Genomic DNA, 57,119 nt, shown 5'->3' with positions numbered 1-57,119 from the left:
GCCGGTTCGGACTCTTTGAGCCGAAACGCAATCCACGGGCACCGCGATGGCGCCGCATCGGTACCGCGATCGTGCGTTGGCCCGGCCCCATCCTGGTGGTGTCGTGCCTGATCGCGCTCGTCGGCCTTCTCGCCCTGCCGGGGTACAAGACCAGCTACGACGGCCGCCCCTACCTACCGGAATCGGCACCGGCGAACGTCGGTTACGCAGCCGCGACACGTCACTTCTCCGAGGCCCGGCTGAACCCCGAGCTACTGATGGTCGAAGCCGACCACGACATGCGGAACCCCGCGGACATGCTGGTACTCGAACGCATCGCCAAAGCCGTTCTGCACACCCGCGGCATCGCGCTGGTCCAGTCGATCACCCGGCCTCTGGGCACGCCGATCAAGCACAGCTCCATCCCGTTTCAGATCAGTGCGCAAAGCGCCAGCCAGATCATGAATCTGGGTTACCAGCAGGACCGTGCCGCCGATCTGCTCAAGCAGGCCAACGAACTGTCGAACACGATCAACATCCTCAAGCAGCAGGTCACGTTGCAACAGGCCAGTGCCGCTGCCACCCACGAGCAGACCCAGGCGTTCCACGACACCGTCGCGATCGTGAACGACCTGCGCGACAAGATCGCCAATTTCGACGATCAGTTCCGCCCGCTGCGCAACTACTTCTACTGGGAACCGCACTGTTTCGACATTCCCATGTGCGCGGCGCTGAGATCGGTGTTCGACGCACTCGACGGCATCGACAAACTCAGCGATCAGTTCGGGCAGATCACCGCGAGCCTGGACAAGCTCGACGCCCTCCAGCCGAAACTCGTGGCGCTGCTCCCGCCGCAGATCGCCATCCAGGAGCGCAACCGTGACCTGACGCTGTCCAACTACGCCACCACGTCCGGGACCAACTCGCAGTCCCAGGAAGCCCTCGAGAACTCGACCGCGATGGGACAGGCCTTCGACTCGGCCAAGAATGACGACTCGTTCTATCTGCCTCCGGAAGCCTTCGACAATCCCGACTTCAAGCGCGGCCTGAAACTGTTCCTCTCGCCCGACGGCAAGGCCGCCCGCATGATCATCACGCACGAGGGCACTCCCGCCACGCCCGAGGGCATCTCACACATCGACGCGATCAAGGACTCCGCGTTCGACGCGATCAAGGCCACTCCCCTGTCGGACGCCAAGATCTACGTGGCCGGAACCGCTTCGGCGTACAAGGACATTCAGGACGGCGCCAAATACGACCTGCTCATCGCCGCATTGGCCGCGATCAGCCTCATCCTGCTCATCATGATGTTCATCACCCGCAGCCTCGTCGCCGCAATGGTCATCGTCGGGACGGTCGTGCTGTCGTTGGGAGCGTCGTTCGGCCTGTCGGTCCTGGTGTGGCAGTACATCTTCGGCATCCAGCTGTACTGGATCGTGCTGGCACTGGCCATCATCCTGCTGCTGGCGGTCGGCGCGGACTACAACCTGCTGCTGATATCGAGGTTCCAGGAAGAGATCGGGGCAGGACTCAAGACCGGCGTCATCCGCGCCATGGCCGGGACCGGCCGGGTGGTGACCGCCGCCGGTCTGGTGTTCGCGGCCACCATGTCCTCGTTCATCTTCAGCGATCTCATCGTCCTCGGCCAGATCGGCACCACGATCGGCCTCGGCCTGCTCTTCGACACCTTGATCGTGCGGTCGTTCATGACACCGTCCATCGCGGCCCTGCTCGGCCGGTGGTTCTGGTGGCCACGGATCGTGCGGCCGCGGCCGGCCAGCCGCATGTTGCGCCCCTACGGCACTCGCACCTCGGTTCGCGAACTGCTCGACCCGGAGCCCGAGCCAACCACGTCGAACTAGCCTCCGATGTGTGCCGGTGTCACACCAGGTTCGCTCTGGCCCATTCCTCGGCAGTCGTCGTCCTGATGCCGCGAACAGCGTTGTACGACTGATCCTTCGGCCAGGCAACACCATTGGTGCGGGCGAACACCGCCCGGTACTTGCTCATCGTGTCCTCGGGATCCTGCTGTAGCCGGTCGGTCAGGACGTCGGTGGTCCACAGCGTGCGGGTAACCGATGTCGCACGGACGCGGTCGACGATATCGGCGAGTTCCCGGTAACTGACGGTGTCCCCCGCGAGATAAACGACGGTGTCGCGAATACGCGGTTCGGCGAAGACGATGTCGGCGGTGAGCACGCCGATGTCTTCGGGGGTGGTGAGGGTGACTTGGTTGTCCCAGCTTCCCAACGCATGCACGGTCTCGGCCGACAGATCCACGACGGCGAACTCGGGTTCGAACAGGAAACTGGTGAACATGCCGGTGGAGATGATCACCCACTCCGTGGCGTGCTGGCCGCGCAGCAGGTCACGCACGTCGAGTTGCTCGTCGAACAGCGTCTGCGCGCTACCGCGCCCTATCTCGTCGTAGTCGACGCCGAACTGCCATGGAAAGAACCGCGATACCCCGGCAGTGAGGGCCGATTGAGCGAGTTTGTGCTGTGTCCCCGGCCCGGCCGCGAAACCGACACAGCTTATGACTGTGCCGTAGCGCCGCATTATGGCCGCGAGCTCGGCCACCGACGCCGTCGCGACATCGGCATGCTCGATGGTGATACCCGACTGGGTCAGTTCCTCGCTGCGCGCATCGCGTTTCACATCGGCACGTGATGCCGGCGGCCTCAGCAGCACCGCGATGCTTGCGGCGCCGGGATGGATTGCCAGGTGACGGGTGAGAGCGGACAACACACTGGCGCCGAGTTCGCCTGTCCCGATGACGAGAATGCTCAGGCTGTCTGCCGTTGGCGGTGTTGCGGGCACTGTGGCCTCCGTTTCTGCGGTGATGCATGGGTTGCAACCGACAGATCGGCGACAATCATCCCGGACCTAGGAGTTCAGGTAAGTGACGACGGCAAGCACGCGCCGGTGATGCGCCGTCGACGGCGGTAGGTCGAGTTTCGTGAAGATGCTGCCGATGTGCTTCTCCACGGCACGTTCGGAAACCGAAAGATGTTCGGCCAGGGCGCTGTTCGAATGCCCTTCGGCCATCAGGGCGAGGACTTCACGTTCGCGGGGAGTCAGCCGCGCCAGCGCATCACCACTACGCCGCGTCCCCATCAGCTGCCGCACGACCTCCGGATCGAGCGCGGTACCTCCGTCAGCGACGCGCCGCAGCGCGGCGTCGAACTCACCGATATCGGCCACGCGGTCCTTGAGCAGGTAGCCCACCCCTTCCGGATTTCCGGCCAACAGCTCAGCGGCATAACGGGTCTCGACCCACTGAGAGAACACCAGAACCCCGACATCCGGATGCGAGCGCCGCAACGATACCGCCGCGACCAGGCCCTCGTCGGTGAAGGTCGGCGGCATGCGGATGTCGATCACGAACACTTCCGGCCGCAGCGTCTGAGCGATCTCCCGGACCTGGTCGGCCGTCCCCACCTTGGCCACAACATCATGCCCGCGTTCGACGAGCAATTGGGTCAGGCCGTCGCGCAGAATCGCATTGTCCTCGGCGATCGCCAGCCGGGTCACCGTTGTGTTCCCGCCGGTACGACGGCTGTCACCGTGGTGGGCCCGCCAGAAGGGCTGTCGATGTCGAGCCGGCCGTCAACCATCCTCAGCCGATCGGCCAATCCCGTCAGCCCCGAGCCGTTGGCCGGCTCCACCCCACCGGAACCGTTGTCCGCCACGACGATCCGCAGCTCATCGGCATCGCTGTGCAGCCACACGGTGGCCTGGGTCGCGCCGGAATGCCGGGAGACGTTGGCGAGCAACTCGGCTACGCAGAAGTACGCCAGCGTCTCCACACCCAACGACGGGTGCACCGTGACGTCATCGACCAGCTCTACGGGGATCGGGTTACGCGCAACCAATGTCTGCACGGCCGGCACCAGGCCGAGATCCAGTGCAGGCGGCCGGATTCCGCGGACCAGATCGCGCAGTTCGGTCAGGGTGTCCTTGGTGTTCGCCAGTGCGTCGGAGACCAGTTGCCGGGCCCGGTCAGCCTTGTCCGGATCGGCCAACTGTTCCTCGGCGCGCGCCAGCGTCATCGCCACGGCGATCAGCCTGGCCTGCGTGCCGTCGTGCAGATTGCGCTCGACGCGGCGCAGCGTCGCCGCCGAATCATCGACCACATCGGCACGGGCGCGCTCCAGTTCGCCTACCCGGCGTTCGCGGTCGGTCGGGGCGAGCAGTGCTTCGGCCAGCCAGACATGGGCACGCCCGACACCGATCATGACCCACGCCAACGTGTACAGAGCGAGCAGTCCACCCGCCGACAGCAGTAGGTAGATGCCGAGCGAGTCCACCGGTTCGCCGAAACTGATGATCGCTATTCCGCACGCCCAGACCACCGGGGAGACCACCAGCACCGCCGAGATCACGATCCCCAGCACGACCCCGTATCCGAGGGGTGTCATCACGACGCTCTGCAGGAGAAGGAATCCCAGGCTGCGCCAGCCGACCGCATCGGTAAGGGCCGAGGCCAGTGTCTGCGGCCAGCCGGCCCGCCGGGCGAACGGCGCCGGCGGAGCGATCGTGACACCGACCAGCCGGGCCAGCGATCGGTACAGCGCGTTCCACCGTCGACCCGACAACACCAGGAGCGCCAGCAGCGGTACGCCGACCAGGGTGACAAGCAACAGCCCCGAGGTCAGACCGGTGACGAACAGGTAGACCACGCCGACCACGGCAAGGACGCTCACCAGGAGGAAATACAGATAGCTACGACAGGCTGCCGCGGTGAACGGGGTTCGCAGTGTTCGGCGCCGGTCTTCGGGTGCGGAGGCGGAGGTGATTGCGGTGGTAGTCACGGTCATCATCGTTGCCCGATACGTTGGCACCGGGCGATGGTGCTGTCCAGCCAATATGGGGTGTGGCTAGCCACACCGTCAGCTGTCGAGCGAGCGCAGGAGTGCCCGGGTACGGGCCCGCGTTTCGGGCGACGCATCGAACACCACCCCGACATACTCGTCCACGCCAACTGTTCCAAGTGCCCGAATACGTTCTGCCACAGTGCTTTCGTCACCGATGATCGCAGCGTCCTCGGGACCGGCGTAGCCCTCGCGGTCGAGCATGGCCCGGTAGGACGGCAGATGCCCATACATCGCGAACTGCTTGGCGGCCTGGGCGCGGGCGCCGTCGACATCGTCGGTGACGCTGACCGGAAGCGCCGCGACGACACGGACCGGACGGTCCCCGGCTGCCTCCCGCAGCGTCGGGACGACGTGGTCGGCCAGCGTGGTCGGACCCGTCATCCAGGTGACGGTGCCCGCGGTGCGACGGCCCGCGAGCTTGAGCAGTTGCGGCCCCAGCGCGGCGATGTAGACATCAGGCGCCGGTGCCCCCGGGATCTGCAGGGCACCGCGCGTGGTGACCGTCTCGCCGGGCGCGTCGGCGGGCTCGCCGGCCAGCAGCGGTTGCAGCCCGTCCAGGTATTCACGGAGCCGGCGGACCGGCTTGTCCCACGGAATGCCCCACATGCCCTCGGTCACCGCCGCGTGCGTCATGCCGAGGCCGAGCAGGAACCGGCCCCCGCTGATCAGGCTGAGCGTGAGCGCGCGCTGAGCCAGCAGCATCGGGTGCTGATTCTGGATGGGGATGACACCGGTGCCCACCTCGATCCCGTCGACCTCGCGAAACGCGACCGCGAGAACGGTCAGCAGGTCGGGTTCATACGGCATCTGGGTCATCCAGACCCGCCGGAATCCCTCTTCGTGCAGTTGCGCGAGATTCTCCACGGTGGCGTCGACCGGGGAGCGGCCGCCGGTTTCACTGAGTGAGGCGATGAGGCTGATCTGCATGGCACCACGCTATGCGGAGGGCGGGCCGAATGGGACCAGAAGAGAAGGGTAATCAGACAAAAAAGGGCGGGTTCGGGAGGACACCTGGGGGCGTTTCAATTCGTCTCACGCAGCCGGTCTTTCACCCCTGTACCGACTCTTTGGATCAGTCACTCCCGAACCCGTCGTAGGCTCGATCGTACGCCTCGGGTACCCCTCAAACCAGAGAAAAATACGGCCGAATATTGCCGAGAATTCGAAGTTAGGTCGCCCCGTGTTGCCGTCGGGTCGGGGGGTCAGACGGCAACACGGAGCTACCCATGTATCGACCTCTATGCCGCGGCCGTTACACATCGGAGAAAGAAACTTTTCGGATGTTTTCGCGGCCTGCGTTTGTGGAGGTCAGGCCTCGCTACGCCACAGTGCCTGATGGTCGGCTCCGCAAGCTACGCCTCCAAAATCGCGGCGACGCCCTGCCCGCCGGCCGCACAGATCGAGATCAGCCCGCGCACCGGCTGACCCGTCTCCTTCTTCTTCTCCGCCAGCTGCTTGGCCAGCTGAGCCACGATCCGGCCACCGGTGGCCGCGAACGGATGGCCCGCGGCCAGCGAGGAGCCGTTGACGTTGAGCTTGGTGCGGTCGATGCTGCCCAGTGCCTTGTCCAAGCCCAAGCGTTCCTTGCAGTACTCGTCAGAGTCCCAGGCCGCCAGCGTGGCCAGCACCACCGAGGCGAATGCCTCGTGGATCTCGTAGAAATCGAAATCCTGCAGTGTCAGCCCGTTGCGGGCGAGGAGCCGGGGCACCGCATAGGTCGGTGCCATCAGCAGGCCGTCGGGCCCGTTGACGTAGTCGACGGCGGCCGTCTCCGAATCGACGAAATAGGCCAGCGGCTCGTGGCCATGCGCCTGGGCCCACTCCTCACTGGCCAGCAGCGCCACCGAGGCGCCGTCGGTCAGCGGGGTCGAGTTGCCCGCAGTCATGGTCGCGTCGCCCGCCTTGACGCCGAACACCGGCTTGAGCTTGGCCAGCTTCTCCGGCGTGGAGTCCGCGCGCAGATTGTTGTCGCGGTACAGGCCGAGGAACGGGGTGACCAGGTCGTCGAAGAACCCGCTGTCGTAGGCGGCAGCCATGTTGCGGTGGCTGGCGGCGGCCAGCTCATCCTGGTCGACGCGCTTGACGCCCATCTTCTTGGCGGTGACGGCGGCATGCTCGCCCATCGACATTCCGGTGCGGGGCTCACTGTTGACCGGGATCTCCACACCGAGGGAGGCCGGCAGCTTGCCGACCAGCTTGAGCCGGTCGAGGTTGGACTTCGCCCGACGCAGGCCCAGCAGCACCTGACGCAGGTCATTGCCGAAGGCGATCGGGGCATCCGAGGCGGTGTCCACACCACCTGCCGCCGCGGAGTCGTACTGTCCCAGCGCGATGGCGTTTGCCGCCGCAGTGGCAGCCTGCAGACCGGTGCCGCAGGCCTGCTGAATGTCATAAGCGGGCGTGTAGGGCGACAACGCGCTGCCCAGCACGCATTCGCGCATCAGATTGAAGTCGCGGCTGTGCTTGAGCACCGCGCCGCCGATCACCGCACCCAGGCGTTCACCGGCCAGATCGAAACGATCGATCAGCCCGTCCAGGGCGGCGGTGAACATGTCCTGGTTGGAGGCGTTGGCATAGGCGCCGTCGGACCGTGCGAACGGAATCCTGTTGCCACCCAAAACGGCAACGCGTCGCCGGGTCGTGTTGTTGGCCATCTGTTTGCCCTCCACTTTCGGGTTGTCCGGGGCCATATTACCCACTGTTCTTACTCTGGAGTAAGTTCGGTGTGGACAACGCAGTACTGCGAAGCGAAAGGCAGCTGAAGTGGCTTCCGACCTGTTCTCCCAAGTGGTCAACTCCGGGCCGGGATCGTTCCTGGCCAAGCAGCTGGGCGTGCCGCAGCCCGAAACGTTGCGCCGCTATCGCCCCGGACAGCCCCCGCTGTCGGGCTCCCTGCTGATCGGCGGCGAAGGCCGCGTCACCGAGCCCCTCCGCGCAGCGCTCGCCGGCGACTACGACGTCGTGTCCAACAACATCGGCGGCCGCTGGGCCGATTCGTTCGGCGGCGTGGTCCTCGACGCCACCGGCATCGCCGATGCCGCCGGGCTCAAGGAGCTCTACCAGTTCTTCACCCCGGTTCTGCGCAACCTCGCGTCGTGCGCACGGGTAGTCGTCATCGGCACCACCCCGGATCAGGCCGGCAGCGTCCACGCCCAGATCGCGCAGCGTGCCCTCGAGGGCTTCACCCGCTCACTGGGCAAGGAACTGCAGCACGGTGCCACCGCGTCGCTGGTGTACCTGGCCGCCGACGCCAAGCCCGCCGTCACCGGCCTGGAGTCCACCCTGCGTTTCATCCTCTCGGCCAAGTCGGCCTACGTCGACGGACAGGTGTACCGAGTGGGCGCCGCCGACTCGACCCCGCCGGCCGACTGGGACAAGCCGCTGGCCGGCAAGGTCGCCGTGGTGACCGGCGCGGCCCGCGGCATCGGTGCGACGATCGCCGAGGTGTTCGCGCGTGACGGCGCGACCGTGGTCGCGGTGGACGTTCCCCAGGCCGCCGAAGATCTGGGCAAAGTCGCCGAGAAGGTCGGCGGCAGCGCCCTCACCCTGGACGTCACCGCCGACGATGCCGTCGAGCAGATCGTCGCCCATGTCACCGCACAGCATGGCGGCAAGGTCGATGTGCTGGTCAACAACGCCGGCATCACCCGCGACAAGCTGCTCGCCAACATGGACGAGAGTCGCTGGGATTCCGTGATCGCGGTGAATCTTCTTGCCCCGCAGCGACTCACCGAAGGTCTGGTGGCCAGTGGCACGCTCGGCGAGGGCGGCCGGGTGATCGGTCTGTCCTCGATGGCCGGCATCGCCGGTAACCGCGGGCAGACCAACTACGCCGCCACCAAGGCCGGAATGATCGGGCTGACCGAGGCGCTGGCCCCGGTGCTGGCCGAGAAGGGCATCACGATCAACGCGGTGGCCCCCGGCTTCATCGAGACCAAGATGACCGATGCCATCCCGCTGGCCACCCGTGAGGTCGGCCGCCGGTTGAACTCGCTGTTCCAGGGCGGGAAGCCGGTGGATGTGGCCGAACTCATCGCCTACTTCGCGAGCCCGGCGTCGAATGCGGTCACCGGCAACACCATCCGGGTCTGCGGCCAGGCCATGCTGGGGGCGTGAGCACGTGAACAACATGCTGCGCGCCGTCGTCGGCGCCCTGCCGTTCATCTCGCGCGACGACACCCTGCCGGCCCGCACCGTCACGGTCGACAACCTGCCCATTGACCCGGCCAACGTTGCCGCCTATGCGCAGGTGACCGGGCTGCGGTTCAGCGACACCCTGCCGCTGACCTACCCGTTCGCGCTGACCTTCCCGACGGTGATGTCACTGGTCACCGGATTCGATTTCCCGTTCGCCGCAATGGGTTCGGTGCACATCGAGAACCACATCACCCAGTACCAGCCGATCAAGGTGACCGACGCCGTCAGCGCGGCCGTGCACGCGGAGAACCTGCGTGAGCACCGCAAGGGTCTGCTCGTCGACATCGTCACCGAACTCAAGGTCGGCAACGACACCGCGTGGCACCAGGTGACGACGTTCCTGCACCAGCAGCGGACCAGCCTGTCCGGTGAGCCCAAGCCGGAGCCGCAGAAGCAGCCGAAGCTGCCGCCGCCCAATGCGGTTCTGAACATCACCGCCGGCCAGATCCGGAACTACGCGTCGATCGGCGGGGACCACAACCCGATCCACACCAACGCGATCGCTGCCAAGCTGTTCGGCTTCCCCACTGTGATCGCCCACGGGATGTTCAGTGCAGCAGCGGTTCTGGCGAACATCGAGGGGCAGCTCCCCGATGCGGTCAAGTACTCGGTGCGGTTCGCCAAGCCGGTGGTGCTGCCGGCCAAGGCCGGACTCTACGTCGAGCGTGACGCCGAGGGCTGGGAGTTGACCCTGCGCAACCTCTCGAAGGGCTACCCGCACCTGACCGCGACGGTCACCGGGCTCTGACGCATCTCTCTGACGCGTCGAGTGTGCGTACAGATCGCATTTTGTCGAGAAATCGCGATCTGTACGCACACTCGGCAGCGGATCTACGCTGAGCCTGGAACACGTACGCCCCTCGTCAGCAACCACCCGATGAACGAAAGTTCCGCGACTGCCGCAACTGTCAGGGCGACCGGCGAGACGGCGGCGCCGAAGTCCGGGGCGAGGAAGCGGGCGAATACGTCCACGAGGTGACCGAGACATCCGGTCATCAGCAGGACACCCAGAACCTTGGGGAAGTAGCCCGACCTGACGACGAGGCAACCCAGCGGCAGCAGCCACAGGCCGAAGTACGTCTGGGCGATGAGGTACCCATCGCGTTGCAGGTCGGAAAACAGCATGACCAGCTGGTCGGAATCAGTTGGACCGAAGGCGTAGTGGCCGGTGGCGATCATCAGCGCCGCATTTTGATTGAGCAGGCTCAGGCTCTGGATCGCGACGCTGACCGCGACGAAGGTGACCATCACGGCGGCGGCCAGCTGGTTGACGTGCTTGAGAAGCACGTACAGGGCTATGCCGGTCGATAGAAAGGCCGTAGCCCCCAGGAGTTCGCTGACGAAGCCGACGCGGAACAGGGTGGCCGAGGTACTGATGTTGACGGTCGTGGCCGCTGCGTTCCCTGGCTCCACGAGTCGTGAGTTCACCAGCCCAGCGAAGATCGTGAGCACGGCGACGGTCAGGTAGAGGCACCCGGCGATCCTCGCCAGTGTGCTGGGTGTGACATGCGAGGCCGACGCGAACCGGACGTTCATGCCGGATCACTGGCATGGGTGAGGGCAGACGCAGTCAGCCGACCGACGATGGCCGGTGCCTCATGGACGAGGGCGTCGTTCTCCACGGCCTCGACCATGAAAAGCGCATAGTCCACGCGACGGGTCAGGTTGCTCGCCAGGACAGGATCGCCCACGTGCCGGCTCCAGACCGGCAGACCCTGACTGTCGCCCTCCTCAAGGTCACTGCCACGCACGACTGTCCAGCGGGTGTCACTGGCGAAGATCCTCCGACATGCCTCCACCTGGTCGTACACGTCCACGACCCGGGCAAGCTTGGCCAGCCGCCCGAGCACGGCCACATACAACTTGAACTTCCGGGTATAGCGGTCCTGGCCGTCGCGGGTGATGTGCCACCCGCACGAGAACACCAGGCGGGCATCCGGGCCGGTGTGGTCGAGCACCGCTTGGGCCGTGCCGGAGGCGTAATGGTTCATCCCCCACGGCACAAGGACAGTCAGGACGGCATCGCATCCGCGCACCGCCCGTGCGATAACCGCCTGGTCGTCGGTCGCTCCGGGGATCACCGTGATCTGTCCCTCGAAGTCGGTGAGCTTGGCCACGCTCTGCTCGCGGCAGACACCCACGACTTCATATCCACGGTCCAATGCATGCTGCACCAGGTAGCGCCCGAGCTTCCCGGAAGCGCCGACGATGCACACCTTTTTCCCCGTGCCCGTCTTGCTCACTCCATCTGACCCGATCGGTTTCACGATCCACTCCTCTGCTCGCGCCGCCCGATAGCCTTACGCCGTAAGGTACAGCCTTGCAGCGTAAGGTTGTCAAGCGTCTTCTGGACCGCGACAGGAGGACCTTCGTTGACCACCGACACAGCCGGCACGCCCGCCGCCCGCCGTAACCCGCTCAACAAGGAGCTGGTGCTTCGCACAGCGGTCGCACTGGCAGACGAGGCCGACAGCGGTGTGCCGAGTATGCGCAGGCTCGGCGAGCGGCTCGGCGTCGAATCGATGTCGCTGTACCACCACTTCCGCAACAAGGAACTGATCCTCGACGGCATGGTCGACATCGTCTTCGACGAGATCGAACTCCCACCGGACGACGCCGACTGGCGGACGGCGATGCGACAGCGGGCAGTTTCGATGCGCGGCGCACTGATCCGTCACCCGTGGGCGATCCGCCTGATGGACTCACGGACAAACCCCGGTCCCGCGACCCTGCGCCAGCACAACGCGGCCATCGGCTGTCTCCGGTCGGGTGGCTTCTCCATTACCGGTGCGGCACACGCGTTCTCGGTTCTGGACAGCTACATCTACGGTTCCACGCTGCAGGAACTCAGCCTGCCCTTCCAATCATCCGCCGAGCTCGCGGACGTGGGAGGCTCGATTCTCGAGCAGATGCCCGGTGACGAGTTCCCGCATCTCACCGAGATGATCGTCGACCGTGCCCTGAAGCCTGGCTACGCGTATGCCGAGGAGTTCGACATCGGGCTCGACCTTATCCTCGATGGACTGGAGCGACACCGCGAAAGCTGGCCCTGACCCATTCGCCGCAAGATCAGGCGCTCGGCACCGCGTCCCCCGAAGTCTTTCGCAGATCGGCGAATTCGGAGATCGACGCCGAGGTGACCGAGGCGACCGGCCGGGCATTGGGCGCCGAGGCATCGGACTTCGACACCATCACCACGTTGTCGATGTAGGGCTGAATGGTCGTGCTGTTCTGCACGGTCGACACGATCACCAGTTGGAAACCGAACTTGCGGAACGCCGACAGCGCCTGCTGGGCGAACTGCGGATCCGACTTGGAGAACGCCTCGTCCAGCATCAGCTGGGCGAACAACGGCCGGGTGTCATTGCTGTCCGGGCTGGCCAGGTTGAAGCTCAGCGCCCCGGCCAGACAGAACGCCATGAGCTTCTCCTGCTCACCACCGGAGTTGTCACCGGAGTTGCTGTAGGTCCGGATCACCTCGCCGGTCTCGGCGTCACGCTCCTCGCAGTACAGCACGAACCGGTTGCGCACATCCAGGGCGTCACGGGTCCACTGCCGGTCCTCGGGGGTGGTGCCGGCCAACAACTTTCGCAGCTGCAGGATGTCGGTGTACTGATCGAACATCGCAGTCTCGTCGCCGAAGCTCACCAGCGACACCCGGGAGGAGATGCGCTGGGCCTTCTCGTTCAGCTCATCGACCGCCGCCAGATGCCGGGTACCGGCGTGCAGGGTCAGCCGGGTACCCCGGTTGAACTCCACCGCGCCCAGGCCGGTGTTCACCCGGGCGATCTGCTCGGTGATCCGCCGCGCCTCGTTGTCGGCGATCATGTGCAGGTTCAGGATCGCGCCCGGCGCCTGTTCGGTGATCAGCCGCTGCATGCGCTCGTACGCGTCGGGCAGCTCACGCTCGTCGATCCGCCGACACAGGCCCACGTAGTCATGCACCCGCTCGTCGAACACGTCGCTGTCGTTCGGGATCGCATCGGGGAACGAGCTGTCGTAAGCGGCCATGATGCCGGCCAACTCGTCGTGTGATCGGTTGCGGTCCGCCCGCAGCCGGTCCCGCTCGCGGCTGATGACGCGGGTCAATTCGCTTCGGTACGGCTCAGATTCGAGCAACTCAAGGGTAAGGGCGATGTCGGCGGCGTAGCCGTCGATCGTGTCGCGGGCGTGCGACGGGAACTCGTTGGGCCCGAGCCGTTCGGTCAGGAGCTCGCTCAGCTCCAGCAGCGCGGTGCGCCTGCGGTCCAGCGTGGTCTCGCGTTCGTTGAGCGAGCCGATCTGCTGGATGACCTTCTCGACGCGCTCCCAGCATTCGTCGGCGCGCTGCTGCAGCCGTTCGGCGTCGGGGTTGTCGGAGACCAGCAGTTCGTGTTCGTCCTGCAGCCGCTCGAGCATCGCGTCGACCGAATCCGTGTCGATGTCGCTCCACTGCATGAACTGGTCACACAATGCCCGGCAGGCCCGCTCGCGGGATTGCAACTGCCCGCGGTGCTCGTCGAGCCGCTCACGCGCGGTGCGCGCCACCTGGTACACATCCTGCGCGGCAGCCAGATCATCCTGCAGCGCTTCGACTTTGGCCGCCGTCCCGCCGAGGAAGATGTAGTCCGATGGCCGCAGCCGCGACCGGTCGTCCTTGATCGAGAGCCGGCCGCTGTCCTTGCGCAGGCCCTGATCGGTGACCGCGCGGGACTGCTCGGTGAACTCCCCCGGTCCGTCGACGCACACGTAGTCACCGACTGCGGCGATTACGTTGAGCGCCTCCACGGCACTGTCGTGCGTCGGGTCGGCGAGTTGGAGTTTGGTGGCCAGCGTGCCCGCAGGCGGGGTGCGCAATTGCGCACCATGCTGGACGTGCTGCAGCTGGATCCGGCCGCGCATGTCGTTCTCGTTGACGAAACGCAGTGTGCGTTCCATGTAGGCATCGGGCACCAGAAGGCGTAATCCAGCTCCGCGCAACACTTTTTCGACGGCCAGCCGCCACCGCGACTCGTCGGGCTTGAGCTCCATCAGTTCGGCCACGTAGACCAGATCGCGCTCGGAGATGTCCAGGGCCCGGGCGATGCGCGCCCGCATCTCATACTCGGTCCGCGGCAGCGGGGAACCCAGCCGCTGCACCCGCTCCAGCTCGGTTTCGACGCTCTCCCGGGCCTCACGGGCCCGGACTTCCTTCGCCGACGCCTCGACGTAAGGCTGGTTGCCGGTGAACAACTCCCGGTGCAGCCGGTCGGCTTCGTCCATCAGCGTCTCACGCAGCGACCAGAATTCCTCGCCGTCGTCCGGCGGGGTCAGACCGAGTGAGGTGACCTTGTCTTCATAGCCGGTGCGCCGACGCGACACCTCTTCGCTGAGCCGCTCGGCCTCGGTCAGACGTTGCTGCAGCGGCACCAAATCCACCGTGACGGTGTTGATCTGCGCCATGAGCGAGTTGTGCTCGTTCTTGAGCTGGCGCTGCTGCGAACCGAACTCGTCACGCTGGGCGCCGAGCTGGGTGATCTGATCGTCGAGGTTGTCGATCTCCGGGCCGGCCTGGGCCAGCCGTAGGTGGTCGACGTAGTCGCGGATCATCGCGTTGTCGATCGTGTCGATCACGCCGAACTTGGCGGCCTCGTCGGCGTAACGTGCCTGTACCGCAGCGATGTTGCCGAGGGTGTTGCGCTTGCGCCGGGCCACATCCAGCAGGCCGCGGGCCTCGACCAGCGGGTTGATCTGTTCCAGCGCCTCTTCCACACCGCTGAGGCTGACCGGCTCGTCGAGCATGAACTCGCGCACGAACTGCTCAAGACCACCAACGCTTTTCAGCGACTTGGCCTTGCCGAGCAGCTGCTGGGCGGCTTCGGAGGCACGGATCCCGATGCTGGAGTACAGCTGGGCCAGGTACTGGCTCTCACTGCGACCGCCGGTCCAGCCGTCGTCGCGGAACACCGCGGCGTCATACCCGTTGGCCGCCCACCGGTTGCACAGGCCGAAGATGTCGCGGTCGTCGTTGATCAGGTAGTAGCGGCTGCCCGGATCCGAGGTCTTCTCAGCGGCCAGCCATTTGAGTACCAACCCGGTGACCGAACGCCCCGTACGGTCGCTGTACGTGACGGCGACGGCCGACCAGGCCGGGCCGGTCCCGCGCAGGTACATGATCTGGCGGCTGGTGCCTTCGCGTCGCTCACCCCAGGCACCACGGACGTACTTGTCGACGGTGCGCTTGCCGGTGCCCGAACCCGCGGCGGTGGTATCGCCGGAGGCGTTGAAGTTACGACGGTGCGACGGCAGGAAAGCCAGTGAAATCGCGTCCAGCAATGAGGATTTGCCGCTGCCCGAGGATCCGGTGATCAGCGTGCCGTGCTGACTGAACGGGATCGAATGGTACCCGTCGAACACGCCCCAGTTGATCACCTGTAGGCGCGAGAGGGAGAACTGATTGGTCGGTTCAGCCATGGGCGTCCACCTCGTCCTCGACTCGTACAAGTGCATCAGCACCGCCGGCATCATCGATCGTGCCGTTCGCAGCCCGCTTGAGCTGCTCGAACTGCTGCTGCAGTTCGGTGATCATCGACGCGGTCATGATCGCGTTGACCACCGGGCTGATGGTGAAACTGTCCTCGTCCTCCCGGTTGCGGCCGAGCATCTCGATATCGGTCAGCCGCTCGATCGCGTTGTCGATCCGCTTGTCGAACGAGGCGGTGTCGCGGTCGGTGTCGTTGTTGACCCCGGCGAACAACTCATGGATCTCGTCGCGGCTGATGAGAACGTTCTCGTCGCGCGCCGCCGCGCGCATGAGCTTGGCCAGATGCAGGGCCAGGATCGAGTCGTAGGTGTTGAGGGTCTCGCGTCGCAGCAACCGGCGCCGCCACTGCGATTCGTAGTCGGCCTGCTCGACGTAGGCGATGTCGTGATCGTCCGAGATGCACAGCCGCATATCGAGTTCCGACAGCCGCACGGTGAGCTCGGCGCGGTACCTTGTCACCCACGACCACAGCTCGGAGTGGTTGTCCTTGCTGACATAACGACGCGAGAGCAGGTGCTGCAGTGCCCAGCAGGCCCGGTCGGGCAGTTCGCTGACGTCTCCGTCGAAGCGGGGCGCGCGGCGCTGGTCGGTGGTCCGCTCGACGGCGTCGATGCTCGGTAGCGCATCGAAATCGATCGACGTGTCAGTTACCGGCGACGTGTCCGGGGTGTCGGTCATAGCATGCTCTCGGTGGCAGTAGGGATCGGCTCGGTGAAAACCAGTCGGGGAATTTCGATTTCGCGGTCGGCGCCCTCAAGGGACCGGAAGCGCACCCGAACGGATTCGGCACCGTCGGCAGTCTGTTGTTTGAGCGCCCAGGACCACAGCACGATCACGTGCCCGAGATAGGCCGAGTCCAGCATTCCGATCGCATCGGGCAGCGACAACGGCCCGGCTGCCACCGCGCCGTTGATCAGATCGGCCAGCTCCGCGGCGTCCACCTGGGAGGCCAGCGCCGAGAACGCCGACAGGTTCACCTCCCCCTCCGAGGACTCGGCCTGCGACGGCGGGATGGCGTCACGGATCTTGAACGCTACGGCGCCAATCGAATTGAAGTCCGTTCGGACCAACGGCACCTCGATGCCGATCCGGCTGTCGGCGAGCGAGACGCTGAGCAGTTCATGCGCGCCGGCCAGTGCATCGTTGAGCTGACGGGTGACGCCGCGACTGTGTTCCAGCGTGCCGGAGGCGACGAAGCGCTTGATCCGGCGCGCACAACGCTGCCGGGTCCGGCCCACCTCGGCCGTCTGCGCCGACACCAGGCCGAAGAACCCCGTCATCACCTCACGCAGGCCCGGATCCAGGTGCGGCAGCTCACGGGTCACCGCCTCGATGTCGGCCACCAGCGCGGCCCGCTGCTCGGGATCCTGGATCATCCGGGTGAAGGCGGTGTAGGAGGCACTCTCCCGGGAGGCGAACAGTGACTCGTAATCGTCGAACAACTGACGCTGACGCTCCCGGTACCCGAGATCGGTGTCGGCAGAGGCGTCGAGCAACCGGGTGGTGATGCGGTTGAGCATGCTGCCGTACTGGCCGATATCGGAGACGATCTGCTCCATTTGCAACGCGATGGCACGGGCCTCGTCCTCGACGTCGACCAGGTCGGGTTCGGGGCGCTGCCCCTGGTCCAGGGCATCCAATTCGTCACGCAGCCTGGCGATTTCGGCTTCGATGTCGGCGCGGATGCGCTCGGGATCGTTGCTGACCTGTCCGGCCACCCGTCGCAGCCCCGCAGCGATGCCCGTGATCGAGCCGCCGGTGGCGATGGTGTCCTCACGGCGCATGCGGCGGCCGAAATCCAGCACGGCGCGCGCCTCGTAGGTGAGGTAACAGACATTGCGTTCGGTGTCGCCGGACTGCTCGGTGATCCGGTGCAGCCAACCCTGGCTGGCCCAGTACTTGATCAGGGCCAGGCCCGACTGGTCGGTCTCGGAGCCGAGGTCGGCCAGGTCACGTTCCAGGCGGACCACCAGTTCGATCTCGGTGAGCTTGGCGCCACGGTCCAGGTGGCGTTCCATCAGCGTGAGGTAAGTGGCCAGGTTGTTCGTGACCAGCAGGCGCGCCGAACGCGAATCGGCGACCTCGCGATTGAGCTGGTAAAGCTGGTCCAGCGACGGGCCACTCATGCCCGCCTCAGGCATGGCCGGGCGTTTCCGTCGCGGTGAACATTCGCACCACTTTAGGCGGCAGACGCGACAGGGCCCGCTGCCAGTTCGGTTTGCTACCGGGGGAAAGCCGACATAGTGACCAACACCTCAACCGACACGCCCTACAGTCATCCGGTGACTCCCGCCAAGGTGCCGCCTACCCGCGTTGTTCGCGCAGTCGAACGCGTCCGCCATCACCTGCGTCGCCTGCATCAGCGCGCCGTCCCGCCGCCCGCGGCGATGCTGGAGATGATCCTGGGCGCCTGGGTCGCCCAGGGCATCGCTGCCGCCGCACAACTCGGGGTGGCCGACGCCCTCGCCGGTGGCCCGCTGCACCCTGAGGAGCTGGCGGGCCGGGTCGACGCCAACAGCGACACCCTGGACCGGCTGATGCGGGCCCTGGTCAGCGAGGGGATCTTCCAGCGCACCCGAGACGGGCGCTATGCGCTGAACCCGCTTGCCGACACCCTGCGCACCGACGCCCCGGTAGCCATCGGTGCGATGGCCCAGTTCGTCGGCGCGCCAGAGCACCGCGAACACTGGAGCCACCTCACCGATGCGGTGCGCACCGGTGAGGCCGTCATCCCCAAGCTCCGCGGCCAGGAAACGTTTGACTACCTCGGCTCCCACCCCGAACTCGCGGTGATCTTCAACGACGCCATGACCAACGTCTCCGAGCTGGCCATCGCCCCGGTGGTGGCGGCCTACGACTTCACCCGGTTCGGCACCATCGCCGATATCGGCGGCGGGCACGGCCGACTGTTGGCGGCCGTGCTCGGGGCGACGCCGACCGCCCGGGGAGTGCTCTACGACCTGCCGGACGTGGTCGCCGGGGCTCCGGAACTGTTGGGCAGCTACCGGGTGGCCGATCGGGTCCAGGTGGTTCCCGGGTCGTTCTTCGACAGTGTGCCCGCCGGCGCCGACGCCTATCTGCTGAAAAACATCATTCACGACTGGCCGGACGACGAGGCGCTGACCATCCTGCGCAATGTGCGGGCGGCCACTGCGCCGGGCACCACCCTGCTGCTGATCGAAGGGGTGATCCCCGACCACGACCGGGCCTTCATGGGCAAGTGGACCGATATGGAAATGCTGATCGTCACCGGGGCGCGGGAACGCAGCGCGGACGACTACCGAAAGCTCTACCAGCAGGCCGGTTTCCGGCTCACCCGCGTGGTCGAGACGGCGTCCCCGTTCAGCCTCGTCGAGGGTGTGGCGGTCTGAACCTCATCCGCGGGTCAATCCGGCGGCTGGGCGGAGTTCAGCCGGCTCGCGTACTCGTCGTCGATGCCCTGGTAGGCATTGGCGGCGTCGGTCAGTTTGCCTGCATGCGCGCTGATCTCGCTGCCGGCAGCCTTGACCGCAGCCTCCACGACCGAGGAAACCTCGCCACAGGCAGCACCGCTCTGCAGGCCCGGCATGGCCGCTGCCGCGGCGCTCAACGGTTGCGCCACCGCCAGTGCGGTGACGGCCTCGCCCGCGGCGGTCTCGGCCGCGGCGGCCGACCGCAACGCTGCCGGAGCGACCTTCAGCTCAGAACCCATAGTGGCAGCGTAATGCCACTCTTACGGGTCTCCGGACAGCAGTTTTCAGTCCGCTAGTGCGCCGACTCTGCGCCCAGATCGCCACTCTGGGCCGAAACGTGATCTGAGTGCAGGCTCGGCGCAACCTCAGAGGGCGTGCCCTTCAGACCGCGCCAGAACAGGTTGATCATCAGCTCGGCGGCCTCGTTGACATCGGCGTCCCCGGTGCTGACCCGGCTGGCGATCGCCTCGCCGGCACCCACCAGCGCCACCGCCATCATCTCGAAGTCACTGTCGGGCTGAGGATTTCGCGTACCGGTGCTGAGCAGGCGGGCCACCAGGTCGATGATCCGGTCGCGGCCCTCACGGACGGTGTGCGCAAACGCCTGCGAGCTGGTGGCCTGGGTGTAGAGCACCATCCACGAGGCCCGGTTGGCGTCGATGTAGGTCAGGAACGCCAGCACGGCACTGCGCAGCAGGTCCTTGGGGCTCTGGGTGAAGTTGATCTCCCCGCGCACCACATCGACGAAACGGGTCAGCTCGCGGTCCAGGCAGGCGCCGAACAACTCCTCCTTGGAGCCGTAATAGAGATACAGCATCGGCTTCGAGATCTCGGCCTCCGCGGCGATCGCGTCCATCGAGGTTTCGTGATAGCCGTTGACCGAGAAAATCTGCACCGCAGCGTCGAGCATCTGCTGTTCACGCACGGCCCGCGGCAGCCGCTTCGTTCCACCTGCCATCCGACCAGGATAAGCGTCGCCAGAACCGCTTGTACCCGCACGCTGGCAGGTTTGATGTGGTGTATTGGGCACCGGAGGTGGCGCCCGATGCCCGATGGTGAACTCGCCGACATCTTCGACGGTGTCGATGCCGAGGTTCCCGAGGCGCTGGCAGAGCACCTGCGCACAGTCGCGCTGATCGACCACCACGTGCATGGTGCCTTCGACGGGCCGATCGACCGGGCCGGATTGGAGGCGTCGATCAACGAGGCATCCACCAGTCCGATCCCCGGCTTCATGACCCAGTTCGATTCGCCGTTGGGTCTGTCCATCCGACGCTGGTGCGCCCCGCTGCTCGGCCTACCCGCTCACGCCGATGCCGACGCGTACTGGGACCGGCGCAGCCAGTTCACCCCGGCCGAGTTGGCCTCCCTGTTGCTGCCGCAGGCTCGGGTCGACCGTTGGATCGTCGACACCGGATTCCAAGGCGATCTGATCACGTCCCCGCAGCGGCTCACTGAGCTCAGTGGTCGCCCGTCCGCAGAGATCCTGCGTCTGGAGCGCCTCACCGAACAGCTTCTGGAAGCCGGCACCGCACCCGACGAATTTCCCGACGCATTCCGCTCCGCGCTGCGCGATGCCACCCAAACCCCAACGGCCGCACCCGTCGTGGGCGCCAAGACCATCGCGGCCTATCGGACCTCATTCGACATCGACTGGGCCCGCCCTGACGATGCGGTGGTCGTCGAGCACGCCCGGGAACTCGCCGACCGGCCGTCGATCCGGGCGGACAGCCCGGCCCTGATCGCATTCGGCGTGTACGAGAGCGCCGAGCTGGGACTGCCGTTGCAGGTGCATGTCGGATTCGGGGACCGCGATCTGGACCTGCACCGCACCGACCCGATGTTGTTGCTGCCCCTGCTCCGCACGATGCCCCCGGTGCCGGTGTTGCTGTTGCACTGCTATCCATTCCACCGGCAGGCCGGCTACCTGGCGCAGGCCTTCGACAACGTGAACTTCGATGTGGGCCTTGGCATCAACCATGTCGGGGCACGGTCGACCGGCCTGGTCGCCGAGGCATTGGAGACCGCGCCGTTTGCCAAACAGCTCTACTCGTCGGACGCCTTCGGCCCACCCGAACTACATCTGCTGGGTTCGGTGCTGTGGCGGCGCGCGATGGGACTGGTGCTGGGCGGCTGGGTACGCGCAGGCGACTGCAGCGAGTCCGACGCGATCCGCTTCGTCGATCTCATCGGGGTGTGCAATGCCCAGCGCGTGTACTCGCTGTGAGCAGTGCGCTCAGCAGTGCACCCCGCCCTTGGCATCGACATTGCGCTGCACGGCAGCGTCCACCGCGGCCTGGTTCAGCTGGCCGTCGGCCAATGCCTTCTCCAGCCCGTCCAGCACCGCGGGCACCTCGTCGGTGGTGATCCACAGCGCGTTGTCCGCCCCGGCCTGCAATGCCTTGAGTACCGCCGCGGCCACGCCGTAGCGCTGGTTGATCGCCGCCATGCTGGACAGGTCGTCGGTGTAGATGACGCCGTTGAAGCCGGGTCCGCCGTAGTTGCCCGAGCGCAGCAGGTCATAGGCCGCGGGGCTGAGACTTGCCGGATCCGATCCGGTCAGACCGGGCACCTCCAGGTGTCCGACCATCACGGCGACCGGGGCCTGAGTGGTCAGGGTCCGGTAGGGCACGAGGTCGTTGTTCTGCAGCTCGGCCAGGGGCGGCGTGGTGACGGCACCGGCGGTGTGCGAGTCGCCCGAGCCGTGACCGTGGCCGGGGAAGTGCTTGAGCACCGGCAGCACGCCGGCGTCCCGCAGCCCACGCGCAAAGGCGCCGGCGTACTCGGTGACCTTGGCCGGGTCATCACCGAAGGACCGGTCACCGATGACGGTGTCGTCGGCATCCGAGGTGACGTCGACCACGGGCGCGAAGTCGACGGTGATCCCGAGGTCGCGCATCTTCTTCCCGCGGTCCAGCGCGATGCCGTACACCTCGTCGACGGATTTGGTCTGGGCCAGTACCCGCGCCGACGGCTGCTCGCCGATCAACGAGGCCAGCCGTGATACCCGGCCGCCTTCCTCATCGACGGTGACCGCGAGCGGCACCGGGCCCGCGGCCGAGATATCGGGCAGGGAGCCGTCGGTGAGCATCGACAGGTCGGTCCAGCTGCCGATCATGATTCCGCCGACGTGCTGCTCGGACACCACGGAACGGGCGTCGGCCGCATCTTTGATGCCGACGGTCAACAGTTGGGCCAGTTTGTCGCGGGGTGACAGGGCGGCCAGATCACACACCGGGGCTGCCGGCATCGGCGCGTGGGTGGACATCGGCTTCGTGTCCGAGGATTGAGACTCTGGCGCCGGGGTGCTCGGAGAGCAGGCCAGCAACAGCCCGGACAACGCTGCGAAAGCTGCGACGAGACGCGGTGAAGCCATGGGCCCCGACCTTAGCCGCTGGGCAAGCGGTAATCGATTCTCTGCGTGTCGACGCAGGTCCACCTCGCACGGATTAGGGGTATCGCCGTGCTAGGTTGGCCGGGTGAACCGGTTTGTCGTACCCTCCGCGGCCAGCATTGTCGTCGGCCTGCTGTTGGGGGCGGCTGCCGTCTTCGGTGTGACGCTAATGGTGCAGCAGGACACGAAGCCTCCGCTGCAAGCGGGCGACCCGGCGTCATCGGTGCTCAACCGGGTCGAGTACGGCGACCGGTCCTAGCTTGGATGTGCCGCTGACGCGGCGGGCACCTGACTCGCCACTGTCGCGGCGCTGGTTGTGGGTGGTCGCCGCTGCGACACTGCTCCTGACTTTCGCCCAGTCGCCCGGAGAGATATCACCCGATACAAAGCTCGACCTGACCGCGAATCCACTGCGGTTCCTGGCGCGCGCGTTCAATCTGTGGAACAGCGATCTGCCGTTCGGGCAGGCGCAGAACCAGGCCTACGGCTACCTCTTTCCGCACGGCACGTTCTTCCTGGCCGGTGATCTGCTCGGAGTTCCCGGCTGGGTGACCCAGCGGTTGTGGTGGGCACTGCTGCTGACCGTCGGTTTCTGGGGCTTCATCAGGGTCGCGGAGGCCTTGGGCATCGGCAGTACCAGTTCGCGCGTGCTCGGTGCACTCGCGTTCACGCTGTCACCACGGGTGCTGACCACCATCGGTGCGATCTCGTCGGAGACGCTGCCCGTGATGCTGGCGCCGTGGGTGCTGCTGCCGGTCATCCTGGCGTTCCGGGGAGCCGCCCCGGCGGCGACATCCGGTCAAGGCGACCGGAGCCTACGGATGTTGGCCGCCCGGTCCGCGGGCGCGGTGGCGCTCATGGGCGCGGTGAACGCGGTCGCCACCCTGACGGGCTGCCTGGCCGCGATCATCTGGTGGGCCTGCCACCGGCCGAATCGGTTGTGGTGGCGATTCACCGCATGGTGGGCCCTGTGCGGGGTGCTGGCCGTCACCTGGTGGGTGGTGGCGCTGGTGCTGCTGGGCCGGATCAGCCCACCGTTCCTGGACTTCATCGAATCCTCGGGTGTCACCACCCAGTGGATGTCGCTGACCGAGATGCTGCGCGGTACCCACACCTGGACCCCGTTCGTGGCGTCGACCGCGACTGCGGCGGCATCGCTCGTGACGAGCACGGTCGCGGTCCTGGCCACCACCTTGGTGGCAGCCGCCGGGCTGGCCGGGCTCGCGTTGCGCTCGATGCCCGCGCGGGGCCGGCTGATCACCATGCTGTTGGTCGGCGTGGTGCTGCTGGCCCTGGGCTATTCCGGGGGACTGGGCTCACCCGTAGGTGCGGCCGTTCAGGACTTCCTGGACGGAACCGGCACGCCGTTGCGCAACCTGGCCAAACTCGATCCGGTGCTGCGACTACCGCTGGCGCTGGGCCTTGCTCATCTGCTGGGGCGGATTCCGTTGCCGGGCAGCGCACCTCGGATTGTGTGGGTGCGCGCCTTCTCCCGGCCCGAACGCGACAAGCGCATCGCCGTCGCGATCGTGGTCCTCGCAGCCCTGGCCGCCGGAACCTCGATCGCCTGGACCGGCCGTATCGCGCCGGTCGGAACGTTCACCGCGATCCCGCAGTACTGGCACGACACCGCGGACTGGCTCGATGCGCACAACACCGAGCGAGGCCGGGTCCTGGTCGCTCCCGGCGCCCCGTTCGCCACCCAGACCTGGGGCAACAGCCACGACGAGCCGTTGCAGGTTCTCGGATCCAGCCCGTGGGGTGTACGGGATTCGATCCCGCTGACCCCGCCGGAGACGATCCGCGCCCTGGACTCGGTGCAACGGTTGTTCGCCGCCGGCCGCCCCTCCGCAGGACTGGCCGACAGCCTTGCGCGACAAGGCATTTCCTTTGTCGTACTGCGCAACGACCTGGATCCGGACGTGTCCCGGTCGGCCCGCCCCGTGCTGGTGCACCGCTCGATCGAGGGTTCACCCGGACTGACGAAGGTGGCGGAGTTCGGCGACTCGTCGGGACCGGGAACGCTGGAAGGCTTCGTCGCGGACAGCGGCCTGCGGCCACGGTATCCCGCCGTCGAGATCTACCGCGTCGACACCGGCGGAACCAACCCGGCGGCGCCTTATCTGGTCGACGCTGACGCAATGACACGGGTGGCTGGTGCACCCGAGGCGCTGCTGCGCCTGGACGAGCGGCGACGCCTCGCCGGCCAGCCTCCGCTGGGGCCGATGCTGCTGACCGCCGACGCCGAGCGGGCCGGCCTGCCGGTACAGCCGGACCGATCCGCCGGGGTGATCGTCACCGACACCCCGACGGCGCGCGAGATCGATTACGGCCGCGTCGACGACCATGCCTCGGCGATCCGCACCCCCGACGACGCCCGCCACACCCACAACCGCGTCCCGGACTATCCGGCCGACGGGGCCGCGCCGGTGTACGGCAAGTGGACCGGCGGACGGGTATCCGTGTCGAGTTCCGCGGCCGACTCCACCGCGCTGCCCAACGTCGCACCGGCCACCGGGCCCGTCGCGGCCGTCGACAGCGACGGTTCGACGTCATGGGTGTCCAACGCCCTACAGGCCGCTGTCGGCCAGTGGCTGCAAATCGATTTCGACCACCCTGTCACCAACGCCACGCTGACCATCACCCCCAGCGCGACCGCGGTCGGCGCCCAGGTACGCCGCATCGAGGTGGCCACCGCGACCGGCACCAGCAGTCTGCGCTTCGACACCGCGGGTCAGCAATTGACCATCCCGCTGCCGGTCGGCGAGACCCCGTGGGTGCGGATCACCGCGGTCGCCACCAACGACGGCTCTCCCGGTGTTCAGTTCGGCATCACCGACCTGTCGGTGACCCAGTACGACGCATCGGGCTTCGCCCACCAGGTCAACCTGCGGCACACCGTGGAAGTCCCCGCGCCGCCGGCGGATTCTGTTGTTGCTCAATGGGATCTGGGGACCGAACTGCTCGGCAGGCCGGGGTGCGCGGACAGTCCGGTCGGGGTACGGTGCGCGGCGGCGTTGGCGCTGTCCTCCGAGGAGCCCGTCAACCTGAGCCGCACGCTGACGGTGCCCACCCCCACCGAGGTCGAGCCGACGGTGTGGATCCGGTCACGCCAGGGACCCCAATTGGCCGATCTGGTCGCCCAACCCGGGACCACCCGCGCCTCCGGTGACGCCGATCCGATCGACGTGCTCGGCTCGTCCTACGCCGCCACCGACGGTGACCCGCGAACATCCTGGACTGCGCCGCAACGCGTCGTCCAGTTCAAGGCACCGCCCACGCTGACGCTGAAACTGCCCGCACCGACCGAAGTCGGCGCACTGCGGATCGATCCCGGCGCCAACCAACCGCCGGCGCACCCGACACTTGTGGCGATCGACCTCGGCGACGGCCCGCAGATGCATGAGCTGGCCGGCAACAGTGACGTCCAGACGGCAAAGCTCAAACCGCGGGTGACCGACACCATCACCGTGTCGTTGTTGGGCTGGAACGACATCATCGACCGCACCTCACTGGGTTTCGATCAGCTCAAGCCGCCCGGGCTGGCCGAGCTGACCGTGCTCGACGTGCACGGCAAGCCCGTCGCCGCGGCCGATTCCGCCGCCAATCGCAAACGCTCAGTGACACTTCCATGCGGGAAGGGTCCGATCATCGGCGTGGCCGGGCAGTTCGTCCAGACCTCGGTGCGCACCACCGTGGGAGCCCTGCTCGACGGAGATCCGATTCCTGCCCATCCCTGCCGGACCGGCCCGATCGCCCTGCCGGCGGGCCAACAGGAGCTGCTGGTCAGCCCCGGCTCGGCGTTCGTCGTCGACGGCGTCGTACTGAACACCCAGGCAGCCGCCCAACTACGCACGGCGACAACCACTCCCGTCGACACCCCGGTATGGACACCGGACCGTCGTCAGGTCCAGGTGCCGGCAGCCGCCGACGCCCGCGTCCTGGTGGTCCCCGAAAGCGTGAACCCGGGCTGGATCGCGCGCAACGCCGAAGGTGTCGCGCTGACCCCGGTGAAGGTCAACGGATGGCAGCAGGGCTGGGTGGTGCCGGCCGGCCCGGGCGGGACCGTGACGCTGTCGTTCCCCTCGAACCGGCCGTACCGCATCGGGTTGATCGGTGGGCTCGCGCTGCTGCCGGTGCTGGCGCTGCTGGCACTGTGGCCGGCCCGGCGCCGCAGTCCGGATCTCGACCCGGTGCGACCATGGCAACCGGCCCCGGCGCTCGCCGGGGCGGCGGTACTCGCGGTGGGGACGGCCATCTCCGGCCTGCCGGGGCTGTTGGTCGCCGGCGGCGCGCTGGGTGTGCGTTATGCGCTGCGCGACCGCGACCGCTGGCGCGACAACCTGACCGTGGCAGTGGCCGCGGGTGGACTCATCCTGGCCGGCGCGACGCTGAGTCAGTACCCCTGGCGGTCGGTCGACGGCTACGTCGGCCACTCGCCGTGGGTGCAGCTGCTCGCGCTCTTGTCGGTCACCTTCGTCGCGGCCTCCACGATCACGCCGCCGCGAACTCCTGAGCGGACACCGGACCCCGTCACGCAGCCGGCAGCGGCACCCGCCGACCACGGCTGAACTGGGCTTGCGCCGAAAGATCCGGCGGGGCTGTTGACAACACGGGTATGCGGTACTTACGGTACCGGCACGCGTGGCGCAGTCCCGGAAACACTTTGCTGTGTGGGGGATCGCAGGTTACGGACCTGGATTGTGCCCGACTGGATGCAGTAACTACGCAGTCAGTTGACAGGCAGACCATCTGGGTTGGCCGTGTTCGCGTGGCTGCGCACTATGTGGTGCGCACGGCTGCGGTGTCGGCGATGGAGGGGTTCGCCGACACCGCACTGCCCGGAGCTATGCCGTGGCCGCCAAAGCCTTGGCATCCTCGTCGGCGAACGTGTCCTCCAGCGTCAGCGGTGAGTAGTCGAGGTCGATCTCCTCGAGCGGCCGGCCCCTGGCACTGCTGATGGTGCCGAACCGGCGCATGCCCTTGTCGGCGGAGTACTGCATGAACTCGTCCTGCACCAGGCCGAACGGGATGTCCGGTGCGTAGAGGGCGAAGCCCTCCTCGGTGAGACGCAGCGCCAGCGGGATGAGCTCGTTCATCCGGTTCTCGAAAACCGCCCAGTTGGCATCGTCGGCGGCAACGTGACGCCGGCAGGTGAAGGTGCCCCACGCCATGTGGCGACGTTCGTCGTCCCCGATCCGCTGGACCAGCTCCTGCATCCCGGGCAGGATCCCTCGGTCAACGCAAATCTTGTGCCACGCATAGTATCCCGTGAGCGCAAGCATTCCTTCGACGATGTGGTTGTACGTCACGGACGCCCGGACCTGGGCGGCCGGCGACGGGTCGGTGTACAACGCATCCAGCGACGCCGGCAGCTCCTCGTAGAACATCTGCCGGTAGGCCGGAAGCTCGTCGAAGTAGTTGTGCAGATCGTCGCTGATCCCGACGGCGTCGAGCCACATGCGGAACACCTGCGTGTGTTTGGCTTCCTCGAAAGCGAACTGGGTCAGGTACATCTCGTCGCCCAGGCGCCCTTCAGCCCGCATCGCGGCCATGAACGGCTGGATATCCTTGGTGACCGCCTCCTCACCGGCGATGAACTCGGCACACAGTCGGGTGGCGTACTCACGTTCCCGATCCGTCAGCGCCTCCCAGTCCGCCCGGTCGCGGGAGAAGTCGATATCGGCCGGATTCCAGAACTTCGCATTCCCGCCGGCGAACAGCCGCAACGGCACACTGTCCCAATTGAGACCGCCCTTGGCGAGCGAGCCGAAATTTGTGTGTGACATGGGAATTGACCTCCTCAGGTCTGGTGGGCTGCTTCGGTGGCCGCCGGCGATTTGAGTACCGCGAAGGCGGACGCCAGCACCGCGACGAGCCTGCGCACGGCGAGAGCTGGCTGCTCAGGGCTGGGCTCATCGAGGCCCAGGATCGGATCCATCCCACGGACGTACGGCGCGAGTGCCAGATGCGGGAAGATCATCAGCAACAGCGAAAGCATGGCGTCGGTATCGGCGTCCGCCCGCAGGTCACCCCGGTTCTGCGCGTCGCGCACGAGGGGTCGCAGCACGTCCAGGTAGTGCCGGTGGATAACCGTCCGCACGCTGACCCGGGCGTCGACGTCAACCTCGAAACTGGCGGCAGCGTGCAACGCCCGCTCCCTGGGGTGATCGGCGAAATAGGCCACCCAGTCGTCGAGCAGGTCGGTGAGGAAATCGAAGAACGGCCGGTTCGGATCGAGCGAGCGGATGCGCGCCTCCATGTAGGTGCGCACTCGCTGGCTGCCGATATCGGCGATGAAGGCATACAGGTCGCGCTTGTCCGCAAAGTATTGGAACAGGCTGCCTTTCGCGACGCCGGCCCGCCGGGCGATGACGTTGAGGCTGCCACGGGAGTACCCGTGGGCCCCGAACTCCGCCTCGGCGGCCGCGACTATCGCATCCCTGCGAGCGGGATCCAAACGTGCCCAGGTGACCGTCGGCATCTGACTCTCCAGCCTGTATGACCACTGGTCATATTACTGTGATGGCGCTCACAGTCAAGGAGTTCTCACCGCGATCAGGTGGTGCGAAACCGGCTCGCCGTCGACCCACCGCTCAACCGACTGTTCGATGAGCAGGTCGTGGCCGGTCAGCCGGGTGCGGTGCTGTCGCAGATGCTCGTCCCAGGACCGCACCACGAACGCCTCGACAAACACACCTTCACGCTCCGCGGCACGGAACAGCCGCCATTGCGTGGCCCCGGTGCGCTGCCGGGACCGGCCGAGCACGCCCATCGCAGCGAAGAATTCAGTCTCGTGCCGGGGCTCCACCCGATAGGAGGTCAGCACCAATACGGGACCATCGGGCGGCTCCGGCTCGAACACCAGGGCCGGTTCAGGCCAGCGCGCGGACGGAGTCATGTCCAGATCGCCGGTGCGCTCGTGCAGCGGCCACCACCAGGCCGAGAGCGCACACACCACCAACAGGCCGGCACTGATCAGCAGGGCCGTCACGGTGCTGGTCGCACCCGCGACCAGGCCCCATACGAGCGAGCCGATCGCCTGGCCGCCCATGAAGGTCAGCTGGTACACCGACAACCCACGAGCCCGCACCCAGGCGGGCAGGCTCAACTGCATGGACGCGTTGAGCGTGGACAGCGCCAGCAGCCACGACGTACCACCGACGACGAGCGCCGCGAGAACGATGCCGAAATTGTGGACCAGAGCCAGAACCGCAGTGGCTCCGGCGAATCCGAAAGCCGCGACGATCAGCAGGATGTTCAGGCCGAAGGCCGACTGCAGTCGCCCCAAGACCAGGGCACCGAGCACCGCGCCTACGCCCAGCGCACCCAGTAGCAGCCCGTACCCGGACGACGACAAGCCCAGTTGACGTTCGGCGACGACGGCGAGCAGGCCCCACAGCGCGCTGCCCGGCGCGATGAACAGCACCGCGCGCAGCAGGATCCGCCGGATGATCGGCGACCTGCGGATGAACCGGCCACCCGCGCTGAGCGCGGCCAATGGTCGCTCGGCGGGCAAAACATGCTCGGCGGCGGGGCGACGCCAGAGCAGCAGGACCACGACAATGCCGGCGAACGAGACCGCGTTGAGCGCGAACACCAGCGTCGGGCCCGACAGGGATACCAGCGCCCCGGCGATCGCCGGACCGATCGCCCGGGCGCCGTTCAGACTCATACTGCCCAGTGCGGCAGCAGCTGGAATCTGTTCGCGTGGAACGAGATCCGACTGGATCGCCTGCCATGCCGGCGCGGTCAGCGCCTGCCCGCAGCCGATCAGGAACAGCAGGGTCAGCAGCACCGCCGGGGTGGCCAGCCCGGCACCGGTCAGCATCGCGAGCGCAGCGACCCCGGCCGCCATCGCACCCTGGGTGGCGAGCAGCAGCCTGCGCCGGTCGACCAGGTCGGCGAGCACACCCGACGGCAGGGCCAGCAGCATCACCGGCAGCGTGGTGGCGGTCTGCACCAACGGCACCAACACCGGGGCGCGCGGATCCCCGACCAGCATCCATTGGGCGCCGACCGTCTGCATCCACGTACCCAGGTTGGAGACGAACTGCGCGATCCACAGCGCCCGGTAGACCGGCGACGCCAGCGGCGCCCACGTCGACGTTGCGGTGACGGCCATCTACCCGATCGTGCCAGCGCTACTGCGGCATAGTGAGGACATGGCTGAAGTCCGCAACATTCCCGAAGCACGCCAGTACGAGATCACCGTCGACGGTGAGCATGCCGGCCTCGAGGCCTATGTCGACTCGGGCGATCAGCGCATCTTCTACCACACCGAGATCGACGACAAGTTCGGCGGACGCGGCCTGGCCGGCGAGCTGGTGTCGGCCGCGCTGACCGATGCCCGCGCGGCCGGCAAGCGCATCGTGGCCGTGTGCCCGTATGTCGCCAAGTACGTCAAGACCCACCACGACTTCGACGACATCCTCGACCCGGTCACCCCCGAGGTGCTGGCCGTGGTCGAAGCCGCCAACTAGACCTTTGTGGCGGTCACCAGGAAGCCCGGCATCTGTGCGCGGCCTTGGGGCAGGGCGGCGTGCAGCTGGGCCGGCCGGATCTCGTCGACCTGCCAGTACCGCGAAACCTCTTCGCGCAATTGGTCTTCGGTGAATTGGGTGGGGCCCGGCCCGTCTTGATCGCCGAATGCCCCGGTGCCGAACGCCAGAATGTAGAACCGCGCCCCGGGAGCTGCCGCGTGGTACATCGAGCGCAGGTAGCCATCGCGCAGTTCGTCCGGCAGGGCGTGCAGTAGCCCGCTGTCGAAAATCGTGGTGAACCGCCCGTCGTACCCGGTGAGCGACGAGATGTCGGCGGCCACGAACGTGGCATTGGTCAGCCCGCGTTCCTCGGCGGCCGCAGCCGCGGCAGCGACGGCCGTCGGGCTCAGGTCGATGCCGACGACGGTGTGGCCACGCGCCGCCAGTGCCAGTGCGAGCTCGGCGTGACCGCAGCCGGCGTCGAGCACGTCACCACGTACGGCACCGTCGGTGTCGATGATCGCGGTGTATTCCGGCTGCGGTGCACCGATGCTCCAGGCGGGGGTCTGCTGCTGCCGGTAGGCGTCGTCCCAATCGATCCGGTGAGTCATGTCGTCCATCTCCGTTCCTTTAGTTCAAATTTGTACTATATTGACTGTAGGCCGAGATCGACCCGGTGACAAGGCGATACTTCAGACTGTTCAAACCTGAACCAGTTGACCGATTGGAGGAAGATGGTGCGCAAGCTGTCCACAGCCGAGGAGAGGGCCTGGCGGCCCTACATCGAGTCCAGCCTGCGCCTGGAGACGATGCTGGACGAGCGTCTCCGGGAGGCCACGGATCTCAGCCTGATCGATTACCACCTGCTGATGATGTTGGCGAATGCCACGGATCACCGCCTGCGGATGAGCGAACTCGCCGAGAAGATGGTGTTCTCCCGCAGCCGGATCACCTATCAGATCAACTCGATGACCAAGCGTGGCCTGGTGCTGCGTGAACCGGTCCCCGAGGACCGGAGGGGCTACCGCGCGGTGCTGACCGCCACCGGTGCCGACGCGCTGCGCGTCGCCGTGCCACTCCACAGCGAATCAGTGCACGAACTGTTCTTCGACCACATCCGGCCCGATGAACTCGACTGTGTCGAGCGGGTATTCACCAGGCTGCACACCCACTTGCAGACCGATCTCCTGCAACATGACGACGGAAAGCAGAACCCATGACATTCACCCCCGCCGAACTGGACTACCTGCGCGAGCAACCGATCGGGCGGTTGAGCACCGTCGGCCGCGACGGTGATCCGCAGATCCGCCCCGTCGGCGTCCACCTCAGTCCCGACGAGGCCGGCATCGACATCGTCGGACACGCGCTGGCGTCGACACAGAAGTGGCGCAACGTACTTCGCAACCCGCAGGTGGCATTCATCGTCGACACGGTGACCTCGGTGACACCACCCCAGGCCCACGGAATCGAGATTCGGGGTACGGCAACGGCGTTGCCCGACGCGGGCACCACCGACGGCGGGTTGTCCGGCGACGTCATCCGCATCGTGCCGCGCCGGATCATCAGCTGGGGACTCGACGGTGCCGGCACCACTGCCCGTGACTGGACCGAATCCCCGAACACAACGGATTGACACACCTAGCATCGGGCTCGTGCCGACAGTCAACACCGCCCACGGACCCATCGATACCGCCGACCTCGGCGTCACGCTCATGCACGAGCACGTCTTCATCATGAGCAGCGAGCTGACCCAGAACTACCCCGAGTCCTGGGGCGACGACGCCAGCCGGGAAGCCGACGCGATCGCGCGGCTCACCGAACTCAAGTCCCACGGCGTCGACACCATCGTCGACCTCACGGTGGTCGGCCTCGGCCGCTACATTCCGCGTATCGCCCGGATCGCCGAGGCCACTGACCTCAACATCGTCGTCGCCACCGGCTTTTACACCTATAACGACCTGCCGCTGACGTTCCACTTCAGCGGACCCGCAGTGGGCCTACCCGAACCGATGACCGAGTTGTTCGTCCGCGACATCGAACACGGCATCGCCGACACCGGGATCAAGGCGGCGATCCTCAAGTGCGCCACCGACGAACCCGGCGTCACCCCGGGCGTCGAACGGGTCCTGCGGGCCGTGTCCCAGGCCCACCGGCAGACCGGTGTGCCGATCTCCACCCACACCCATGCGGCCAGCCGGCGCGGCCTGGAACAGCAGCGCGTCTTCGCCGAGGAGGGGGTCGACCTGTCCCGGGTGATCATCGGCCACTGTGGCGACACCACCGACATCGGCTACCTCGAGGAGTTGATCGCCAACGGCTCCTACATCGGCATGGACCGCTTCGGCGTCGATGTCTACCTTCCGTTCGAGCAGCGGGTCGCGACCGTCGCGACCATGTGCGAGCGCGGTCACGCCGAGCAGATGGTGCTCTCGCACGACACCTGGTGCTACTTCGACGCGCTGCCCGACGAACTGACCGCCCAGGCCCTTCCGAACAGCCATTACCTGCACATCCACAACGACGTCCTGCCCGCGTTGCGCGGGCGCGGGGTCACCGAGGACCAGATCACCACGATGCTGGTGGACAATCCCCGCCGGATCTTCGACCGCAAGGGCGGGTACTGAGATGACCGACGCCATCCCGACGATCCCCACCCAGTTCACCCAGTTGGCCGAGGCCGACCCCGACCGGCCCGCGGTGACCTGCCAGGGCATCACCCTGACCCGAGCCGAGCTGGACCGCTCCACGAATCGACTCGCCCGCGCCTACGCCGAACACGGTGTACGACAGGGTGATTACGTCACCATCAGTCTGCCCAACTCGATCGAATGGGTGCAGGCCACCCTGGCCACCTGGAAGCTCGGCGCGGTGCCGCAACCCCTGTCGCCCCGGTTGCCCGATTCCGAGTTCGCCGGAATCCTGGCGTTGCGCCCCCGGGCCCTGGTGGTCGGCCGCCAAGCCGGTGAAACACCATGGTTGCCAACCGGTTTCACCCCCGATGCCACGCTGTCCGATGCACCGCTACCCGAGGCGGTCGCACCGACGTGGAAGTCGATGGCCTCGGGCGGCAGTACCGGACGCCCGAAGCTGATCGAGGCGGGCGGCGACAGCCGGGTGCCGGCCCTGATCGGCGTCCCGCTGGGCGCCCAACCCGACGACGTCACGCTGATGTCCGTGCCGTTGAGCCACAACACCGGTTTCACCACATTCGCGATCGCGTTGCTGCAAGGCCACCACCTGGTACTCATGCCCCGCTTCGACCCGGCCGAGTTCCTGCGGCTGGTCACCGAACACCGCGTGACGTTCCTGACCACGGTGCCCACCATCATGCAGCGGCTGCTACCGGTCTACCGGGCCGACCCGAAAGCCTATGACCTGTCGAGCATTCGCCGGTTCTGGCACGTCGGCGCACCCTGCCCACCGGCCGTCAAACAGGCGTGGATCGATCTGCTCGGCCCGGACGCGCTGTGGGAACTGTACGGCGGCACCGAACTCCAGGCGCTGACCTTCATCTCCGGTGAGCAGTGGCTGGCCCACCCCGGATCGATCGGTGTGGTGGTGGCCGGCGAGATGAAGGTGCTCGACGACGACGGCCGGGAATGCCCGCCCGGCATCACCGGGGAGATCTACATGCGGCCCGGCCCCGGCAGCGCGCCCACCTACCGCTACGTCGGCAGTACGGCCAAGAGCCGGGACGGGTGGGACTCGCTCGGAGATCTGGGGTACTACGTCGACGACGGCCCCGAGCGCTTCTTCTATCTCAACGACCGGCGGGTGGACATGTTCACCGTCGGCGGGAAGAACGTCTACCCGGCCGAGATCGAATCCGCGCTGGCCGGCCATCCCGACGTGCTGTCCTGTCTGGTCGTCGGCGTACCCCACGAAGACCTGGGCCAGGTGCCACACGCTCTGGTGCAGACAACAGGCGCGTCGGACCTGGATGCCGCTGCGGTGCAGGCCTTCCTGCGCGAGCGCCTGTCGGGCTACAAGGTGCCCGCTGACGTGGAGTTCGTCGACACGCCGCTGCGTGACGACGCAGGCAAAGCCCGTCGTACCGCGGTGCGGGACGAGGTCATCGCGCGGCTGGAGCAGGCTCGGGCTCGTCGGTGATCGAGCTGTCCAGCGGCGGCACCGGGCTCTCGTTCCGGTACTCCCAGCGCCGCAACGCCTCCCGGCACGGTGATTCCACCAGCGCGTAGCTCACCGCGGCCAGCGCGAAGCCGAACACCAGGGTCAGCACCAACACCACCAGCATCTGCCCGTTGAACAGGAACTCCCCGATCATCGGGAACACCATGGCCAACGCCGCCAGATGCCAGACGAACAGACCGTAAGACCAGCGGCCCAGCGTGACCATCACCCGGTTGCCCAGAATCGGGTGTTTGGTGTCGGGGTGGTCGAGGACCAGCGGGGCCAGCAACGCGCCCGCGACGATCGCGCCCATCGCGGTCTTCAGCGTCACCTGGCCGACCGAGCCCGGGCGCAGCCCTTCCAGGCCGGCCAGCGGCGAGGCCGCGATCGCGAACGCCACCGCGGCGATGACGCCCATCAGAATCCGGCGCCGGGCCAACCGGTGCACCCAGCCGAATGGGCTCACCGTGAGTTCAGCGAGCACCATCCCCGCGGCGAACCAGGAGAAGAACGCCGGCGGCCAGTTCCACGGGTTGAGCCCGGTGGTGCCAGAGAACGGGATGCGCACCCACAACAGGCTCAACGCTGCGAGGGCGATGATCACACCGATACGGGCCCGCACCGGCAGCCGCCGCGCCAACAGCGCCAGCAGCGGCAACGCCAGATAGAAACTGACCTCGACCGACAGACTCCACATCTGGGTCAGCCCCGCTGTCAGGGTCAGCGGCACATAAATCTGGGTCAGGGTCAGGTTCGCCAGCCACACCGTCAGATCGGCCTTTGCCTCCGGAAGGAGCAGGACGATCACCACGACCGCCACGACATAGCCGGGCATGATGCGCACGATGCGGGATCGCAGGTAATGACCCGTGCGGGGGCGGGGGCGCAAACCTCGCGCGGCTGCGGCATGACCACGCCACAGCAGGAACCCCGAGAGCGCGAAGAACACCGCGACCGCAAGGTCGAATCGGCCGAAGAACCGGCCGCTCACCCCGGTGGTGTGACCGGTCTGGAAGGCAACGTGGGTGAGCACCACACCCATGGCCGCGCATGCGCGCATGCCTTCGACGGCCGGAAGGAAACCACGTGTTCCCCCGACCGCCTCCGGACCGGTTTCCGGGTCCGATGCTCCGGTCGCCACGGCGACCAGTGTGCCGCGCCATGGCAACCCCGCCAAACTGCGGGTCAACGCACCCGCGACGTGCAACCGGAGTAAGTGATGGCCTTAAATAGTGCTGTTAGGGTCGAACGGGTTTGCCTCACGACGAGTTGGCCCACACTGAAGGAGGCACGGTTTGAACCGCGCAGTGGCGCTGCGTATCGCGGCATGCGGACTGATGGGGCTGGGTGCAGCCCTGCTCATTGCCGCACTGTTGCTGACCACGTACACCAAGGGCAAGATCGCCAAGATCCCGCTCAACCTGGATGCCAGCCTGGTCAGCGACGGGACCGCGACCGCTTTCGATCCGGAATCGCTGGTGGCCCCGAAATTCTCTGTGGACCGCAACGTGCCGGTGGCACTTCAGCAACAGGTCAGCGTGGAATCACCGTCGAACGCCGACGTGGTGACGCTGCAGGTGGGCAGCACGCTGCGGCGGACGGACCAGCAGAAGGACTCCGGCCTGCTCTTGGCGATGGTGGACACCGTCACCATGAACCGCAGCACCGCGCTGGCCGTGTCCAGCGACAACAACCCGGGCGGGGCGCTGCAGAAGCCGCGGGCCATCGAGGACGAGAAGCCGCCGACGAACGTCGCGCTTCCGCACGAGGGCCTGACCTACCGGTTCCCGTTCGATACCGAGAAGAAGACCTACCCGTTCTTCGACCCGATCGCCCAGAAGGCGTTCGACGCGAACTACGACGGTGAAGAAGACGTCAACGGACTGACCACCTACCGGTTCATCCAGAACGTGGGCTACGACTCCAACGGCAAGCTGGCCGAGCCCATCAAGTACTCCTCGCTCTACGAGGACGACGCCGACAGCACCGTCACGGCGAGCCCCGAGATGTGGGGCGTACCCGGCGAACCCGACGAGCGGATCACAATGGACCGCTTCTACGCCGCGCAGCGCACCTTCTGGGTGGACCCGGTGTCGGGCACCATCGTCAAGACGCAGGATCACGGCTACCAGTACTACGCACGGGACGCGCTCAAGCCCGAGGTGACCTACGTCGACTACAAGGTCACCTACAACGAGGAGACCGTGGAATCTCAGGTCGCGGCCGCTCAGGACGAGCGTGACCGGGTGTCACTGTGGACCCGTGTCCTGCCGATCACGTTCACCGCACTGGGCCTGCTGGCACTCGTCGGTGGCGCCGTCGTGGGTTCGTTCGCGGTGCGCGCCGAGTCCACTCTGATCGATCCCGGACTCGACACCGCCGATCACGGCTTCTTCGACACCCAGGGCTTCCAGGTTCCCGGTGCCGAGGCCAAGACCGAGAAACTGCCCGCTCAACGACCGTCCGACCTACCACCGGACCGGCCGATCTGAGCCTGCGCTCTGCTCTGCTGCCGGCGTATTCGCTGGCACTGTCGTTGCTGATAACCGGGCCGCTGCTGGCGCCCGGTTATCTGCTTTTACGCGACGCGGTGTCCACCCCCCAGTCGTATCTGACGGATGCCGCACTCGGACTGTCCGAGGCCGCACCACGGGCGTTGCCGCAGGACTTCTTCATCGCCCTGACCTCTGCCGTGCTCGACGGCGGGGTGGTGGTCAAGGTGTTGTTGGTGGCCGGTCTGTGGGTGGCCGGCTGGGGAGCCGCCCGGCTGGCCTCCACCGTCCTGGGATCGGGTTTGTCGGGCCAGTTCATCGCGGCGACGCTGGCCATCTGGAATCCCTTTGTGGCCGAACGGCTGCTGCAGGGGCACTGGAGCCTGCTCGTCGGTTACGGCTGCCTGCCCTGGGTGGCGGTGTGCGTGCTGCGCCTGCGGGCCGGTTCCGGGATGGGGCCGGCGTGGGGCCTGGCGTTCTGGACCGCGCTGGCCGGGTTGACGCCGACGGGCCTGATGCTGGCCGCGACGGTCGCGCTCGTCTGTGTTGCGGCCCCCGGCACCGGCTGGAGACGCCTGCGGGTCGCCGCCGTCGCACTGGGATCCGCAGTACTTGCCGCGACGCCGTGGCTGGTGGCCGCGGCTGTCGGCGGCGCGGTGGCAGCTCCGGAGTCGCCGGCCGGGGTTCACGCCTTCGCAGCCAGGGCCGAGCCCGGTCTGGCCACCCTGGGTAGCCTGGCCGGCCTCGGCGGTATCTGGAACGGCGACGCCGTACCCGGCTCGCGTACAACGCTTTTCGCAGTAGTGGCCACCGCTGTGCTGCTCGGCATCGTCGCGCTCGGCCTGCCTGTGGTGGTGCGCAACCGCACGGCGGCAGCGCTGCTGATCCTGGCCGCGGCGGCGGTACTGATTCCGGCGGCCATGGCCACCGGCCCCGGCCTCGCGTTCGTCGATGCGACGATCCGGGGGGTGCCCGGCCTCGGCGTGGTGCGTGACGGGCAGAAATGGGTGGCCCTGGCCATGCCGGGCTACGTGCTGGCCGCGGCCGCCGCGCCGGTCACGTTGCGACGGCTGCGGGCGCCGTTGGCCGCTTCGGCCGCGGTGAGCTGTGCTGCACTGATCGCGGTGTTGCCCGACCTGGCGTGGGGTGTGGGCAATCAGGTGCGCGCCGTGCACTATCCGCAGAGTTGGGCCGCCGCGGCGGCGCAGATCAACGCCGATCCCCGACCCGTGGTGGCGCTGCCGCCGGACAGCATGCGTGAATTCTCTTGGGCGCCTGCCGGTCCGGTGCTCGATCCGCTGCCCCGCTGGCTGCGCGCCGAGGTGCTGACGACCGGGGATCTGTCCATCGGCGGTCAGACAGTGCCCGGTGAAGGGGTACGCGCACGGGCCGTACAGGACCTGGTGCTCTCGGGAGCCTCCGATCAGCAACTGGCCGAGGCCGGGGTGGGCTGGGTGGTGCGCGAATCCGATCGAGACGTCTCGGTGCACCGAGTCGGCGGTTCGGCCCCCACCGCCTCACAACGCGGCGTGATGACCGCCGCACACCTGGTGTGGTTGGGGGTGTTGGTGGGCGGGGCGGCCGGGATGGCGGTCAGCGCCTGGCGAGGACGCCGAGGATCAGAAACGCGCTAACCCCGGCGTGTCGCAGCGCGGAAGCAGCTGCCGAGTTGCCCGGCTGTGCGCGACTTTTCAGCGACAATCACCTCATGCGTACCGTGAGCACTGTTCGTCACACGGTCGATCAGTACTCACGTCACTGAAGCCCCAACCGGCTCGCACGTAACGGATTTGGGCTTGCCCGGCTATCAGCGACAGAGTCGCTGATAGGTGGACACTGGACCCCTGTGGTTCACGGGGTCGATGATGCTCAAGTGCCAAAAATGCGCAACGGCAATGAGTTTAGTGGGGCCAGCGTTACTGGAGTGCCACCTGTCGCTGGATTGTCGCTAACAGCCGGGCACATCGGATATCGCTCCGAAAGCTGTGACTGGTGTGACCACCACGCCGACTGACGGCCGCGCTGACTACACCAGCCCGCTGACGTACTGGCCCTCGTGCACCGATCCCAGCACGGCGTGCATCGCGTCCGCGCTGAGCCTCCAGGAGAATTCGTCGCTGCGGGTCTGAGCCTTGCTGCCCAGCTGGACGCGCATCACGGGGTCACTCAACAGCTGACGGATCCCCGCGACCAGCGCGTCGCGATCCTCGACCAACAACCCGGTGACCCCGTCGACGATCGAGTCGGTCAGCCCGCCGGATGCGCGATACCCGATGGTGGGCACCCCGTGCTGGGCGGCCTCGGTGACGGCAAGTCCCCAGCCTTCTTTGCGCGACGGCAGAACGTGCACCCAACTCTGCTGCAGCACACGGTGTTTGGTCTCTTCGTCAACGTGACCGTGGAACGTCACCGAATCGGAGATGCCGAGAAGTTCGGCGTGCTCGACCAGCCGCCGCTGCCACCATCCACCTCCCAGGATGTCCAGGTGCAACCCGGGGACCTCGGCACGCAGTGCCGCGACCGCCTCCAGGGCATCTTCGATCTGCTTGTGCGGCACCAACCGTGACAGCACAACGAGCCGCGGGCTGGTCGACCGCGGCAGCTCCAGCGTCGGACCGGGAGCCTCGTCAAGCCCGTTGCGCACCACCGCAATCCGGCCGGAGTCCACCCCGAGCTCATTGAGATCACGGGCCGAGGGCAGTGACACGGTGACGTACTGGTTGCGACGGTGCAGTCGCGGGGAGAGTTTGGACTCGACGAACCAGCCGATCCGGCCGCGCACCGGGCCGGCCACCGGCCACAGTTCCCGGTGGCAGTGATGCACGAGCACCGCGACCCGGCGGCCGAACGCCAGCCGCGCCAGGAACGGCAGCCCGTTCTGGGTGTCGACGACCACGTCGGGCCGGACCCCGCGCAACGGCCCGAGGCCGACGCGGGAGGCCACCATGGCCAGCCCGGCCCAGATGTACACGCTGTAGGGACCACCGGCCCGGTTGATCTGCACACCGTCGACCACCTCGCGGCGGGCCGCCCCCGGGTAACGCGCGGTGCGCAACGTGACGTTGACGCCGTCGTCGGCCAGACACGCGCCGATCCGCTGCAGATAGGCCTCGCTGCCGCCGCCCTGGGGATGCCCGGTGTCGCGCCAGCACAAGAGCAGGACGCTCCGCAGGCGTGGATCAGTACGGGCAGACATCGTGTTGAGGGTACCGGTCAGTAGGTTGGGCGGGTGCAGCCCAGCGACATCTCCGCGCGCTTCGCCCGCCGGGCGACCCTGAGCCGATCGGTGCGTCTGCTGGCGCAGTTCCGGTTCGAGCAGAGCGAACCGGCCCGTTTCTACGGGGCGCTGGCCGCCGATACCGTCGCCATGACCACCGATTTATGGACGGCGGCCACCGGCGAATCCGCCGCCGGACGCACGGTGCTCGACGTGGGCGGTGGGCCCGGTTACTTCGCGTCGGCGTTCGATCACGCCGGCATGCGTTACATCGGGGTAGAGCCGGATCCTCGTGAAATGCACGCGGGCCCGGCCGCCGACGCGGCAGAGGGCACCTTCGTCCGAGCCTCCGGGATGGCCCTGCCGTTCGCCGACGACAGTGTCGACATCTGCCTGTCGTCCAATGTCGCCGAGCATGTCCCGCACCCGTGGCGGTTGGGCAACGAGATGTTGCGGGTGACGAAGCCCGGCGGGCTGGCGGTGCTGTCCTACACGGTGTGGCTGGGCCCGTTCGGCGGCCATGAAATGGGGTTGACGCACTATCTGGGCGGAGCCCGGGCGGCCGAACGCTACACCCGCAAACACGGACATCGACCCAAGAACGACTACGGCTCGTCGTTGTTCGCGGTGTCGGCGGGCGACGGCCTGCAATGGGCCGCCAGCACCGGCGCCCTCATCGCCGCTTTTCCCCGCTACCACCCACGATGGGCGTGGTGGATGACCTCGGTACCTGGGTTGCGGGAGTTCCTGGTGAGCAATCTGGTGCTGGTTCTTCAGCCGTCCTGACCCGTTCACTGGAACAGGTTCTCGTTTTTCTAGGAAATCTAGGTAATGTGACGCTCATGACACAGAGTTCAGCCGCCATCAGGACGGAATTCGACAAGCTGTTCATCGGCGGCCAATGGGTGGAACCCGCTACCTCCGAGGTCATCGAGGTGTTCTCCCCCGCGACCGGCGAGAAGGTCGGCCAGGTGCCACTCGCTGCCGAGGCTGACGTCAACGCCGCGTGCGCCGCGGCCCGCAAAGCGTTCGACGAGGGCCCGTGGCCCCACATGTCCCCCGAGGAGCGCCAGGCCGTGCTGGCCAAGGCCGTCGAGCTCATCAACGAGCGGGCCGAGGACTTCAAGCACCTGCTGAAGCTGGAGACAGGCCAGCCGCCGACCATCGTCGACATGATGCAGTTCGGCGCGGGCGTCTCGAGCCTGCAGTACTACGCCGGTGCGGCCGACAAGTACGACTGGAAAGACATCCGCGACGGCATCTACGGCCAGACCCTGGTCATCAAGGAGCCGATCGGTGTCGTCGGCGCCGTCATCGCCTGGAACGTGCCCTTCTTCCTGGCCTGTAACAAGCTGGGCCCGGCCCTGCTCGCCGGCTGCACCGTCGTGCTCAAGCCGGCCGGTGAGACCCCGCTGACCACCAACCTGTTCGCCGAGGTACTCACCGAGGCCGGCCTGCCCGAGGGCGTGCTCTCGGTGGTCCCGGGCGGCCCGGAGACCGGTCGCGCCCTGACCGCCAATCCCGAGCTGGACAAGTTCACCTTCACCGGCTCCAGCGGCGTCGGCAAGGAGATCGGCAAGATCGCCGCCGAGAAGCTCAAGCCCTGCACGCTGGAACTGGGCGGCAAGTCCGCGGCGATCATCCTCGAGGATGCCGACGTGGATTCCACCCTGCCGATGCTGGTGTTCTCCGGCCTGATGAACTGCGGCCAGGCCTGCGTGGGCCAGACCCGCATCCTGGCTCCGCGGTCGCGGTACGACGAGGTCGTCGAGAAGCTCTCGGCCGCCGTCGCCGCCATGCCGGTCGGTCTGCCCGACGACCCGGCCTCGATGATCGGCCCGCTGATCTCCGAGAAGCAGCGCGAGCGGGTCGAGGGTTACATCAAGAAGGGTGTCGAGGAGGGTGCCCGCATCGTCACCGGCGGTGGCCGTCCCGAGGGCCTGGATTCGGGCTGGTTCGTGCAGCCGACCGTCTTCGCCGACGTCGACAACTCGATGACCATCGCCCAGGAGGAGATCTTCGGGCCGGTGCTCGTGGTGATCCCGTTCGACACCGAGGAAGACGCGATCCGCATCGCCAACGACTCGCCGTACGGTCTGGCCGGCAGCGTGTACACGACGGACTTCCCGAAGGCCGTCGAGATCGCCTCGAAGATCCGGACCGGCACCTACGCGGTGAACATGTACGCCTTCGATCCGGGCGCCCCGTTCGGTGGCTTCAAGAACTCGGGCATCGGCCGCGAGAACGGCCCGGAGGGCATCGACGCCTACACCCAGGCCAAGAGTGTGCTGCTGCCGTTTGGCTACACCCCGGAGTAAAACTCACGACAAGATGCGAATGTCCCGCAAAACCCTGGTTTTGCGGGACATTCGCGTTCTTTCGCCCAGGAAGTGGACAGCCAAGATTCAGGTTCGCGAACTAGCGTGACGCGGGTTCATCCGGCACCGAGATGCAAGGAGATCCCCATGGCAGTTTCCGTTGATCTAGACAAGTCGCTCGACAAGGCCTACGAGAGCAAGTCACTCAAGGAGATCCTGGACGCCTCGCCTGCGGCGCTGGCCGGGGTCACCGACGCCGACGCCGAGCATCTCGCCGCGGCGTTCAACATCAAGACCGTGCGCCAGCTCGGGTCGAACAAGTTCTTCGCCGTGGCCGCGGCGCTCGTCGCCCTGGAGTCCGCCGGCTGATTTTCCAGCTGATAGTCAGCGGCCCTGGAAGTTCGCGGCCCGTCGCTCGATGAAGGACTGCACGCCTTCGGCGGCATCAGCGGTGGCGAACAGTTCGGCAACGACGGGCCGCAGTCGGGCGATCGCCGCGGCATCGCCCTCGCGCCGGGCGGTGTGAGCCGAGGCGAGGGTGGCCCGGACCCCGAGCGGTGCGGCGCGATCGGCGATGGTGTGCGCGATCTCGCGGGCTCGGGCGATCGCCGTATCGGCATCCGGCGCGACTTCCTGGATCAGCCCGATCCGGTGCGCCTCGGCCGCGTCGAACTCGTCACCGGTGAGTAGCCACCGCATGGCATTGCCCCAGCCGGTCTGACGCGGCAGTCGCAGGGTGGCGCCGCCGAACGGATAGATGCCCCGGAGCACCTCGATCTGGGCGAACCGGGTGTCCCGCGCTGCGACTCGGATGTCGGCGGCCAGGAGCAGTTCGATGCCGAGGGTCAGGCATCGACCCTGGGCGGCGGCGACCACCGGTTTCGTCCAGTCGCCGTCGAGGCGCCACGGGTCACGACCGCCCTCGGGCATGGGCAAATCGCCACTGGCCACATACGGCGCCACATCGACGAGATCGAGGCCGGCGGTGAAGTGCTCGCCGTGCGCGAACAGCACACCGACGCGCAGGTCGTCGTCGGATTCGAGCAGACCGTAGGCGAGGGAAAGATCGGTGAGCATCGCGACGTTGAACGCGTTGCGCTTCTCGGGGCGGTTCAGCCCGATCAGCAGGACGTGGCCATCCCGCTGCAGCGTGAGGGTGTCGAAGGCCGGGTCAGTCGTCATAGGGGCAGTCAACGCCCGCTCGCAGAATTATGCAAGAAGACATAATTGCGCGTCGGCCCGCGATCCCGGTGAGGACCTGTTCAGAAGCGGTTCACCTGCTAGTCTTTTGTTTGCAAGCATGTTCGTTGGATACTCGACTTCATGCGAGGATTCCGCCATTTCTATGGTGGATGACATAGAAGGGTGGTGCGCGATGTGGGTCGTCGAACTCAACCTCGCCGGTCACCGGTTCACCCGTCGGGTCCGCACACCGCACACCCCGGTGCGCGCCATCACCCCGCGGATGTTGCTTCGCTGTTCCTCGCAATTCCTGCATGACCGGGTCGCCTGACACCGCCACGAAGCCGCGGAACAAGCGCGGCTCCACCCGCGCCCGCATGCTCGGCAGCGCGGTCGAGGTGCTGCGCGAGCGGGGCGCGGCCGGAGTCACGATCGACGAAGTACTCGCCCGCAGCGGCGCACCGCGCGGTTCGGTTTACCACCACTTCCCCGACGGCCGCCGTCAGATCCTGATCGAGGCGCTCCAGTTCGCCGCGGACACGATCGGCGACGTCATCGACGCCGAAACTTCCGGCAGCGCATGGGATCTGGTGCACCGATTCGTCGAATTCTGGGAACGCATGCTCACCGGAAGCGATTTCACCGCGGGTTGCCCGGTGGTCGCGGTGGCGATCGCCGCCCCAGACGAAGATCCTGATCTCACCGCGGCGGCCGCCGCCATCTTCGACCGCTGGCGCACCGCCCTGACCGTGGCCTTCGCCGCCGACGGTTTCGACGAATCCGACGCATCCTCCCTGGCGGTGATGTGCATCGCTTCCTTGGAGGGCGCCGTGGTGCTATGCCGGTCGTCAAGATCGGTCGATCCATTGCACGACGTGGCCCGACAACTCGAATTCCTGATCAAATCAAGGGAATTCGTCCGGCGTAACGGTGTGCCCCGGTTCAGTCGGCCGACGCCCTGACCCAGCGGGCGCAGACGAAGTCGCCGTTGAGCGCAGATTCGGCCAGCGCCCACTCCGAACGGACCGGCAGGACCGGCGATCCCGCCCCCAGCGTGCAGGGCGCATAGCTGACGATCATCTCGTCGATCAGCCCGGCCGTGACGAACTGGGCGGCGACGTCGCCTCCGCCGACCACCCACACATCCTTTCCCGCCGCAGCTTCGACCAGCTTCGGGTGCAGCTCAGCGACATCTCCGGAGAACACCTGCACCGGATACTCGGTGGAGATGATCTGCGGCCGATGGGTCAGCATCCACGTCGGCTGGTCGTACCCCCATTCCTCGGGATGGTTCTTCACGATCCACTCGTAGGTAGCCGACCCCATCGCCAGCGCGCCAATGGTTTTGATGAATTCGTCGTACCCGAACGGGCCTTGCTGATCGATGTTCCGCGAGATCAGCCAGTCCAGGCTGTCCTCGGTGTCGACGATGAACCCGTCCAAGCTCGACGCGGTGTAGTACACGGTCTTCACCAGTCAGTCCTTCCTCATCCATTCCAGTGGGTCTCCCCGGTCGACGTCGACACCGTGTCGGGCCAACATGCCCCGTACGAGTGCACGCCGATGAGCCGAATAGGTCAGCACGTGCGCGACGATCCCGTACAGCTGAAAAGATTCCGGTGGATCGCACAACGCATCGATCACGGTGTCGCCCAGCCGGCCCGCAGCAGAGTACTCCGATATCAGTGTGGTCCAGCGCTTTCCGATGACACGGTGGTGCGCGGCGAGCTGCTCGGCCGTCGCGCTCCTGGTGGTGTCGCGCGAGGGGAAGTCCCGGCCCTCGATGGTCGCCAGCCAGACCTCCTTGGTCCACACGACCGCCCCGAGTGCCGCCGCGACGCTCGGCTCCGGACCGTCCCAGTCCAGCACCACCTGCCCCGGCGAAATCTCCTGTGTCCAATGCTGTTCGGACAGGCCCGTGGCCGCACCGATCAGGTACTCGGTGTCGGCGACATCGTGCACGAGCATGAACTGGGCGATATCCGGACCGGACGCCTCCCCCGGGTCGGCGTCACACCACAACGACTGTGGCGGATGGAAGTGCACTCCGTTGGGAGCGGTCAACCGGAACCCGACATCGTCGGCGCGGGACGGAGGCACCCCGAACGCACGGCGGAACGCCCGGGAGAAAACCTCGGCCGACGACCACCCCTCGGACTCCGCCACCTCGGCCACCCCGGCACCCTGCTGCAACCGCCAGGCCGCACGCTCGAGCATGACCCGCCGGCGCAGTGCTGCAGGTGGTTCCCCGGTGAGCCTGCGCACCTCCCGGGAAAAGTGGAACTCCGAGGCGTAACTGCTGCGGGCCATGTCGCCGACGCCCGAGTTGTCGTCGTCGACGACGGCGTCGAGCAGTTCACGGAGCCGGTCACGTCCGTTCGGTTGGTCCTCCACGGTCACCGAGTATGGTCGGCCGCCGGCCCGAGGAACATGACATTTCCTGCTGTGGTCACCCGGGAGCACTCAGCTGTCCAGCACCTGCGCCACCCGGGCCTCGACATCGACGCCGTCGAGATCGGACAGGTTGACGCCGAACCGTTCGGTGAGCGCGTCGAGAACCTGTGCGGCGGTGTCGAATCGGATCCGCTCGGTCTCGCCGTGACGGTGAATGGCCAGGTTCCGGCCGCGCAGGTTGATCCTGGCGTCGTCGGTGACGAGCGCCGCAGACAGCCCGACGACGAAAATGCCACCCGGATGCGTTGACACATACCAGCTTCCGACCTCCAGGTCGATGCACGGCTGCGGCACGGTGGTGAACCGGTACAGCGGCTGCCACGCCCCGCGGACCTGGGCGGCCAACTCGTACTCCGGCTCATGGCGGGTCGGCAGCTCGAGCAGTCGGTAGGGCTCGTGGCGGGTCTGCTGGACCGCACCGGTCTGCAGCCGGATCGGCGAGGGCAGCGTCTGCCCGCCGAAGCCGACGTCGACCAGGTACCGTCCGGCCTCCCCCGGCACCGTCACGGCCAGCACGTTGTGGGTGAGGGCGGGCAACGGCGCGTCGGGTTCCTTCATCCAGATCACCCGCCCGGCCAGGCGTTCGACGCCGTACCCCAGCTCGTCGAGGACATATCCGAGAAGTCCGTTGTGCTCGTAGCAGTAGCCGCCGCGGCGGCGGGTGACGAGCTTGTCCGACAGCGCCGCAGCGCTCAGATCGCCGACCGGGATGCCCAGCAGCGGGTCCAGGTTCTCGAACGGGATGGAGCGGCCGTGTGCGGCGATGATGCCCCGCAAGGTGTCGGAGTCCGGTTGCGTCGAAGCGTGATAGCCGATCCGGCCGAAGTAGCCGGGGAGGTCGAATCCCATGACCGTCAATCATGCTGCCTCAACATTGGTTCAGGTCAACCGCGGAGGACACTGGACCCATGGCTGCCCACCTAACCGAGGGACTGCGGGACGATCTGCTGGCCCGTTGGTCGGAATCCCACCGCAGGCACCACAACGTTGCGCACCTACACGAAGTGCTCGACGCGATCGACGTCCTTGCTGGGGACGGGCTGCAGTTCGATCGGGAAGCCGTCGAACTCGCGGCGTGGTTCCACGACGCGATCTACGACGTCGGCCGCAACGACAACGAAGACCGCTCGGCAATGTTGGCCCGCCAAATGTTGGACGGATCTCCGGACTGCGACGAAGTGGCGCGACTCGTCCTGGCGACCAAGTTCCACAAAGTCGACAACGGCGACGCGAACGCCGCGGTGCTCAGCGACGCCGACCTGTCAGTGCTCGGTGCGCCGGCAGTCCGCTATCGGCAATACGCCGACGCGGTGCGCGACGAATATGCGGCGGTGCCAGACGACCTGTTCAAACCTGCACGGGCTCGAGTGCTCTCGGCGTTGCTCGCCGGGCAGATCTTCCACACCGCGCCCGGCCGGGAACGCTGGGAGGAGCAGGCCAGACGCAATGTCACCGACGAAATCGGTGAGCTGAACAGCTGAGGTATCGGATGCCGCCGACTGTGACGAATCCGTTGATCTCATAGCCACGCCGCGCGACCTGTGGTTTTGAGAGGATTGTTCGCAGCTACCCGGCGGTAGGTATACGGACCCGCAAAGCAAATGGGTTTTTCACCTGCGACCTGGGTACACTAGCAAAACTAGAACACGTTCCAATCCACATCAGGGGGACCCTGTGGCTGCGACCGACATCGACCCGTCCGAAATCACCAAGTGGGATCCGGGCCTGACCGAAAAGGTCATGGGCTTCCTGCGGCCGCTCATCAAGGGCTACCACCGCGCCGAGGTGCGCGGGCTGGACAGCTTCCCCAACGGTGGCGCGCTCGTGGTGTCGAACCATTCCGGTGGCCTGTTCGCCCTGGACGTGCCGGTGTTCGCGACGGGCTTCTACGAGAAGTTCGGCTACGAACGTCCCGTCTACACCCTCAGCCATGACATGTTGATGACCGGCCCGACCGCGGCCTTCTTCAAGAAGACCGGCTTCATCCGGGCCAGCCACGAGAACGCCGACGAGGCGCTGCGTTCAGGCGGCGTGGTCGTGGTGTTCCCCGGCGGTGACTACGACGTGTATCGGCCGACCTTGTCGGCCAACAAGATCGACTTCGCCGGGCGCACCGGCTACATCAAGGCCGCCATCAACGCAGGCGTGCCGATCGTTCCGATGGTCGGCATCGGCGGCCAGGAGACCCAGCTGTTCCTGTCCCGCGGCACCGGAGTGGCCAAGGCGCTCGGCCCGATCGCACGGATGGCCCGCACCAAGATCGTGCCGGTGTCGTTCGGTTTCCCGTTCGGCCTGTCGGCGGTGCTGCCGCTCAATGTCCCGTTGCCCAGCAAGATTGTGATGAAGACGCTGGAGCCGATCGACATCGAGGCCGAGTTCGGCGAGAACCCCGATATCGACGAGGTCGACGCACACGTCCGCCGGGTCATGCAGCGCGCGCTGGACGAGCTGGCCCAAGAGCGCCGCTTCCCGGTGATCGGCTGATCACCGGTGAACCCGCTCGATCTGCTGACGGGACCGCTGGACCGGGTCACCGACACCGTCGGCCTGGTCACCACCATGCGCCGGGCCGGAATCATCACGGTGATGCGCCCGGACAAGTACCTGCGCATCGCCGCGGCCATGGCGCGCGAGAACATGAGCGTCACTTCGGGTTTCGCGGCCTCGGCGGTCCGCTGCCCGAACCGGCCCGGCCTGGTCGACGAACTGGGAACGCTGACCTGGCAGCAGGTGGACCAACAGGCCGACGCGCTGGCCGCCGGCCTGCAGGCACTGCCGGGCGGTGAACCGAAAGTGCTCGGCATCATGGCCCGCAATCACCGCGGCTTCGTGCTGTCGCTGATCGCCGCCAACCGCATCGGCGCCGACGTGCTGCTGCTCAACACGTCGTTCGCCGCACCGGCGCTGGCCGAGGTGGTCAACCGCGAAGCGGTCGACGCCGTCATCTACGACGAAGAGTTCACCGAAACGGTCGACCGGGCCCTGTCGGACCGGCCCAGCGCCGCACGGATCGTGGCGTGGACCGACACCAACATCCACGACGTCACCGTGGCCAAGCTCGTCGAGCAGCACCGCGGTGCGGAGCCGCGGCGCGCCGAGGAGAAGAGCAAGGTCATCTTGCTGACCTCGGGCACCACCGGAACGCCCAAGGGCGCCAAGCATTCCGGTGGCGGACCCGAGGTGCTGAAGTCGATCCTGGACCGCACCCCGTGGCACACCGAAGAGCGGGTTGTGATCGTGGCGCCGATGTTCCACGCCTGGGGCTTCTCCCAGCTGGCCTTCGCGGCATCGATGGCCTGCACCATCGTCACCCGGCGCAAGTTCGACCCCGAGGCCACGCTCGAGCTCGTCGACCGGCACCGGGCCAAGGGCCTGTGCGTGGTGCCGGTGATGTTCGACCGGATCATGGAACTCCCCGAGAACGTGCTGAATCGCTACGACGGACGCACGCTGCGGTTCGCCGCGGCGTCCGGATCGCGCATGCGTCCCGATGTCGTCATTGCATTCATGGACCGGTTCGGCGACATCATCTACAACAACTACAACGCCACCGAGGCCGGCATGATCGCCACCGCGACACCGGCCGATCTGCGCGCCGCCCCCGACACAGCGGGTAAACCCGCCGAGGGCACCGAGATCCGCATCGTCGACACGGAGTTCCGGCAGGTCCCCACCGGGGAGGTGGGCACCATCTACGTGCGCAACTCGACCCAGTTCGACGGCTACACGTCCGGCACGACGAAGGATTTCCACGAGGGATTCATGTCGTCGGGCGATGTGGGCTACCTGGACGAGGCGGGCCGGTTGTTCGTGGTGGGCCGTGACGACGAGATGATCGTCTCCGGCGGCGAGAACGTGTATCCGATCGAGGTGGAGAAGGTCCTGGCCGGCCATCCCGATGTCGCCGAGGCCGCGGTGATCGGCGTCAATGACACGCAGTACGGGCAGCGGCTTGCCGCGTTCGTGGTGCTCTCCGGTGCGGTCACCCCCGATGAGCTCAAGGCGTACGTTCGCGAGAACCTGGCCAATTACAAAGTGCCGCGGGAGATCACCGTGCTCGACGAGTTGCCGCGCAACAGCACCGGCAAGATCGACCGACGCCAACTCCAGGAGAAGGTGGATGGCTGAACGTCGACGGCTGCTCGCAGCGGCGGCCGAGTTGCTCAACGCTGCCAACGCAGTGAAACCGCTCGGACGCAAGGGTTACAGCACCATCCTCGCCTTCGCCTTCGGCTGGCCGACTTCGGAGAACGCCCCGCTGGTGATCACCGGGTCGGCCCTGGATGCGCTGCGCCGCGGCATCCGTGGCGACTACCGGTCCGCGAGCGGCCGGATCTCCCTGCTACTCAAGGCGATTTCCTGGGCACTGCTGGTGCTGGTGCACCGTCGCGGTGTGCAGTCGCGGCACTACTTCGAAGATCCGGTACGTGAAGCCCTGGCCGACGAGTATCCGTCGGCGCTGCGGCCCCTACGTCGTGGCGAGGTGTACTCGACGTCGATGAGCCGGCGCCGCTACGTACGCAAGACCGTGCACTACGGCCCGCACCGGGCCAACCTCGCCGACATCTGGATGCGTCCGGACCTGCCGCTCGACGGCAAGGCGCCGGTGTTGCTGCAGGTACCGGGCGGGGCGTGGATGATCGGTATGCGCCGGCCGCAGTCATATCCACTGATGAGTCACCTGGCCGAGCAGGGCTGGATCTGCGTGTCGATCGGCTACCGGATCAGCCCGCGCCACCCGTGGCCCAACCACATCATCGACGTGAAACAGGCCTTGGCGTGGGTGAAGGCCAACATCGCCGAATACGGCGGCGACCCAGACGCGGTGTGCATCACCGGCGGATCGGCGGGTGGGCATCTGACCGCACTGGCCGCACTGACCCCCAATGATCCCAAGTGGCAGCCGGGTTTCGAGGATGCCGACACCTCGGTGGCGGCGGCGGTGCCCGTCTACGGCCGCTACGACTGGTTCAGCACCACCGGCACCGGGCGCGCGGAGTTCGTCGAGGCGCTGGAGCGGCTCATCGTCAAGCTGCCGCTGGCCACCAATGACCAGGTGTACAAGGATGCCTCACCGATCACGCTGGTACACCCCGACGCCCCACCGTTCTTCGTGCTGCACGGGGCCGACGACTCCGTCATCCCGGTAGGCGAAGGCCGCGAGTTCGTGGCTGCACTGCGCAAGGTGTCGAACTCACCGGTGATCTACGCCGAGATTCCACACGCCCAGCACGCGTTCGACATCTTCGGCTCACCGCGCGGGCACTACACGGCCGATGCCGTCGCGGAGTTCCTGAACTGGGCCCGGGCCAGGGCCACGGCGCAGAACACCGCGGACGCCGCTTCCGGTTACTAGAATTTTTCACATGTCCACACCGGACACCGAGATCGCCGCGCTGACCGCCGCGCTGCCGGATCGCGCGGTGATCACCGACCCTGCCCTGATCGAAGGCTATCGCCGCGACGCCGCGCTCGACCCGGAAGCGGGCCGACCGCGGGCCGTGGTGCGGGCCGGTAGCACCGAAGACGTGCAAGCCGTGCTGCGGTGGGCGAGCGCACACCGTGTCGCCGTGGTGCCCCGGGGCGCGGGATCCGGGCTTGCCGGCGGCGCCAACGGGGTCGACGGCGGCATCATTCTCAGCACCGAACGGATGCGCGACATCCGCATCGACACCGCGAGCCGCACCGCGGTGGTGCAACCCGGTCTGATGAACTCCGAAGTAAAAAAGGCCGCCGCTGAGCACGGGCTGTGGTACCCACCCGACCCCGGTTCGGTCGAAATCTCCTCGATCGGCGGGAACGCGGCGACCAATGCCGGCGGGTTGTGCTGTGTGAAGTACGGGGTCACCAGTGACTACGTGCTGGGCATGCAGGTGGTGCTGGCCGACGGCACGGCTGTGCGGTTGGGCGGCCCACGACTGAAAGACGTTGCCGGCCTGTCGTTGACGAAGCTGTTCGTGGGTTCCGAGGGCATCCTCGGCGTGATCACCGAACTCACCCTGCGGCTGATCCCGGCGCAGCCCCCGGCATCGACCGCGGTCGCGCTATTCGGCTCCGTGCAGGACGCCGCCGACGCGGTGGTGGCCATCACCGAGAAGGTCCGGCCGGCCATGTTGGAGCTGATGGACCACGCCACCATCAACGCGGTCGAGGACTATCGCCGCATGGGCCTGGACCGCTCGGCAGAGGCGATGCTGCTGGTTCAGTCCGACGCACCGGGCGCCGCCGCCGAGGAAATCGCGCACATCGTCGAGGCCTGCGAAAAGGCGGGGGCCACTGAGGTTTACGCGACCGATGACCCGGAAGAGGGCGCCGCGTTCACGGCGGCTCGCCGCCTGGTGGGCCTGGCCCTGATGCAACTGGGTACGTTCTATCTCGAGGACGTGACGGTGCCGATACCCGACCTGCCGGAACTGGTGGCCGGCATCAAGCGCATCGCCGACGACTGCGACGTGCTGATCTGCGTCGTCGCGCACGCCGGTGACGGAAACACCCACCCGGTGGTGGTGTTCGATGCCCAGGATCCGGATATGAGTGAGCGGGCCCGGGTCGCGTTCGCCCGCGTCATGGAACTGGCGATCGCCATGGGCGGCACCATCACCGGCGAGCACGGCATCGGCCGGCTCAAAAGGGATTGGCTGCCACTGCAACTCGGCGACGACGTGATGGCGCTGACCCGCCGGATCAAGGATGCCCTGGACCCACAGGGCATCCTCAATCCGGGTTCGGTACTGCGCTGACTCAGCTTTCGGCCAGCACCCCGTGCAAGGCCTTCTTCGCCTCGGTGATCGCCGCGAGCAGGTTCGTCCGCACCTCACCGAGCTTGGCCTTCTGCTCGTCCGTGCCCGTGAACGCGATGGTGCGGGCCAGGCCCGCGACCTCGTGCAGGCCGGTGCGGATCTTGATGACGTCCGCGAACTTGCCCGCCTTGCCCAAGAACGCATGTGCGGTCTCGCTGGTGACACCACGCCAGGCCAGCAACTGAGTGCCGAAGTCGGTCAGCGTGGCGACACCGTCGGACACGGTGACCACACCGCGGCCGGCCAGCGCGGCGATCGCCAAATCGACGATGTCCTGCGGCGGGGTGAACGCACCACCGGTGGCTTCCGTGGTGCGTTCGACGATCTGTTCAGCCGTGGCCGGCCCGTCGAGTAGCAGTGCCGCGGTGCCGATCGCCGCGCGCTTGAGCCCAAAGCCCGGCCCACCGAAACCGCCGCCGAAGCCGGGTCCGCCGAACGCTCCCGCACCGAAACCGCCGAAGCCGCCGTGCTCACCGTGACCGCAGTTACCGCCGCCGAAGCCCGGGCCTCCGCCGCCAAAGAATCCTCCAAAACCCATGTCACACATCCTTTTCCAGATTTTCAACCGGACCGACGGAACGCGGCCCAGTAGGTGTATCAAGTTCCTTGATACGCCCCATTCGGGGCCAATTCAATGAGATCTGGCTGAGAACTGCTTGAGCTCTGAGCGAAACGGTGCGACCGGTCCGCATGTCGATGAGGACAGCGCGTGTGAAGATGCCAGCTATGACTGCCCCAGACAGCGAGCCGCTGGGATACCTGCTGCACCGGGTGGCGGCAACGCTGCGCCCGGAGGCCGCCGCTGTTCTCGCTCCGCTCGGACTCGGACTGGCGGAGTTCGTCTGCCTGCGGATCATCTCGCTGAATCCCGGGCTCACCAGCGCCGACCTGGCCCGCTACACCAATGTCAGCGCGCAGGCGACCAACCAGCTGCTGCACCGCCTGGAAGCCGCGGGCACTGTGCGCCGCGATACGGCAGCGGTGGGAAAAGCACTGCCTGCCGAGCTCACTTCGGCAGGCCGAGCGTTGCTCACCCGCGCCGAGGAGGCCGTCCACACGGCTGATCAGCGCGTGCTGGACCGCCTGACGCCCACCGAACAACAGCAGCTCAAGGCGTTGTTACGCAAGGCCGGACGCGACGACACCGCGTGCGGGCCGGTTGGCTCCTGACTCAGAACACCCGCACCTGGCCCTCGAGGACCGGAACGGTCTCGGGGAGCTTGTAGGTCTCGATGCCGTTGCGGAACATGATGGCCTCACGCGCGTGCTCGGGCAGGTGCTTGACCAGCCAGCGCGGATCATCGAACGTCCAGTGCGGATAGTCGCTGGAGAACAGCAGGATCTTCTCGCACTCCATCCACTCGAAGGCCCGCGACAGCTCGGTCTTGTCCTCGGGGTAATCGAGTGGCTGCGTGGTGAACTTGATGTGGTCCTTGACGTATTCGGACGGTTTGCGCTTGATGTCCATCCAGGATTTGCGCGCCTCGTAGATCGCGTCCATGCGCCACATCAGCGGCAGGATCCAGCTGAACGCATGCTCGACCAACACAATGCGCAGGGTCGGGAACCGGTCGAACACGCCATCGAAGACCAGGCTCATCACCTGATTGGCCGCCAGCAGCGAGTACGTGACCATGAAGTCGTGGTTGTAGCTCGGCAACCCCACCGGCGGTATCGGTAGCTCGTCGAACTCGCCGCGCCCCAGGTGACAGCTCACGGTGATGTCATGCTTGGTCGCCGCCGCCCATACCGGGTCGTACTTCGGGTCCCCCCACGACGGCCGTGGTTCGGCCGTGATGAGGATCTGCGCCATGTACGGATGCCCGGCCCAGCGCTCTATCTCCTGCGCCGCCGACTCCGGAGCCTCGATTGCGACGCAGATCGAGCCCCGCCACCGCTCGTGCCAGTTGTTGTGACTGTCGAGCCAGTGGTTGGCCTGCCAGTCGTTCATCGCGCACTTCATGGCGTGGTTGGCCTCGGGGATGTGCGCCCCATAGGCCGCGGGCTCCAGGATCGCGATGTCCGAACCGGCCTCCATGATCAACTGCCGGAAGGCGAGGTCAGGATCGCTGCCTGCGAATTCGCCGTCGGCCGGGAACGTGTCAGCGCGCATGGCGTAGGCGTGCGCGTAGTCGGGGGCGTCGTAGTAGATGAGCTCACCCACATCGTGGGTGTTGAAGTATCTGCTGCGCCAGGGCTCCGGGATGTACTGACCCAATTCGCCCCGACGCGGCATGGGATGCACATCGGAGTCGACGCAGCGCACCGCGATGCGTTCGGTGGCGGGAACCCTCTGCGAGGTGGTCACGGTCATCTTCGTCCCCTCAACATGCGGTTGCGACGGCGATGGATTTGGTCTCGAGATGGCCTTCGAGCCCTTCACTGCCCAGCTCCGGGCCTTATCCGCTGTCCTTGACGCCGCCGAACGGTGCGAACGGATCCATTGCGTACCCCTGGTTTACCCCGAAAGTGCCCGTTTGTACACGTTCGGTGATGCTGACGCCGCGGTCGGCATCAGCCGTCCATACCGCCCCGGCCAGGCCTATTTGCGGCGTCGCCGGCCGATGCTCAGCATCCAATCGGGAAACGCCAAGCTATGGATGATCCGTTGGGTCCGGAAGAGCTGGCGCGGAAGCGATGCCGTGTTGTAGGGCAGGTCGTACTTCTCGCACAGTTCCCGCACGCGAACGCTGACCTGTGGGAGGCGGTTGCTCGGCAGGTCGGGGAACAGGTGATGCTCGATCTGGTAGCACAGGTGACCGCCCGAGATCGCCAGCAGCGGGCCCGCGTTGAAGTTTGCGGTCCCGAGCATTTGCCGGAGATACCACTCGCCTTTGGTCTCGTCCTTGACCACCGCCGGGTCGAACGTCTCGGCGCCGTCGGGGATGTGCCCGCAGATGATGTTCACGTACACCCACAGGTTGCGGATCACGTTGGCGGTGAGGTTCGCCGTCAAAGTTCGGCACCACCGGCGTCCGCTCAGCGCGGGCAGGAACACATAGTCCTTGCTCAGCTGGCGGGCGATCTTGCCGAGAAACCTTCGCTTCTCCACCGCCACAGCGTCCGGCGCCTCGTGCCGGAGACGCTCGGAGTGCAGGCCGTGCAGGGCAATACCCCACTCGAACATCGCTGCCAGCACCAAGTTTCGCACCGGAGTCGCCAGGTGGACCCAGCGCCACGGCTGGTCGGTGGTGACCCGATGGAGGCGGTAGCCGATGTCCTCGTCCATGCCGAGCACATTGCTGTACACGTGGTGCCGATAGTTGTGCGAGTACCGCCACTGCGCAGAATGCCCGACCATGTCCCACTCCCAGGTATTGGAGTGGATTTCGGGATCGTTCATCCAATCCCACTGGCCATGGGAGATGTTGTGGCCGAGTTCCATGTTCTCGATGGACTTCGCATATGCCAGCGCGCACGTTCCCACCAACCAACCGGTCTTCGACCGACTGCCGGCGATCACCAGCCGCGACGCGACGTCGAGCACCCGCTGGAAATGGATCACCCGCCGGATATAGGCCGCGTCCTCCGCCCCGAGCGACTCCTCGACGTCTCGGCGGATCACGTCGAGTTCATAGGCGATCTCTTCGACGTCCGCGCTGCTGAGATGCAGGTAGGTGGAGACATCGGCGATCGCCATC

At 66.8% G+C, this 57,119-nt stretch carries 51 protein-coding genes and 2 pseudogenes (1 of these 53 cut by a window edge); 26 read left to right on the top strand and 27 right to left on the bottom strand.

Going from position 1 to position 57,119, the window contains the following annotated elements:
• On the top strand, positions 1-1,841 hold the 3' portion of the coding sequence (locus EYZ64_RS01830; RefSeq protein ID WP_135451611.1) for an MMPL/RND family transporter. 1,057 nt of this gene lie to the left of the window's left edge; only the last 1,841 of its 2,898 coding nucleotides appear in the window; its start codon lies beyond the left edge, outside the window; the stop codon is at positions 1,839-1,841.
• A gap of 19 nt (positions 1,842-1,860) precedes the next feature.
• On the opposite strand, the gene EYZ64_RS01825 is transcribed toward EYZ64_RS01830, so the two are convergent.
• The 5 genes from EYZ64_RS01825 to EYZ64_RS01805 form a co-directional block, all read right to left on the bottom strand.
• The gene (locus tag EYZ64_RS01825) at positions 1,861-2,799 is read right to left on the bottom strand and encodes an aromatic alcohol reductase (protein ID WP_135451610.1); all 939 of its coding nucleotides are present in this window, start codon (positions 2,797-2,799) and stop codon (positions 1,861-1,863) included.
• 66 nt (positions 2,800-2,865) lie between these two features.
• The gene (locus EYZ64_RS01820; RefSeq protein WP_135451609.1) at positions 2,866-3,513 is read right to left on the bottom strand and encodes a LuxR C-terminal-related transcriptional regulator; all 648 of its coding nucleotides are present in this window, start codon (positions 3,511-3,513) and stop codon (positions 2,866-2,868) included.
• Positions 3,510-4,799: a sensor histidine kinase gene (locus tag EYZ64_RS01815; protein ID WP_286175243.1), complete on the bottom strand. Its 1,290-nt coding sequence runs from the start codon at positions 4,797-4,799 to the stop codon at positions 3,510-3,512. Before EYZ64_RS01815 ends, EYZ64_RS01820 begins: the two co-directional genes overlap by 4 nt.
• 72 nt (positions 4,800-4,871) lie before the next feature.
• On the bottom strand, positions 4,872-5,783 hold the full coding sequence (locus EYZ64_RS01810; protein ID WP_135451607.1) for a TIGR03564 family F420-dependent LLM class oxidoreductase: 912 nt from the start codon (positions 5,781-5,783) through the stop codon (positions 4,872-4,874).
• Positions 5,784-6,208: 425 nt separating this feature from the next.
• Positions 6,209-7,510 carry an acetyl-CoA C-acetyltransferase gene (locus EYZ64_RS01805; RefSeq protein WP_135459734.1) on the bottom strand — a complete coding sequence of 434 codons (1,302 nt, stop codon included), beginning with the start codon at positions 7,508-7,510 and terminating at the stop codon, positions 6,209-6,211.
• 109 nt (positions 7,511-7,619) lie between these two features.
• On the opposite strand from EYZ64_RS01805, the gene EYZ64_RS01800 reads away from it, so the two are divergent.
• Positions 7,620-8,972, top strand: a complete 1,353-nt coding sequence (locus EYZ64_RS01800; RefSeq protein WP_135451606.1) for a 3-oxoacyl-ACP reductase — start codon at positions 7,620-7,622, stop codon at positions 8,970-8,972.
• A 13-nt stretch (positions 8,973-8,985) separates the two neighbouring features.
• Positions 8,986-9,801, top strand: a complete 816-nt coding sequence (locus EYZ64_RS01795) for a MaoC/PaaZ C-terminal domain-containing protein (protein WP_135459733.1) — start codon at positions 8,986-8,988, stop codon at positions 9,799-9,801.
• Positions 9,802-9,884: 83 nt separating this feature from the next.
• On the opposite strand, the gene EYZ64_RS01790 is transcribed toward EYZ64_RS01795, so the two are convergent.
• Positions 9,885-10,589 carry a DUF4386 domain-containing protein gene (locus tag EYZ64_RS01790; RefSeq protein ID WP_135451605.1) on the bottom strand — a complete coding sequence of 235 codons (705 nt, stop codon included), beginning with the start codon at positions 10,587-10,589 and terminating at the stop codon, positions 9,885-9,887.
• Positions 10,586-11,320 carry an NAD(P)-dependent oxidoreductase gene (locus EYZ64_RS01785; RefSeq protein ID WP_135451604.1) on the bottom strand — a complete coding sequence of 245 codons (735 nt, stop codon included), beginning with the start codon at positions 11,318-11,320 and terminating at the stop codon, positions 10,586-10,588. The genes EYZ64_RS01790 and EYZ64_RS01785 overlap by 4 nt, the downstream gene beginning before the upstream one ends.
• Positions 11,321-11,425: 105 nt before the next feature.
• Between EYZ64_RS01785 and EYZ64_RS01780 the strand changes: the two genes are divergently transcribed.
• The gene (locus EYZ64_RS01780; protein ID WP_135451603.1) at positions 11,426-12,106 is read left to right on the top strand and encodes a TetR/AcrR family transcriptional regulator C-terminal domain-containing protein; all 681 of its coding nucleotides are present in this window, start codon (positions 11,426-11,428) and stop codon (positions 12,104-12,106) included.
• 16 nt (positions 12,107-12,122) lie between these two features.
• On the opposite strand, the gene EYZ64_RS01775 is transcribed toward EYZ64_RS01780, so the two are convergent.
• Genes EYZ64_RS01775 through EYZ64_RS01765 form a run of 3 tightly spaced genes read right to left on the bottom strand, consistent with a single transcriptional unit; the run spans position 12,123 to position 17,696 of the window.
• Complete coding sequence (locus EYZ64_RS01775) at positions 12,123-15,485, bottom strand: ATP-binding protein (protein WP_135451602.1); 3,363 nt, start codon at positions 15,483-15,485, stop codon at positions 12,123-12,125.
• Entirely contained in the window at positions 15,478-16,233 is a 756-nt protein-coding gene (locus EYZ64_RS01770; protein WP_135451601.1) for a DUF4194 domain-containing protein, read from the bottom strand. The genes EYZ64_RS01775 and EYZ64_RS01770 overlap by 8 nt, the downstream gene beginning before the upstream one ends.
• Positions 16,230-17,696: a DUF3375 domain-containing protein gene (locus EYZ64_RS01765; RefSeq protein WP_135451600.1), complete on the bottom strand. Its 1,467-nt coding sequence runs from the start codon at positions 17,694-17,696 to the stop codon at positions 16,230-16,232. Before EYZ64_RS01765 ends, EYZ64_RS01770 begins: the two co-directional genes overlap by 4 nt.
• Positions 17,697-17,837: 141 nt before the next feature.
• On the opposite strand from EYZ64_RS01765, the gene EYZ64_RS01760 reads away from it, so the two are divergent.
• Positions 17,838-18,926: a methyltransferase gene (locus tag EYZ64_RS01760; protein ID WP_167857673.1), complete on the top strand. Its 1,089-nt coding sequence runs from the start codon at positions 17,838-17,840 to the stop codon at positions 18,924-18,926.
• A gap of 14 nt (positions 18,927-18,940) precedes the next feature.
• Here EYZ64_RS01760 and EYZ64_RS01755 read toward each other — a convergent pair whose 3' ends face one another.
• Together EYZ64_RS01755 and EYZ64_RS01750 are read right to left on the bottom strand one after the other, a co-directional pair.
• On the bottom strand, positions 18,941-19,246 hold the full coding sequence (locus EYZ64_RS01755) for a hypothetical protein (protein ID WP_135451599.1): 306 nt from the start codon (positions 19,244-19,246) through the stop codon (positions 18,941-18,943).
• A gap of 53 nt (positions 19,247-19,299) precedes the next feature.
• Entirely contained in the window at positions 19,300-19,965 is a 666-nt protein-coding gene (locus EYZ64_RS01750) for a TetR/AcrR family transcriptional regulator (RefSeq protein ID WP_135451598.1), read from the bottom strand.
• 87 nt (positions 19,966-20,052) lie between these two features.
• Between EYZ64_RS01750 and EYZ64_RS01745 the strand changes: the two genes are divergently transcribed.
• Positions 20,053-21,234: an amidohydrolase family protein gene (locus EYZ64_RS01745; protein WP_135451597.1), complete on the top strand. Its 1,182-nt coding sequence runs from the start codon at positions 20,053-20,055 to the stop codon at positions 21,232-21,234.
• Between the two features lie 9 nt (positions 21,235-21,243).
• On the opposite strand, the gene EYZ64_RS01740 is transcribed toward EYZ64_RS01745, so the two are convergent.
• Complete coding sequence (locus EYZ64_RS01740; RefSeq protein WP_135451596.1) at positions 21,244-22,383, bottom strand: glycoside hydrolase family 3 N-terminal domain-containing protein; 1,140 nt, start codon at positions 22,381-22,383, stop codon at positions 21,244-21,246.
• Between the two features lie 103 nt (positions 22,384-22,486).
• On the opposite strand from EYZ64_RS01740, the gene EYZ64_RS01735 reads away from it, so the two are divergent.
• Complete coding sequence (locus EYZ64_RS01735) at positions 22,487-22,660, top strand: DUF2613 domain-containing protein (RefSeq protein ID WP_003891682.1); 174 nt, start codon at positions 22,487-22,489, stop codon at positions 22,658-22,660.
• A gap of 40 nt (positions 22,661-22,700) precedes the next feature.
• Positions 22,701-26,972: an alpha-(1->3)-arabinofuranosyltransferase gene (locus tag EYZ64_RS01730; protein WP_210115614.1), complete on the top strand. Its 4,272-nt coding sequence runs from the start codon at positions 22,701-22,703 to the stop codon at positions 26,970-26,972.
• Positions 26,973-27,248: 276 nt separating this feature from the next.
• On the opposite strand, the gene EYZ64_RS01725 is transcribed toward EYZ64_RS01730, so the two are convergent.
• The 3 genes and pseudogenes from EYZ64_RS01725 to EYZ64_RS01715 all read right to left on the bottom strand — a co-directional run bounded on the left by EYZ64_RS01725 (position 27,249) and on the right by EYZ64_RS01715 (position 30,526).
• Complete coding sequence (locus EYZ64_RS01725; RefSeq protein ID WP_135451595.1) at positions 27,249-28,190, bottom strand: R2-like ligand-binding oxidase; 942 nt, start codon at positions 28,188-28,190, stop codon at positions 27,249-27,251.
• Positions 28,191-28,194: 4 nt separating this feature from the next.
• Positions 28,195-28,885: pseudogene (locus tag EYZ64_RS01720) on the bottom strand (TetR/AcrR family transcriptional regulator); the annotation flags it as partial.
• Positions 28,886-28,939: 54 nt separating this feature from the next.
• Entirely contained in the window at positions 28,940-30,526 is a 1,587-nt protein-coding gene (locus EYZ64_RS01715; RefSeq protein ID WP_135451593.1) for an MFS transporter, read from the bottom strand.
• Between the two features lie 40 nt (positions 30,527-30,566).
• Between EYZ64_RS01715 and EYZ64_RS01710 the strand changes: the two genes are divergently transcribed.
• Positions 30,567-30,884, top strand: coding sequence for a GNAT family N-acetyltransferase (locus EYZ64_RS01710; protein ID WP_167857672.1), 318 nt, complete (start codon positions 30,567-30,569; stop codon positions 30,882-30,884).
• Here EYZ64_RS01710 and EYZ64_RS01705 read toward each other — a convergent pair.
• Positions 30,881-31,495, bottom strand: a complete 615-nt coding sequence (locus EYZ64_RS01705; protein WP_135459729.1) for a class I SAM-dependent methyltransferase — start codon at positions 31,493-31,495, stop codon at positions 30,881-30,883. The genes EYZ64_RS01710 and EYZ64_RS01705 overlap by 4 nt on opposite strands.
• Before the next feature lie 105 nt (positions 31,496-31,600).
• Here EYZ64_RS01705 and EYZ64_RS01700 point away from each other — a divergent pair, with 105 nt between their 5' ends.
• From EYZ64_RS01700 to EYZ64_RS01685, 4 genes are read left to right on the top strand one after another with little or no spacing between them, the layout of a single operon-like run.
• Positions 31,601-32,104 carry a MarR family winged helix-turn-helix transcriptional regulator gene (locus EYZ64_RS01700; RefSeq protein WP_286174559.1) on the top strand — a complete coding sequence of 168 codons (504 nt, stop codon included), beginning with the start codon at positions 31,601-31,603 and terminating at the stop codon, positions 32,102-32,104.
• Positions 32,101-32,517, top strand: a complete 417-nt coding sequence (locus EYZ64_RS01695) for a PPOX class F420-dependent oxidoreductase (protein ID WP_135451592.1) — start codon at positions 32,101-32,103, stop codon at positions 32,515-32,517. Before EYZ64_RS01700 ends, EYZ64_RS01695 begins: the two co-directional genes overlap by 4 nt.
• Before the next feature lie 19 nt (positions 32,518-32,536).
• Positions 32,537-33,508 carry a phosphotriesterase family protein gene (locus EYZ64_RS01690; RefSeq protein WP_135451591.1) on the top strand — a complete coding sequence of 324 codons (972 nt, stop codon included), beginning with the start codon at positions 32,537-32,539 and terminating at the stop codon, positions 33,506-33,508.
• Position 33,509: 1 nt separating this feature from the next.
• Positions 33,510-34,994: an AMP-binding protein gene (locus tag EYZ64_RS01685; RefSeq protein ID WP_135451590.1), complete on the top strand. Its 1,485-nt coding sequence runs from the start codon at positions 33,510-33,512 to the stop codon at positions 34,992-34,994.
• On the opposite strand, the gene EYZ64_RS01680 is transcribed toward EYZ64_RS01685, so the two are convergent.
• Positions 34,957-36,075 (bottom strand): acyltransferase family protein, encoded by a 1,119-nt coding sequence (locus tag EYZ64_RS01680; protein WP_167858064.1) that lies wholly within the window; start codon positions 36,073-36,075, stop codon positions 34,957-34,959. The two genes, EYZ64_RS01685 and EYZ64_RS01680, sit on opposite strands and share 38 nt — an antisense overlap.
• A gap of 235 nt (positions 36,076-36,310) precedes the next feature.
• Between EYZ64_RS01680 and pgfA the strand changes: the two genes are divergently transcribed.
• Both pgfA and EYZ64_RS01670 read left to right on the top strand, forming a co-directional pair.
• A complete protein-coding gene (gene pgfA / locus EYZ64_RS01675) occupies positions 36,311-37,507 on the top strand; it encodes a cell envelope lipid trafficking protein PgfA (protein WP_135451588.1) in 1,197 nt (398 codons plus the stop codon).
• A 17-nt stretch (positions 37,508-37,524) separates the two neighbouring features.
• A complete protein-coding gene (locus EYZ64_RS01670) occupies positions 37,525-39,141 on the top strand; it encodes an MmpA family trehalose lipid delivery protein (protein WP_135459727.1) in 1,617 nt (538 codons plus the stop codon).
• Between the two features lie 392 nt (positions 39,142-39,533).
• On the opposite strand, the gene EYZ64_RS01665 is transcribed toward EYZ64_RS01670, so the two are convergent.
• Entirely contained in the window at positions 39,534-40,703 is a 1,170-nt protein-coding gene (locus tag EYZ64_RS01665; RefSeq protein WP_135451587.1) for a glycosyltransferase family 4 protein, read from the bottom strand.
• 48 nt (positions 40,704-40,751) lie between these two features.
• Between EYZ64_RS01665 and EYZ64_RS01660 the strand changes: the two genes are divergently transcribed.
• The 3 genes from EYZ64_RS01660 to EYZ64_RS01650 all read left to right on the top strand — a co-directional run bounded on the left by EYZ64_RS01660 (position 40,752) and on the right by EYZ64_RS01650 (position 43,411).
• A complete protein-coding gene (locus EYZ64_RS01660) occupies positions 40,752-41,510 on the top strand; it encodes a class I SAM-dependent methyltransferase (protein WP_210115613.1) in 759 nt (252 codons plus the stop codon).
• Between the two features lie 56 nt (positions 41,511-41,566).
• Positions 41,567-43,042, top strand: a complete 1,476-nt coding sequence (locus EYZ64_RS01655) for an aldehyde dehydrogenase (RefSeq protein ID WP_167857671.1) — start codon at positions 41,567-41,569, stop codon at positions 43,040-43,042.
• 147 nt (positions 43,043-43,189) lie between these two features.
• Positions 43,190-43,411: a hypothetical protein gene (locus tag EYZ64_RS01650; protein ID WP_135451584.1), complete on the top strand. Its 222-nt coding sequence runs from the start codon at positions 43,190-43,192 to the stop codon at positions 43,409-43,411.
• Positions 43,412-43,426: 15 nt separating this feature from the next.
• On the opposite strand, the gene EYZ64_RS01645 is transcribed toward EYZ64_RS01650, so the two are convergent.
• The gene (locus EYZ64_RS01645; RefSeq protein WP_135451583.1) at positions 43,427-44,224 is read right to left on the bottom strand and encodes a crotonase/enoyl-CoA hydratase family protein; all 798 of its coding nucleotides are present in this window, start codon (positions 44,222-44,224) and stop codon (positions 43,427-43,429) included.
• 193 nt (positions 44,225-44,417) lie between these two features.
• On the opposite strand from EYZ64_RS01645, the gene EYZ64_RS31920 reads away from it, so the two are divergent.
• Together EYZ64_RS31920 and EYZ64_RS01640 are read left to right on the top strand one after the other, a co-directional pair.
• Entirely contained in the window at positions 44,418-44,555 is a 138-nt protein-coding gene (locus EYZ64_RS31920) for a hypothetical protein (protein WP_167857670.1), read from the top strand.
• Complete coding sequence (locus EYZ64_RS01640; protein ID WP_135451582.1) at positions 44,539-45,186, top strand: TetR/AcrR family transcriptional regulator; 648 nt, start codon at positions 44,539-44,541, stop codon at positions 45,184-45,186. Before EYZ64_RS31920 ends, EYZ64_RS01640 begins: the two co-directional genes overlap by 17 nt.
• On the opposite strand, the gene EYZ64_RS01635 is transcribed toward EYZ64_RS01640, so the two are convergent.
• The 3 genes from EYZ64_RS01635 to EYZ64_RS01625 form a co-directional block, all read right to left on the bottom strand.
• On the bottom strand, positions 45,167-45,697 hold the full coding sequence (locus EYZ64_RS01635) for a dihydrofolate reductase family protein (RefSeq protein ID WP_135451581.1): 531 nt from the start codon (positions 45,695-45,697) through the stop codon (positions 45,167-45,169). The genes EYZ64_RS01640 and EYZ64_RS01635 overlap by 20 nt on opposite strands.
• Positions 45,698-45,700: 3 nt before the next feature.
• Complete coding sequence (locus tag EYZ64_RS01630) at positions 45,701-46,624, bottom strand: helix-turn-helix domain-containing protein (RefSeq protein ID WP_167857669.1); 924 nt, start codon at positions 46,622-46,624, stop codon at positions 45,701-45,703.
• Between the two features lie 63 nt (positions 46,625-46,687).
• The gene (locus EYZ64_RS01625; protein WP_135451579.1) at positions 46,688-47,527 is read right to left on the bottom strand and encodes an arylamine N-acetyltransferase family protein; all 840 of its coding nucleotides are present in this window, start codon (positions 47,525-47,527) and stop codon (positions 46,688-46,690) included.
• Between the two features lie 59 nt (positions 47,528-47,586).
• Here EYZ64_RS01625 and EYZ64_RS01620 point away from each other — a divergent pair, with 59 nt between their 5' ends.
• From EYZ64_RS01620 to EYZ64_RS01600, 5 genes are all read left to right on the top strand, one after another.
• Positions 47,587-48,159, top strand: coding sequence for an HD domain-containing protein (locus EYZ64_RS01620; protein ID WP_135451578.1), 573 nt, complete (start codon positions 47,587-47,589; stop codon positions 48,157-48,159).
• A gap of 193 nt (positions 48,160-48,352) precedes the next feature.
• Complete coding sequence (locus EYZ64_RS01615) at positions 48,353-49,162, top strand: 1-acyl-sn-glycerol-3-phosphate acyltransferase (protein ID WP_135451577.1); 810 nt, start codon at positions 48,353-48,355, stop codon at positions 49,160-49,162.
• Positions 49,163-49,237: 75 nt separating this feature from the next.
• On the top strand, positions 49,238-50,806 hold the full coding sequence (fadD12, locus tag EYZ64_RS01610) for an acyl-CoA ligase FadD12 (RefSeq protein ID WP_502703001.1): 1,569 nt from the start codon (positions 49,238-49,240) through the stop codon (positions 50,804-50,806).
• The gene (locus EYZ64_RS01605; RefSeq protein WP_135451575.1) at positions 50,799-52,034 is read left to right on the top strand and encodes an alpha/beta hydrolase; all 1,236 of its coding nucleotides are present in this window, start codon (positions 50,799-50,801) and stop codon (positions 52,032-52,034) included. Before fadD12 ends, EYZ64_RS01605 begins: the two co-directional genes overlap by 8 nt.
• Positions 52,035-52,044: 10 nt before the next feature.
• Positions 52,045-53,418 carry an FAD-binding oxidoreductase gene (locus tag EYZ64_RS01600; RefSeq protein ID WP_135451574.1) on the top strand — a complete coding sequence of 458 codons (1,374 nt, stop codon included), beginning with the start codon at positions 52,045-52,047 and terminating at the stop codon, positions 53,416-53,418.
• 1 nt (position 53,419) lies between these two features.
• Here EYZ64_RS01600 and EYZ64_RS01595 read toward each other — a convergent pair whose 3' ends face one another.
• A complete protein-coding gene (locus EYZ64_RS01595) occupies positions 53,420-54,016 on the bottom strand; it encodes a hypothetical protein (RefSeq protein WP_135451573.1) in 597 nt (198 codons plus the stop codon).
• 188 nt (positions 54,017-54,204) lie between these two features.
• Between EYZ64_RS01595 and EYZ64_RS01590 the strand changes: the two genes are divergently transcribed.
• On the top strand, positions 54,205-54,648 hold the full coding sequence (locus EYZ64_RS01590) for a MarR family winged helix-turn-helix transcriptional regulator (protein WP_135451572.1): 444 nt from the start codon (positions 54,205-54,207) through the stop codon (positions 54,646-54,648).
• Between the two features lies 1 nt (position 54,649).
• Here EYZ64_RS01590 and EYZ64_RS01585 read toward each other — a convergent pair whose 3' ends face one another.
• The 3 genes and pseudogenes from EYZ64_RS01585 to EYZ64_RS01575 all read right to left on the bottom strand — a co-directional run bounded on the left by EYZ64_RS01585 (position 54,650) and on the right by EYZ64_RS01575 (position 57,118).
• Complete coding sequence (locus tag EYZ64_RS01585) at positions 54,650-55,792, bottom strand: amidohydrolase family protein (RefSeq protein ID WP_135451571.1); 1,143 nt, start codon at positions 55,790-55,792, stop codon at positions 54,650-54,652.
• 10 nt (positions 55,793-55,802) lie between these two features.
• A pseudogene (locus tag EYZ64_RS01580) lies at positions 55,803-56,021 on the bottom strand (aldehyde dehydrogenase family protein); the annotation flags it as partial.
• Positions 56,021-57,118: a fatty acid desaturase family protein gene (locus tag EYZ64_RS01575; protein ID WP_135451570.1), complete on the bottom strand. Its 1,098-nt coding sequence runs from the start codon at positions 57,116-57,118 to the stop codon at positions 56,021-56,023. The pseudogene EYZ64_RS01580 and the gene EYZ64_RS01575, both read right to left, overlap by 1 nt.
• Position 57,119 lies beyond the last annotated feature (1 nt).

Origin of the sequence: Mycobacterium sp. DL99, from assembly GCF_004762045.1 — a bacterium.
Classification (GTDB): domain Bacteria; phylum Actinomycetota; class Actinomycetes; order Mycobacteriales; family Mycobacteriaceae; genus Mycobacterium.
The sequence above is the reverse complement of the archived record's forward strand: the minus strand, read 5'-3'. Positions and strand labels throughout refer to the sequence as shown.

Excerpts from the sequence above, each read along its gene's own strand:
- EYZ64_RS01815 (WP_286175243.1), bottom strand. The coding sequence starts at position 4,799 with ATGACCGTGACTACCACCGCAATCACCTCCGCCTCCGCACCCGAAGAC.
- EYZ64_RS01810 (WP_135451607.1), bottom strand. The coding sequence starts at position 5,783 with ATGCAGATCAGCCTCATCGCCTCACTCAGTGAAACCGGCGGCCGCTCC.
- EYZ64_RS01805 (WP_135459734.1), bottom strand. The coding sequence starts at position 7,510 with ATGGCCAACAACACGACCCGGCGACGCGTTGCCGTTTTGGGTGGCAAC.
- EYZ64_RS01795 (WP_135459733.1), top strand. The coding sequence starts at position 8,986 with ATGCTGCGCGCCGTCGTCGGCGCCCTGCCGTTCATCTCGCGCGACGAC.
- EYZ64_RS01790 (WP_135451605.1), bottom strand. The coding sequence starts at position 10,589 with ATGAACGTCCGGTTCGCGTCGGCCTCGCATGTCACACCCAGCACACTG.
- EYZ64_RS01775 (WP_135451602.1), bottom strand. The coding sequence starts at position 15,485 with ATGGCTGAACCGACCAATCAGTTCTCCCTCTCGCGCCTACAGGTGATC.
- EYZ64_RS01770 (WP_135451601.1), bottom strand. The coding sequence starts at position 16,233 with ATGACCGACACCCCGGACACGTCGCCGGTAACTGACACGTCGATCGAT.
- EYZ64_RS01765 (WP_135451600.1), bottom strand. The coding sequence starts at position 17,696 with ATGCCTGAGGCGGGCATGAGTGGCCCGTCGCTGGACCAGCTTTACCAG.
- EYZ64_RS01755 (WP_135451599.1), bottom strand. The coding sequence starts at position 19,246 with ATGGGTTCTGAGCTGAAGGTCGCTCCGGCAGCGTTGCGGTCGGCCGCC.
- EYZ64_RS01750 (WP_135451598.1), bottom strand. The coding sequence starts at position 19,965 with ATGGCAGGTGGAACGAAGCGGCTGCCGCGGGCCGTGCGTGAACAGCAG.
- EYZ64_RS01745 (WP_135451597.1), top strand. The coding sequence starts at position 20,053 with ATGCCCGATGGTGAACTCGCCGACATCTTCGACGGTGTCGATGCCGAG.
- EYZ64_RS01740 (WP_135451596.1), bottom strand. The coding sequence starts at position 22,383 with ATGGCTTCACCGCGTCTCGTCGCAGCTTTCGCAGCGTTGTCCGGGCTG.
- EYZ64_RS01725 (WP_135451595.1), bottom strand. The coding sequence starts at position 28,190 with ATGTCACACACAAATTTCGGCTCGCTCGCCAAGGGCGGTCTCAATTGG.
- EYZ64_RS01715 (WP_135451593.1), bottom strand. The coding sequence starts at position 30,526 with ATGGCCGTCACCGCAACGTCGACGTGGGCGCCGCTGGCGTCGCCGGTC.
- EYZ64_RS01710 (WP_167857672.1), top strand. The coding sequence starts at position 30,567 with ATGGCTGAAGTCCGCAACATTCCCGAAGCACGCCAGTACGAGATCACC.
- EYZ64_RS01705 (WP_135459729.1), bottom strand. The coding sequence starts at position 31,495 with ATGACTCACCGGATCGATTGGGACGACGCCTACCGGCAGCAGCAGACC.
- EYZ64_RS01695 (WP_135451592.1), top strand. The coding sequence starts at position 32,101 with ATGACATTCACCCCCGCCGAACTGGACTACCTGCGCGAGCAACCGATC.
- EYZ64_RS01685 (WP_135451590.1), top strand. The coding sequence starts at position 33,510 with ATGACCGACGCCATCCCGACGATCCCCACCCAGTTCACCCAGTTGGCC.
- EYZ64_RS01680 (WP_167858064.1), bottom strand. The coding sequence starts at position 36,075 with ATGCGCGCATGCGCGGCCATGGGTGTGGTGCTCACCCACGTTGCCTTC.
- EYZ64_RS01665 (WP_135451587.1), bottom strand. The coding sequence starts at position 40,703 with ATGTCTGCCCGTACTGATCCACGCCTGCGGAGCGTCCTGCTCTTGTGC.
- EYZ64_RS01655 (WP_167857671.1), top strand. The coding sequence starts at position 41,567 with ATGACACAGAGTTCAGCCGCCATCAGGACGGAATTCGACAAGCTGTTC.
- EYZ64_RS01650 (WP_135451584.1), top strand. The coding sequence starts at position 43,190 with ATGGCAGTTTCCGTTGATCTAGACAAGTCGCTCGACAAGGCCTACGAG.
- EYZ64_RS01645 (WP_135451583.1), bottom strand. The coding sequence starts at position 44,224 with ATGACGACTGACCCGGCCTTCGACACCCTCACGCTGCAGCGGGATGGC.
- EYZ64_RS31920 (WP_167857670.1), top strand. The coding sequence starts at position 44,418 with ATGTGGGTCGTCGAACTCAACCTCGCCGGTCACCGGTTCACCCGTCGG.
- EYZ64_RS01640 (WP_135451582.1), top strand. The coding sequence starts at position 44,539 with ATGACCGGGTCGCCTGACACCGCCACGAAGCCGCGGAACAAGCGCGGC.
- EYZ64_RS01625 (WP_135451579.1), bottom strand. The coding sequence starts at position 47,527 with ATGGGATTCGACCTCCCCGGCTACTTCGGCCGGATCGGCTATCACGCT.
- EYZ64_RS01620 (WP_135451578.1), top strand. The coding sequence starts at position 47,587 with ATGGCTGCCCACCTAACCGAGGGACTGCGGGACGATCTGCTGGCCCGT.
- fadD12 (WP_502703001.1), top strand. The coding sequence starts at position 49,238 with ATGCGCCGGGCCGGAATCATCACGGTGATGCGCCCGGACAAGTACCTG.
- EYZ64_RS01605 (WP_135451575.1), top strand. The coding sequence starts at position 50,799 with ATGGCTGAACGTCGACGGCTGCTCGCAGCGGCGGCCGAGTTGCTCAAC.
- EYZ64_RS01600 (WP_135451574.1), top strand. The coding sequence starts at position 52,045 with ATGTCCACACCGGACACCGAGATCGCCGCGCTGACCGCCGCGCTGCCG.
- EYZ64_RS01595 (WP_135451573.1), bottom strand. The coding sequence starts at position 54,016 with ATGGGTTTTGGAGGATTCTTTGGCGGCGGAGGCCCGGGCTTCGGCGGC.
- EYZ64_RS01590 (WP_135451572.1), top strand. The coding sequence starts at position 54,205 with ATGACTGCCCCAGACAGCGAGCCGCTGGGATACCTGCTGCACCGGGTG.
- EYZ64_RS01585 (WP_135451571.1), bottom strand. The coding sequence starts at position 55,792 with ATGACCGTGACCACCTCGCAGAGGGTTCCCGCCACCGAACGCATCGCG.
- EYZ64_RS01575 (WP_135451570.1), bottom strand. The coding sequence starts at position 57,118 with ATGGCGATCGCCGATGTCTCCACCTACCTGCATCTCAGCAGCGCGGAC.